The sequence below is a fragment of the Micromonospora sp. HK10 genome (assembly GCF_000982955.1).
Taxonomy (GTDB): Bacteria; Actinomycetota; Actinomycetes; order Mycobacteriales; family Micromonosporaceae; genus Micromonospora.
Genome location: NZ_KQ058702.1, coordinates 1 through 40,632 on the forward strand (window position 1 = coordinate 1; position 40,632 = coordinate 40,632).

Genomic DNA, 40,632 nt, shown 5'->3' on the forward strand with positions numbered 1-40,632 from the left:
CCCGGTGATCGCGGCGAGCCGGTGCCGCCCGGCGTGGGGGAGCGGCCGGCGCCGGTGGCGCGGGCGGCGGGCGAGGGGGGTGTGCCGTGCTGCGGCTGACCGTACCTCGGGTGGTGCTGGCGCTGGTCGGCCTGCTGCTGCTGACGTACGCCTTCGCGGTGGCCCCGGCCACGGTGGCCGGCGGCCGGTCGGACCAGGCCGCCGACCGGCTCGCCCGGCCGACCCCCGGTGTGGTCGCGCCGGTCGAGTCGAGCCCGTCGCCCGCACCGCCGCCGCCGGTGTTCCCGCCGGCCGGCCGGACCTTCATCGGGGTGATGACCGACAAGGGCCCGCACGACTTCCGGCCGCTGGACCGGTTCACCGCGGCCGCGAGGCACCAGCCGCAGGTCATGCTCTTCAGCGAGGGGTGGGCGACCGCCACCTTCGACCGGGCGCTCTTCGACCGGATCAAGGCGCGCGGCATGATGCCGATGCTGGGCTGGGAGCCGTGGAACTACCGGATCGACCAGACGGCCCGCAAGCAGAAGCTCACCGCCCGCCAGATCGACCGGCTCCGGGCCAACCAGCCGCGCTACCGGCTGGCCCGCATCGCCGACGGGCACTTCGACAGCTACCTGCGCTCCTGGGCGGTCGGCATCCGGTCGCTCGGCTACCCGGTGGCGATCCGTTTCGCCCACGAGATGAACGGCGACTGGTACCCGTGGTGCGAGCTGACCAACGGCAACCGGCCCGGCGACTACGTGAAGGCGTGGCGCCACGTGCACGACGTGTTCCGTCGGGCCGGCGCCACCAACGTCACCTGGGTGTGGAGCGCGAACGTGCGGTGGAGCGACAGCACCCCGCGGCTCGCCGCGTACTACCCGGGCGACGCCTACGTGGACTGGGTCGGTATCACCGGCTACTACGGCACCGGCGCGTTCTCCCGGTACCTCTCCTTCGACGCGATCTTCAAGCGGACCCACGCCGAGATCCGCACCTTCACCCACAAACCGCTGGTCATCACCGAGACCGGCGCCTCGAACGGCGCGGGTCGCAAGGCGGAGTGGATCAAGCAGGCCTTCCGGACGCTGCCCGCGTACCCGGACATCATCGGGCTGATCTGGTTCGAGGTGAACAAGGAACTGGACTGGCGGATCGGCAGCCCGCCCGCGGCGGCGAAGGCCTTCGCCCAGGGCGTCGCCGCGGCCCGGTACGACGTGCGGTGGTCGCCGGAGATGGTGCCACGCACCACGACGACCCGGCGCTGACCGGGCCGGCGGCCCGTCCGGGTTGAAATCCCGCACGCAGCGGAGCAGGTGATGAGTCCCTGGAGCCCCGGCTCCACCGAGCGTCGACATCGGGCCGCCGGATCCATAGACTCCGGTCTTTCTGGTACCACGAGTCCAGGGAGGACCCAGGTGTCGAGCACAACCCGGCCGCACGCCGTCCCGCTGCTGTCCCGCCTCGCCGGCGTGGCGGTGGTCACCGCCGCGCTGGTGGCCACCGGCGGCGCCGCGATCGCCGCGCCCCCCGCCGAGCCCGCGCCCACCCGGGGCCCGTGCGCGTACACGCCGACCCCGGATGAGCCGGCCGCGCGGCCGGTGCCGCTGCCGCCGGCCCCCCGGCACACCCCCGACCGGGGCACCGTCCGGGTCACCCTGCGCACCAACCAGGGCCCGATCGGGCTGACCCTCGACCGCGAGCAGGCCCCCTGCACCGTGCAGAGCTTCCTGCACCTGGCCCGGCACAAGTTCTACGACCGGACGCCCTGCCACCGGCTCACCGCGTACCCGACGCTGACGGTGCTGCAGTGCGGCGACCCGTCCGGCACCGGCGAGGGCGGGCCCGGCTACCGGTACGCCGACGAACTCCCCACCGACCTGCCGCCGGCCCCGACCGACCCGACCGGCGTGCGCCGGCTCTACGCCCGGGGCACCCTGGCCATGGCCAACGCCGGCCCGGACACCAACGGCAGCCAGTTCTTCCTGGTCCAGGCCGACTCGGCGCTGCGCCCCAACTACACCGTCTTCGGCACCATCGACGCGGCCGGACTGGCCACCCTGGACCGGATCGCGGCCGGCGGCATCGCCGCCACGCCCGAGGACCCGGCGCCGGTCGACGGCGCGCCGGCCCTCCCCGTGGAAATCCTGCGCGCCAAGCGGGGCCGCTGACCCCGGACGGACGGCCGGCCGGGGCAGACCTCGCCCCGACCGGCCGCCCCGCGGATCAGTGGCAGGAGCCGGAACCGCTGTCGCTGTACGTCTGCCCGGCGACCGGCACGAACCGCCAGTCGTAGCCGCCGGAGTGCAGGGTGAACTTGAGTACCCCGTACGCCGTGGCGTTGCGGGCCTCGCTGTTGGGCTGGATGGTGCCGAAGGTGTAGTGGCTGGCCCCGCCCATACCGGCCACGAAACTGCGCAGGCCCCGGCCGGCGTCGTAGCCGCCGCTGGGGTTCATCGGGGCGAACCGCTCGTAGACGTGGTTGTGTCCCCACACCACGACGTCGGCGTTGTAGTCGTAGAGCGCCTGGTAGAGCGGGCGGGTCGAGGTCGACGGCGCGTGGTTGGCGCTGGACGTGAAGAGTGGGTGGTGCCAGTACGCCAGGGTGCACGGCTTGCCGCTGGCGGCCAGGTCCGCCCGCAGCCACTGCTCCTGCGCCGAGCCGGCCGCCATGCTGATGTTCGAGTTCAGCGAGACGACGTGCCAGTTGCCCAGGTCGTACGAGTAGTAGCCGCGCCCGCTCGGGCCGGCCTGGCTGCCGAAGTAGCCGTAGTAGCCGCTCGCGCCCGAGGTGTTGTAGTCGTGGTTGCCCGGCGACGGGCGGGTACGCGCCTTGTGCCGGCCCCAGGTGGGCTCGTAGTAGGCGGAGAACTCCGCCGCGGTGCCGTTGTCGTACACGTTGTCGCCGGTGGTGAAGACCGTGCCGGTGATGCCGTCGAGCAGCGTCGCGGTGGCGCTGTCGCCGGAGCCGGAGTTGGCGATGTCGCCCACCCCGACCAGCACCGGGTCCGCGGACGGCGTGCTGGTGCCGGTGGTGACGACCAGTTGCGGGGCGTCGGCCCCGCTCTCCCGTGTGTCGTAGTAGGCGCCGTCGCCGCTGGCCGAGGTCGCCCCGAAGCTGTAGGTGCCGTTGCCGGTCACCTGCGCCGTCACGTCCACCTCGTACCAGCTGTCCGCGCCCACCGCGCCGATCGCGCCGAGCGGGGCGCCGTCGAGGGCCGGCTGGTTGTTCCAGGTGGTGCCGGTCTCCGACCAGGTCGTGTTCGACATCGCCCGGAACGTGCCGCCGGCGTCGCTGCCGCTGTTGCCGCTGATGGTGCGCAGCCGCAGCCTGGCGCTGGTGACCGTGCCGCTGACCCCGCTGACCGTGAACCGCAGGAACAGCCGGCGGACCGGGGAGTTGTCCACCACGAGCTGCGTCGAGGTGCCGTAGTTGGTGGTGGCGGTGTCGCTCTGCACGTACGTGTCGGCCACCGGCGTGAAGGTCACGCCCGCCGCTGACGCCGGGCCGGCGCCGACCACCACGGCGGTGGTGGTGAGCAGCGCCGCCACCGCGCCGAGCGCAACCGTGGGGTGGGGGAGTCGAAGAGCCATCCGGAAACCCTTCCGTCGGGATGTTGGGGAAGCGGATGGAACGTAGGGGAGCCGGTCGGCCGGCCGGCGACGAACGGGTGAACAGCGGATCCAGGCAGGCAAACACATCGACGTTTGGTGACTGTTCACCGACCGCCCGCCTGCCCGGCACGCACCGTCCGTTGTGACCGGCGGGGCCGGCCTGGACGATGGCTGACCGTCACCCGCCCACCCGAGGAGAGGTCCCGTGTACCTGTCCACCGTCTCCCGGCCGGTCACCGACCCGCCCGCGCCGGGCCGTGCCCGCCGAGGCCTCGCCCTGGTCGGCGGCAACGTCGTCGCCCTCGGCACGGTCAGCCTGATCACCGACGTCTCCGCCGAGATGGTGACCGCCGTCCTCCCGCTCTACCTGGTGCTCGGCCTGCACCTGAGCCCGCTTGCCTTCGGCGTGCTCGACGGCCTGTACGCCGGCACCACCGCGCTGCTGCGGATCATCGGCGGCTTCGCGGCCGACCGGTTCCGCCGGCGCAAGCTGGTCGCCGGCCTGGGCTACACCCTCTCCGCGGTGGCCAAGCTCGGCCTGCTGCTCGCCGGCCGCTCGGTGCCGGCGATCGGCGCGGTGATCGCCGTCGACCGCCTCGGCAAGGGGGTACGCAGCGCGCCACGCGACGCGCTCATCACGCTCTCCACACCACCGGAGGCGCTGGGCCGGGCGTTCGGGGTGCACCGCGCCATGGACAGCCTCGGCGCATTCCTCGGGCCGCTGGTCGCTCTGGCGGTGCTGCTCGCCGTCGGGCAGTCCTACGACGCCGTCTTCGTGGCCAGCTTCTGTGTCGCCGCGCTCGCCGTCGTGGTGCTCGTGCTCTTCGTCCGGGAACGCCCCGACCCACCGGGCGGCACCGGCGACGCCCGGGTCTCGGTACGCGAGGCGTGCGGCCTGCTGCGCGACCGGTCAGCCCGCCGGCTGCTGCTGGCCGCCGCACTGCTCGGCCTGGCCACCGTCGGTGACGGCTTCGTCTACCTGCTGCTGCAGCAGCGGGAGGACGTCGCCCTGCGCTGGTTCCCGCTGCTCGCGGTCGGCACGAGCCTGGCGTACCTGCTGCTCGCCGCCCCGCTCGGCGCCCTCGCCGACCGGATCGGTCGGCTGCCTGTGGTGGTCGGCGGGTACGCCGCGCTCGCCCTCACGTACCTGCTGCTGGCCGGCCCGGTCGCCGGCTGGCCGCTGCTCGCGCTCACCCTCACCTTGTACGGGGTGTTCTACGCCGCCACGGACGGGGTGCTGGTCGCGCTCGCCGGTCCGGTGGTGCCGGCGCGGCTGCGCACCACCGGCATTGCGCTGGTGCAGACCGGACAGGCGCTGGCGTACCTGCTCTCCTCGGTCCTGTTCGGCGCTGCCTGGCAGGCCTGGGGACCGCAGACCGCGATCCGGCTCGCCGCCGTCGCCGCCCTCGGCGTGCTGGCGGTCTCGGTGCCCCTGCTGCTTCCCGCGTCCCGCCTCGTGCCCCGGAGGACCGCCCGATGACCCCGCTGACCACCCGGGCGAAGCTCGCCGTAGTGACCGCCGCCGCCCTGCTGCTCGGCGCGGCGGCGGCCGGCTACGCCGCCGTCGCCGCCGAACCGGCCCGCACGCCGCCGCCCGCGGTGGCCGGCACGGTCACCCTGGATCGCGGACCGCGGCTGCTCGCCGTCACCGACCGGCACGTCTCCTCGGTCGCCGCGGCCGACCCCGCCGGGCCACGCACCGTCGCCAGCACCGAGTGCGTGCGGGTGTACGCCGCGGCAGGCACCGGCGTGTGCCTGGCGGCCGTGGACGCCTGGACCTACCGGCTGCTCGTGCTCGACGCGGCGCTGCGGCCGACCCGTTCCCTCCCGCTGACCGGGCTGCCCAACCGGGCCCGGGTCTCGCCGTCCGGCCGGATGATCGCCTGGACCACCTTCGTCGGCGGCGACTCCTACACCAGCAGCGGCTTCTCCACCCGCACCGGGATCCTCGACACCCGCACCGGCGCCACGGTGGCCTCGCTGGAGGGGTTCGCGGTGATCCGGGACGGTCGGCCCCACCGCGGCGCCGACGTCAACTTCTGGGGAGTCACCTTCGGCGCCGACGACAACCTCTTCTACGCCACCATGTCCACCGGCGGAAAGCGCTACCTGGTCCGGGGCGACGTCGCGGCCCGGCGGGTGATCACGATCCGGGAAAACGTCGAGTGCCCGTCGCTCTCGCCCGACGGCACCCGGATCGCCTTCAAGCAGGCGCTCGACGGCGACCCGGCGAAGGGCTGGCGGCTGTCCGTGCTCGACCTGATGACCATGCGGGTGACCGCCACCGCCGAGACCGCCAGCGTCGACGACCAGGCGGCCTGGCTGGACGGACGGACCCTGGCCTACACGCTGCGACGGTACGACGGCCGGCCGGATGTGTGGGCGGTGCCGGCCGACGGGTCGGGCCGACCGTCGATCCTGATTCCCGGCGCCGAGTCACCGTCCCCGCTGACCTGACCGTCCGAGGGGCCCGACCGTCCGACCCCCTGACCGTCCGACGCGCCTGGCTGTCCGGCGTGCCGTGGACAGCGGACGGGGCCGTCCCCGCGGTGGCGGGAACGGCCCCGGGTGCCCGGAAGCCGCGCGGTCAGCCCACCGAGGCGGGGAAGCGCTGCCAGACCCGGTGCGCCGCCATCAGCTGCTGCACGGCGGTCAGCACCTCGGCGCCGGAGTCGCCGGACACCACGCCCGGCGTGCCGGCCACGCCTGCCTGCCGCAGCACCTCGGTCCCGGCGCCCCAGGCGCCGATCGCCTTGGCGTGCCGCCAGGCCTCCTCGACCAGCAGGAGCACCCGCGGATCCACCGTCGCAACGCCCGCGGCGCCGGCCTTGGCGTCCCGGGCCGGCAGCGCGTCCGGGGCCGGCGTCGGGGCGCCGGCCAGCAGGACCGCGTCGAACTCGACGGACCGGGCGGTGGCGAAGCTGCGCTGCACCGGGGTGCCACGCACGGCGCCGCCGTGCGGACCGATCAGCAGCGGGACCATGCCGGCGCTGAAGACCGCCATCCGGACCTGGGCGACGTCGTCCAGGTCGCCGTCCGGATCCACCACGATGCCGACCATCCGGCCGTCGGCCGGCCACTCCCGCCCCACCTGGGACAGCGCCGGGCTGGGCTGGACGTCGGCGAGCGGCAGGGTCGGCTCCGGCGCGGGCAACCCGAGACCGGCGGCGACCTGGGCGCAGAGCACCGGGTCGATGTTGGCCAGGCAGCGCAGCTGCCGCTCCCGGATCTCCTGGCGGTAGCACTTGCCCAGCTCGAAGGTGTAGGCGCGGATGATGTGCTCCCGCTCGACCGGGGACATGCTCAGCCAGAAGAGCCGGGCCTGGCTGAAGTGGTCGTCGAAGGAGGCCGGCGCGGCGCGTACCTTGGGCGCCTCCGCGACGGTCACCGGCACGTCGACGAACGCGTTCTCCTTGTCGCCGGCCGGGAACGGGTTGCCCCCGTCGAGCGAGTTCGGCCGGTACGGCGCCACTCCGGCGTGCACGGCGTGCTGGTGGAAGCCGTCGCGCAGCATGTCGTTGACCGGGGCGTGCGGGCGGTTCACCGGGATCTGCGAGAAGTTCGGCCCGCCGAGCCGGGTGAGCTGCGTGTCGACGTACGAGAAGAGCCGGCCCTGCAGCAGCGGGTCGTTGGTGACGTCGATGCCCGGCGGAAGGTGGCCGACGTGGAAGGCGACCTGCTCGGTCTCGGCGAAGAAGTTCGTCGGGGTCCGGTTGAGCACGAGCCGGCCGATCGGCTGCACCGGCGCCAGTTCCTCCGGCACGATCTTCGTGGGGTCGAGCAGGTCGATGCCGGCGAAGGTCTCCTCGGGGGTGTCCGGGAAGACCTGGATGCCCAGCTCCCACTCCGGGTACGCGCCGGCCTCGATGGCGTCGTAGAGGTCGCGGCGGTGGAAGTCCGGGTCCACCCCGTTGATCAGCTGGGCCTCCTCCCAGACCAGGGAGTGCACCCCCAGCTTCGGCTTCCAGTGGAACTTGACCAGCACGGTCTCCCCGGCGTCGTTGACCAGCCGGAAGGTGTGCACGCCGAACCCCTCCATGGTCCGGTACGAGCGGGGGATGCCCCGGTCGGACATGTTCCACATGGTGTGGTGCTGCGCCTCGGTGTGCAGGGAGACGAAGTCCCAGAAGGTGTCGTGCGCGCTCTGCGCCTGCGGGATCTCCCGGTCCGGGTGCGGCTTGCCGGCGTGGATGATGTCCGGGAACTTGATCGCGTCCTGGATGAAGAAGACCGGCATGTTGTTGGCGACCAGGTCGAAGGTGCCCTCGTCGGTGTAGAACTTGGTGGCGAAGCCACGGGTGTCGCGCACGGTGTCGGCGGAGCCGCGGGAGCCGAGGACCGTGGAGAACCGGACGAAGGCCTGGGTCTCCCGGCCCTTCTTGAGGAAACCGGCCCGGGTCAGGGTCTCGGCGGTGCCGTAGCCGGTGAACACCCCGTGCGCCCCGGTGCCGCGCGCGTGCACCACCCGCTCGGGGATGCGCTCGTGGTCGAAGTGGGTGATCTTCTCGCGGAAGTGGTGGTCCTGGAGCAGGATCGGCCCCCGCGGGCCGGCCTTCAGCGAGTGGTCGGTGTCGCGCAGCCTGGCCCCTTGCGACGTGGTCAGGTAGGCGCCCTGCTGTCCCTTGGCGGTCGGCGGCACGCCCGTCTCCGCGCCGGTCGGGGTCCGGGTCTCCGGCGTGCCCTGCTCCTTCTTCGGCGGCAGCGGGTCGTGCGGCGTGGTCGGCTCGTCGACGGTCGGTGGGGCGCTGCCGGGCGCGCCCGGGACGTCCGGGGTGAGGACGTCGGTCACCTTCTCCGCAGCCGTCTCGACGGCGGCCTTGACGGCCTTGGCGGGGTTGTTGCGGTCCATCAGGGCGGGTCCCTCTCGATTGGGCGAATGACCGGGCCCTTGGCCCCCTACCCCCAGCCGGGTGGGGCAAACCAGGCGTAACGGCCGGCGTCCGGGTGGTGTGACGGTCGACTCGGTGATCGGCGACGCGGTCCGCGGCTGTTGACCGGCGGGTGCGACGCGAGGTCACTCTGCGTGAGCTGCCCCGGTGCCCGCTGGTCTGTGTCGAGAGCTGGCGTCTCGTCACTGACCTGCGACTATGGTCGGCAGCCCGGCTCGACCGGGGGATGGCTCTCGCCGCCTTTGCTCTGCAGCCATATACGCAGCAGTCACGCTGCGTGCGGTGCTGCGGCGATGGCTGCAGAGCAAAGGCGATGGGGGCAAGGGGCGATGGGGGCAAGGGGCGGTGGGGGCAAGGGGCGATGGCCGGAGGGCAGGGCGGCGAACAGCGCGGGTGGGTCGTGCGGGAGGAACCGGCCCTCATCGCCGCCGCCGGCTGGTTCCGCGCCGGGCGGCGCTGGGCGGCGCTGGGACGCCGCGTACCGGCTGCTCCGGGCGTCGCGCCCGTCAGCCGGCGAGCCGGGTGGCGAACTCGTCGGTGGCGCGCAGCAGCTCCCGGGCGATGCCCGGTTCCGCCGCCGAATGGCCGGCGTCCGGCACCATCCGCAGCTCCGCCTCCGGCCAGCGCCGTGCCAGGTCGTACGCGGACACCGGCGGGCAGCAGAGGTCGTAGCGGCCCTGGATCAGCACGGCCGGCAGGTGGCGGATCCGGTCCACCCCGTCGAGCAGGTGGTCGTCGCCGGTGAGGAAGCCGCCGTTCCACGCGTAGTGGGACAGGATCCGGGCCACCGGCAGGGCGTGCTCGTCGGCGGTGAAGTGGGCCAGCAGGCCGAGGTCGGGGCGCAGCCCGGAGTTCACCGCCTCCCACCGTCCCCAGGCCGCCGCGCAGGCCCGGGCCTGCGCCTGGTCCGTCCCGTGCAGCCGCCGGTGGTACGCGGCCAGCACGTCGTACCGCTCGTCGGGTGGGATGGGCGCGACGAACCGGGCCCACTCCTCGGGCTGGAGGTGGTGCAGGCCGTGCTGGTAGAACCAGTCGCGCTCGGCCCGGCGCAGCAGCAGTACGCCCCGCAGGATCAGGCCGGTGACCCGGGTGGGATGGGTCTGCGCGTACGCCAGGCCGAGGGTGACCCCCCACGATCCGCCGAACACCAGCCAGGCGTCGATGCCGAGCCGCTCGCGGATCAGCTCCAGGTCGGCCACCAGGTGCCAGGTGGTGTTGGCGTGTACCGATCCGCGCGGCGTGCTGCGTCCCGCGCCGCGCTGGTCGAGCAGCACCACCCGGTACCGGTGCGGGTCGAAGAACCGCCGGGCCGCCGGCACCAGGCCGCCGCCCGGTCCGCCGTGCAGGAAGACCACCGGTACGCCGTCCGGCCGGCCCACCTCCTCCACGTACAGCTCGTGGCCGTCGCCCACGGCGACCCGGTGCGTGGCGTACGGCTCGATCGGCGGGTACAGGATGGGGTCGGTGGCGTCCATGCCTGGTCATCCTGCCCGCTGGCGGGCCGTCGGGTGGGGACGGTCAGCAGGCGATGCCGCTGCCCAGGCCGTCCAGCAGGGCGTCGGCGACCCAGCCGGACACCCCGGTCGTGGTGTCCCGGAGGTAGGTCCAGGTGTAGGTGGTGTGGCCGTTCGCGGTGACCCGGTCGCCGCTGCCGTAGCAGTGGAAGTCCACGTTGTGGCTGAACTGCCCGTAGCCCGCCGAGCCGCAGGTGGTGTGCGGGCCGGAGCGGATGTTGACGTTGCTGGCGTTGAAGAGCTGGCCGTACGCCGTGTCGATGTTGCTGTGGGCGTGGCTGCAGCTCGCGCTCGCCGGCGCCGTCCCGGTGACCACCGCGACGCCGGTGCACCCGGCGGCCAGTGTGACCGCCGCGGCGATCGAGGAAACCTTCCGCATCTTGATCAACCCCCCGAAGTCGGAAGCACACGCAAAGTGATCAGAATATTTGCATGCTTCAACGTACGGGGGCAAGGGTTCCCGATGCCGGGCGGCTCCTGACCGGCGTCCGGCGGGGACGCCGGTCAGGACCCGCCGGGTCAGGCGTTGGCCGGAACCCCGGCGTCGGGGTCGGCCGCCGCCGCCCCGGTGGCCTCCGCCTCGGGGGCGCTGCGCGGCGCCGGGGTACGCACCGCGAACGCGTTGAAGCTCGGACCGTCCAGCGCGGGCCGCTCGGGGCGTTCGTCGGCGCCCGGCTGCTCGGCCGCCGGCTGGTCCACCGGGACGGGACCGGCGGGCTCGACCACCGGGCGGACACCCACCTGCGGGTACTCGGCCGTCTCCCCGCCACCCGCGGCCGCCGCCATGACCGCCGCCGCGGCCAGGTCGGCCACCCGCTTCGCCTCCCGCTGCACCCGGGCCCGGGTGTCCTTGGCGTGCTGCTCGGCCAGGTCCGCCGCCCGCCGGGCCTCGTCCAGCCGGCGGGTCTCGACGGCCAGTTCCCGGCGCACCTCCACCAGGCGTTCCTCCAGGTCGGCGCCCTGCTGCTCGACCGCCGTGATCTCCTGCCGGGTCTGCTCCAGCTCCCCGGCCACCGTGTCCAGTTCGGCGCGCAGCTCCGCCACGGCCTCCTGTCGCTGCTGGAGCTCCTGCTGCACGGTGGCGAGCTGCTCCTGGTGGGCCGCGTGCTCCTCGTCGGCCCGCTCGCGCACCTCGGTGGCGTACTGCTGGGCCTCGGCGACCAGCGCGGCGATGTCCCGTTCGGCGGCGCTGGCCCGGTCGGCCAGCTCCTGCTCCGCGGCGGCCCGCCGCTCGTCCAGCTCGCGGGCCATGGTCGCCTGCCACTGGGCCAGCTCCTGCTGGGCCTTGCTCCGGTTCGCCTGCACCTCCTGCTGGATCTGGGTGCGGGCCGCCTTCACCAGCGCCTCGGACGCCGAACGGGCCTGCTCCACCTGCTGGGTGGTCTGCTCGGCGATCCGCTTCGCCTCCTGCTGCGCCCGGTCGTGGGCGGCCTGCCCCTCGGAGCGCAGCTTCTCCGCCAGCTCCCGGATCGCGGTCAGCTCCGCCTGCGCGGCTGCCCGCCGCTCCTCGTCCGCCTTCTCCTGCTCGGCGCGGCGGCTGGTCAGCTCCTCCTCCAGCGCCCGCAGCTCCCGGTCGACCTCCTCCTGCGCCGCGGCCAGCACCTTCTCCGCCTGGGCCTGGAGGTCGGCGGCCCGCCTGGCGGCGGCCTCGCTGATCTGGCCGGCCTGCTTCTCGGCCAGGTCGAGAATCTGGTCCACCATCGGGCCGAGGTCCCGGAACGACGCCCGGTCCACCGGCGCCGGCCGCTGCCGCAGCTCGGCCGCCTCGGTGTGCGCCCGCTGCACCTGCGCGGCCAGCTCCCGCGCCTGCGCGTACGCCCGGTCCCGGTCGGCCGTCAGCGCGGTCAGCTCGCCGTCGAGCCGCTCGACGTACCGGTCGACCTGGCGCTTGTCGTAGCCGCGCAACGTCGTCTCGAACCTGGGCCGCCCGGACCCGTCGTCGTGGGGTGCGAACGGTTCCTCGCCGTTGGACATTCGCCATCCTCCGTGGGTTCGCCAGCGTCAGGCCGGCGGGGCATGATGAGGCGCAACGGTACCGTCGTCGGCGCGCGGGCCCCGCCCCGCCCCGCCCTCTCGACGCGGCCGGACCGAGCCGGGAGGGCTGGACATGCGAATCGCCCTGTTCGTCACCTGCCTCGCCGACACGCTGTTCCCCGAAGCGGCCACGGCGACGGTACGGCTGCTGGAGCGCCTCGGCCACCAGGTGGACTTCCCCACCGACCAGACCTGCTGCGGGCAGATGCACGTCAACACCGGCTACCCGGACGAGGCGGTGCGGCTGGTCCGGCGGCACGTGCGGGTCTTCGCCCCGTACGACGTGGTGGTGGCGCCCTCCGGCTCGTGCGTCGGGTCGGTGCGCCACCAGCACCCGATGGTGGCCCGCCGCGCCGGCGACGACGCGCTGGCCAGCCGGGCGGCGGAGGTCGGGCGACGCACCTACGAGCTGTCCGAGCTGCTGGTCGACGTGCTCGGGGTGACCGACGTGGGCGCCTACTACCCGCACCGGGTGACGTACCACCCGACCTGCCACTCGCTGCGCCTGCTGCGGGTGGGGGACCGGCCGCTGCGCCTGCTGCGCGCGGTACGCGGCCTGGACCTGGTGGAGCTGCCGCAGGCCGAGCAGTGCTGCGGCTTCGGCGGCACCTTCGCGGTGAAGAACGCGGACACCTCCACGGCCATGCTGGCCGACAAGATGCGCCACGTGCTGGCCACCCGGGCCGACGTGTGCACCGCCGGGGACGCCTCCTGCCTGATGCACATCGGCGGCGGACTGTCCCGGCTGCGGGCCGGCGTGCGGACCGTGCACCTCGCGGAGATCCTGGCCGCCACGGAGGCCGACACCGACCCTCCCGGCGGCCGGGACCGGACCGGCCCGGCCAGCCGGGACACCGCGGCGGTGGCCCGATGAGCGGCCGCGGCGGCGCCGGCCGGACCACCTTCCTCGGCATGCCCGCCACCGCCCCGCCCGGCGTCGGCAACCTGCGCGGGACGGAGCCGTTCCCGGCCGCCGCCCGCCGGGCACTCGGCGACGCCCAGCTGCGGCGCAACCTGCGCCACGCCACCGGCACGATCCGCGCCAAATCGGCGGCGGTCATCGACGAGGTGCCGGACTGGCCGCAGCTGCGGGCGGCCGGCCGGGCGATCAAGGCCGACACCATGGCCCGCCTGCCGGAACTGCTGGAACAACTCGAGGCAGCGGTCACCGCGGCCGGCGGGACCGTGCACTGGGCCACCGACGCGGTCGAGGCGAACCGGATCGTCACCGAGCTGGTCCAGGCCACCGGCGCCGACCGGGTGATGAAGGTCAAGTCGATGGCCACCCAGGAGATCGGCCTCAACGAGGCCCTCGAAGCGGCCGGCATCGAACCGGTCGAGACCGACCTGGCCGAGCTGATCGTCCAGCTCGGCGACGACCGGCCCAGTCACATCCTGGTGCCGGCGATCCACCGCAACCGGGCCGAGATCCGGGAGATCTTCCTGCGCGCGATGCCGGGGGTCGACCCGGCGCTCACCGACGAGCCGGCGGTCCTGGCCGCCGCCGCGCGCCGGCACCTGCGGGAGACCTTCCTCGCCACCCGGGTGGCCGTCTCCGGGGCGAACTTCGCCGTCGCCGAGACCGGCACCCTCGCGGTGGTCGAGTCCGAGGGGAACGGCCGGATGTGCCTGACCCTGCCGGAGACCCTGATCACCGTGATGGGCATCGAGAAGGTCATTCCCCGCTGGGCCGACCTCGGGGTCTTCCTGCAACTGCTGCCCCGGGCGTCCACCGGGGAGCGGATGAACCCGTACACCTCGCTCTGGACCGGGGTCACCCCCGGCGACGGGCCGCAGCAGGTGCACCTGGTGCTGCTCGACAACGGCCGCAGCGCGGTGCTCGCCGACGAGGTCGGGCGGCAGGCGCTGCACTGCATCCGCTGCTCGGCCTGCCTCAACGTCTGCCCCGTGTACGAGCGCACCGGCGGGCACGCCTACGGGTCGGTCTACCCGGGACCGATCGGCGCGGTGCTCTCCCCGCAACTGACCGGAGTGGCCGACAACGCCTCGCTGCCGTACGCGTCCTCGCTCTGCGGGGCCTGCTACGACGCCTGCCCCGTGATGATCGACATCCCGTCCATCCTGGTGCACCTGCGGGCGCAGGCGCCGCACCCGCGCACCGAGGCGGCGGCGATGGCCGCGGCCGCGTACACCATGGACCACCCGGCGCTGTACGCGGCCGCGCAGCGCGCCGCGGGGCTCGGCCGGCTCGCCGGCCGCGCGCTGCCCCCGCCGCTGAACGGCTGGACCGCGAGCCGGGACATGCCGGCGGCACCCCCGCAGACCTTCCGGCAATGGTGGGCCGAGCACCGGAGCGGGTCGTGACCGGGCGCGAGGTGGTCCTCGCCCGGCTCCGCGCGGCGCTGGCCGGGGCACCGCCGGCCGTGCCCGAGCCGGGCCCCGCGCCCCGCGACCGGGGCGACCGGCCGCCGGGGCACCCCGACCTGCTCGACCGGCTCGCCGGCCGGCTCACCGACTACCGGGCCGAGGTGCACCGGGTGGCCGGGGCGGGCGTCGCGGAGGCGGTCGCCGGCATCCTCGCCGCCGCCGGGGCGCGGACCGTGGTGGTGCCGGCGGGGCTGCCCGCGCAGTGGCGGCCCGGGGCGGTCGAGGTCCTGGTCGACGACGGCCTGCCCGCCACCCGGCTGGCCAGGCTGGACGCGGTGGTCACCGCCGCGGCGGTCGCCGTCGCCGAAACCGGCACGATCATCCTGGACGCCGGCGCCGACCAGGGCCGGCGCGCCATCAGCCTCCTGCCCGACCTGCACGTCTGCGTGGTCCACCCCGAGCAGGTCGTCGCCGGCGTGCCCGAGGCGCTGGCCCGGCTCACCCCGGACCGGCCACTCACCTGGATCAGCGGACCCTCGGCCACCAGCGACATCGAGCTGAACCGGGTGGAGGGCGTGCACGGGCCGCGCCGGCTGCACGTGGTCCTCACCGACGGCTGACCCGGTCAGACCGGGACGTGCGGGTTCCCGGCCGTCAACCGGACCGTGAAACCGTCGGCCTCGCGGTGCAGCGACACGTGGTCGCAGGCCTGGTGGCTGATCCACAACCCGAGACCGCCGGCGCTGCCGTCGCCGGCCGGCAGCAGACCCGCGTACGGGTCCTTGGGGCCCTCGCCCCGGTCGTGCACGGTCACCACGATCCGGTCCCGGGCGCTCCACAACCGCAGCCGCACCGGTGCGGTGCCGTGCCGCAGCGCGTTGGTCACCATCTCGCTGACCGCCACCATCAGGTCCTCGACGACCTCCGGCCGCAGGTGGCCCCGGTCGGCGGCCTGCACGGCCGCGCGGGCCCGCGCCGGGCTCGGGTCGGTCAGCTCGACCAGCGGAGCCGTCCGCTGCACCGGGTCGACCACCATCGGCCGCGGCTCGGTCAGGTAGCTCTCCGGCGGGGTGTACGTGGGTGACGGCGGGTGGCTGCCGTCCGGCCGGGCCACCCGGGGATGGGTGCGCGCCACGTCCGAGAGCACCGGCGGCGGCGTGCGGCGGGTGTCGTACGCGCACATGCTCCACAGCGGGAAGTCGTCGTAGGCGTGGTTGATGGCCGACTCGTAACGGGCCCACCAGTCCCAGGTGGCGCCGAACACGATCGGCGGCAGCTCGCCGACGATGCGGATCTGCCCCACGCCCTGCGCCACGTACCCGGCCAGCAGCTTGCGGTAGGAGCGGATCGCGCTGGTCGGGCGGGCGTAGACCTCCCCGCCCGGCAGGAAGGTGACCTCGGCACCGGCGGGCAGCGCCCGACGGACCAGCTCGGCGTTGCGCTCGCCGAAGCCCACGATGGCCGGCTCGCCGGCCGCGACACCGCCCAGCAGGAACGGCACCACCACGGCGAGCAGATGCTCGTCGGAGTCGTAGAGCACGGCCTCGTGGAAGTAGCCGACGTGGCCCGCGGCGGCACCGGTCCTCATCGCGCCACCTCGACCGTGACCTCCGCGAGCTCCAACAGCTCGACCAGCCGGGCGGTGCCCGCCCGGGAGGTGCGCAGCACCGCCGTCGCGCCGTGCCGGCGGGCATGGTCACGCAGGTGCAGCAGGCTCCGGTGGTCGACGAACCGCAACCCGGTCGCGTCCACCAGCAGCCGGCCGTCGACCGGTCGCGGGTTCGCCCGGTCCAGCGCGGCGGCGAACTGCTCGTGGTTGGACGGGTCGAGCTCGCCGTGCAGCGCCACCGGCTCCGTCCCGGCCAGGGCGTACAGCCGGAACAGAACCTCGGTGTTGCCCTCGGGGTGCAGGCAGGCCAGCTCCTCGATCGCCGCCTCGCCCAGCACCCGCCGGTCGTACGCGCAGATCGCCGACATCGGGCGGTGCCGCATGAACCGGTCGATGAGGTGCTCGTAGCGGGCGAAGGCGGCCCGCTGGGCGGCGGTGCGGACCAGCGACGTCGCGTCGGCCACCACCCGCAGCCCGGTGTGACCGGCGGCGAGCGCCTCGTCCGTGGCCGCCGCGTACGCCCGGACCTGGGCCTCCGGGTCGATGATCGCGTCGGAACGGTACCTGTCCTGCACCGACATGAGCTGGACCGCGCCCCGGCGCAGCGCGTCGTCGAGGCCGGGCAGCCCCGCCAGCCGGCGGGCCAGCTCGTCGCGGCCGCCGGCGGCGATCAGCCCGACCCGTTCACCGGCGGCCAGCCCGGCGGCGAGGAACCGCACCGCACGGGCGTCGAGCGCGGCCGGGTCGTGGAAGGCCAGACAGACATGACCGTACGCCGTGGTCGGCGCGCCCGCGCCGGTCACCTGAGCTGCCCCATGCGGCCAGTGTATGCACATCCGGCGGACCGGCCAGTCGTGGCGGTACGCCGCGCGCCGCCGGGCGGAAATCGGTGGTCCGCGGGCGCGCCGCCGCGGGATCCTGCCGGCGTGACGAGCGTACGGGCGCTGACCGCCGCGGACTGGCCGGCCCTCTGGCCGATGCTGTGCGACATGGGGGTGGGCGACGAGCCCGCCGCGGCCCACCGGGAGCGCTTCGGGCGCCTGCTGGCCGACCCGCGGTGGGCGCTGCTCGGCGCGGTGGCCGCCGGCCGGCTCGCCGGGTACGCCGCCGCCCAGGACCTCGGCCCGCACCTGCGCTCCGGCGACGCCCACCGCACCGCCCGGCTGCACGACCTCTACGTCGACCCGCGACGACGCCGGCACGGAGTGGGCCGGGCGCTGTTCGATGCGGTGTCGCGCTGGGCGACCGTGCGCTGCCGCCATCTGGAGTGGCAGGCGCACCGGGAGCGGGCCGCGCCCTTCTACGAGCGCCTCGGCCACGTTGGCGACCCCTGCCCGCAACCGGACTACCCGACCTTCCTCCTCGACCTCGAACCGCGCTGAGCCGCGCTGAGCCGCGCTGAGCCGCGCTGAACCGCGCTGAACCGCGCTGAGCCGCGCTGAGCCGGGCCGCGCCGGGCGTCGCCGCTCAGGTCAGCGGGCGGGCGATGCCCCGGGTGTGGTCCACGATCGCCGCGCCGACCACCGTGGCGGTCAGCGGAAGCATCTCCAGGCAGCGCCGCACCGCGGCGGCCATCAGCGCGTTCGGCACCCGCATCGACAGCGTGCAGTGCGGCACCCAGCGCCCCGGCTGGTAGTGCTCGGCCAGCTCGATGCCGGCCCGGGCCAGCCGGTGGTGCACCCGGGCGTGGTGCGCGAGCAGCTCGGTGGTGACCGCCGGACCGAGCCAGAGCACCCGGCCGACGAACTGGCCGGCGTGCTGGAACTCCAGGCGCAGCGGCGCCGCCACCACCGTCCCGGCGAGCGCCTCGGCGACCCGCTCCGGGTCGAAGCGGGGCGCCACCGCGAGCGACACGTGCGGGCGGTGCCGCTGCTCCAGCAGCGACCGCATGCTCTGCACGCCCTCGGCCTCCAGCGCGTCCCAGAGCACCCGGATCCGCCGGGTGGCGTCGGTGTCCAGATACAGCTCCAGCGCCGCGACCACATGATCAGCCTAAGGGGGAGGTTTGCCGGGCCCGGATGGCGGTACTGCGGAACTGCCATCCCGACGACGGAGGAGCGTGCAGCCGTGGACGTGGGCGACCTGCTGACCGAGGCGTACGGCCGGCTGCCCGGCCTGGTCGAGGGGGCAGTGGCCGGGCTGAGCCCCGAGCAGCTGCGCCGGGCGCCGGCGCCCGGGTCGAACCCGGTGGGCTGGCTGGTCTGGCACCTGACCCGGATCCAGGACAGCCAGCTGTCCGAGCTGATCGGCGGCGGACAGCTCTGGCTCGACGGCGACCGGGCCAGCCGGTTCGGGCTGCCCGCCGACCCGGACGACACCGGGTACGGGCACGGCCCCGAGCAGGTCGCCGCGGTCCGGCCGGAGGACGGGCAGGCGCTCCTCGACTACCACCGGGCGGTGCTGGACCGGACCCTGGCGTACCTGCGCGGGCTGTCCGCGGCCGACCTGGACCGGGTGGTGGACGAGAACTGGGACCCGCCGGTCACCCTCGGCGTGCGGCTGCTCAGCGTGCTCGACGACGACCTGCAGCACGCCGGCCAGGCCGCGTACGTGCGCGGGCTCATCCTGCGGGGCTGACCGCCGCCCGGGCCAGCGCGGCGTGGGCGAGCAGATGGCACGCCTGCGCCTCCGGGGAGGTGCCCGGCCGGGCGAAATCGGGGGCGCCGCTCACCCCGGTCACCCGCCCGTACCGGTCGACCCGCCGGTCCGCCGCCGCCAGCAGCTGCGCGCCGGTCTCCCGCCACGACGCCGGCAGCCAGCCGTCGGCCACCCCGGTCAGCGCCGCGTACGCCAGCAACTGGGCGGTGTTGGCCTCGCGGAACGTGCCCGGGTCGTCCAGCACGTCGGAGAAGAGCCCGTCCGCGCCCCGGTACGCCAGGCAGGCCGTGAGCACCGCCGCCGCGTGCCCGGCCAGCTCGTCGCGGAGCCCGGCCGGCCAGTGCGTCGCCAGGTGCAGCGCCCGGGCGATCCCGGCGACCACCCACCCGTTGCCGGTGCCCCAGTGCTCCGGCCGGTCCAGCGTGCCCCGGTCCTCGTCCCAGCGGGCCGCGTACAGGCCGCTGCGCGCGTCGTACAGCCGGCGGCGGTGCCCGGCGACCTGCGCGGCGGCCAGGTCGGTCCGGCCGCACAGGGCCAGCAGCGGCACCACCATGTACACCGTGTCGGCCCAGACCTGACGGCTGTCGAGCAGGTGGAACAGGGTCCCGTCGGCGGCCCGGGGAGCCCGGGTCACCAGCCAGTCGAGCTGCGCGTCGAGGGCGGCGGCGAAGCGCGGGTCCCCGTCGGCCCCGGCCGCGTACCGGACCACCTCGCCGCAGGCGGCGCCGTTGACCGCGCCCGCCTCGCCGGAGACGTCACCGAGCCGACCGTCCGGGCGCTGCCGGGTCACCGCGGCGTCGGCGACCAGCACGGCCAGCTCACCCCGGCCCAGGTCCAGCAGGGCCTGCCCGGTCACCCCCTGCTCCCAGGACTGGCGTTGCATGGCGAGCAGGGCGCCGAGCACCCGCTCGGTGGTGGCGTCGGTCGGCATCGGCATGGCTCCGGCATACCCCGTCCGGGCACGCTCCGCTCACCCGGAGCGGGTGAGTTGAGCTCACCCCGCGGCCGGGGACCCTGCGGGGACGACCGGACGGGGGAGGCACCGATGGGCGACGCGGCGGCGGACTACCTGAACGACCGGGTGGCTGGCCGGCACCCGGACCTGGCGGAGTACATCCGCGGCACGCTCCGCCTCGACCTGCGCGACGGCGGCAGCACCGAGCACTGGCACCTCACCATCGACCGGCAGGAGGTGCGGGTGAGCCGCAGCTTCGACGTGGCCGACCTGGTCATCCGGGCCGACCGGGGGGTCTTCGACCGGATCGCGCAGGGCCGCGAGCACGTGGCGGCGGCGCTGCTGCGCAACGACCTCACCGTGGAGGGCAACCTGGAGCTGCTGATGACCCTGCGCCGGATCTTTCCCGGGCCGGCCGACGCCCGGCACCCCCGCGACGTCGCCCGGGGCGGGTCGCGATGAGGCCGCACCTGGTCCACGTCCTGTCCGGCAACTCGTTCGCGCTCAGCGACACGCAGGGCGACATGGAGGTCGACCCGTACGCCCCGATCGGCCTCTTCTCCTTCGACACCCGGTTCCTGTCCCGCTGGGTGCTCAGCGTCGACGGGGAGCGGCTGCACGCCCTGTCCCGCGACGAGCTGACCTACTTCGAGACCCGGTTCGTGCTGGTCCCCGGCACCGCCAGCCACTACGTCGACTCGGACATCTCGGTGATCCGGCACCGGTCCCTCGACGAGAGCTTCCACGAGCGCCTCACCGTGCTCAACCACTCCGTCCAGCCGGCCGAGTACACCGTGCGGTTGGAGATCGGCAGCGACTTCGCCGACACCTCCGAGATCCTGCGCCCCGCCCCGCGCCGGCCGGTGGTCGCCGCCGACTCGAACCGCCGGCAGCTGCGCCTGCGCCACCAGCGGGACGAGTTCATCCGGGAAACCCTGGTCACCAGCACCGAGCCGGTGGCCGTCGACGAGCAGGGGATGACCTTCCAGATCCGGCTCGCGCCGAACGGGGAGTGGCACACCGATCTGGTCGTCGCCACGATCATCCACGGGGCCGGCGGGCGGGACCTGCGGGCCAGCCTGCAGTCGCACCGGGAGCACGTCCACCACACCATGAACACCGAGCTGACGCGCTGGCTGGACAGGGCTCCGCAACTGGTCGCCGACCGCAAGTCCCTGGAGTCGGCGTACCGGCAGGCGCTGACCGACCTGGCCGCGCTGCGGTACGTGCCGCTGACCTACCGCGAGCCGGTGCCGGTGGGTGGCCTGCCCTGGGCGATGGCGCTCTACGGCCGGGACGCCATGATCACCTGTCTGCAGACCCTGCCGTTCACCCCCGAGCTGACCCCGGCCACCCTGCACCTGCTCGCCTCGGTGCAGGGCGGGCAGCTCGACGACTACCACGACGAGGAACCCGGCAAGATCCTCGCCGAGCTGCGCTACGGCGAGGCGGCCGCGTTCGGCGAGCAGCCCACCGCGATCTACTACGGCGCGGCCGACACCACCCCGCTCTTCGTGGTCCTGCTCGACGAGTACGAGCGGTGGAGCGGCGACGGCGACCTGGTCCGGCAGCTGCGCCACCCGGCCCGGATGGCGCTGGACTGGCTGGACGAGTACGGCGACCTGTGCGGCGACGGCTACCTGCGCTACCAGACCCGCAACGACCTCACCGGGGTGGCCAACCAGATCTGGCGGAACTCACCCGACGCCGTCGCCGACCGGGACGGCCGCCAGCCACCCTTCCCCCGGGCCACCTGCGAGCTGCAGGGGTACGCGTACGACGCGAGGATGCGCGGCGCCCGGCTGGCCCGCGAGTTCTGGGACGACCCGGCCTATGCCGACCGCCTGGAGGCGGACGCGGCCCGGCTGCGGGACCGCTTCAACCGCGACTTCTGGCTGCCCGATCGGGAGTACTACGCGCTGGCGTTGACCCCGGACGGCGAGCCGGTCGACGCGCTCACCTCGAACCTCGGCCACCTGCTCTTCACCGGGATCGTCGACCCGGAGCGCTCGGCCGCCCTCGCCGCGCACCTGTCCGGCCCGGAGCTCTTCACCGGCTGGGGGGTCCGCACGTACGCCACCGGGCAGCGGCCGTACAACCCGGTCGGCCCGCACCTGGGCGCGGTCTGGCCGTCGGACAACGCGCTGATCGCGGCCGGCCTGCGCCGCTACGGTCACGACGCCGAGGCGGCCCGGATCGCCGCCGGCATGTTCGCCGTGGTGGAGACCATGGGCGGCTCGGTGCCGGAGGTGATCGCCGGCTACCCCCGCGAGGTCACCAAGTACCCGGTCCGGCTCCCGGCCGCCGGCCGGCCGCAGTCCTGGGCCTCGGGAGCGCTGCTGATGCTGCTCGCCACCATGCTCGGGCTGCGCCCCTGCGGGGACAACCTGCTGGTGAGGCCGGAGATCCCGGTCGGGTACGGGCGGATCGAACTGACCGACGTGCCGGGGCGCTGGGGTCGCGCGGACTCGTTCGGCCGCGAGCGGCCCCCGGGCCGGACCAGTCCGCGCCTGCGCGGCGGGCAGTCCGGGCCGGGACAGCCGCACCGGGCCACCGCCGGGTAGGCGCCCGCCCCCGGCCGTCAACCCACCGGGTCGCCGACCCGGTCCGACCCGGCCGGGTCGGTGCCGGCTGTAGCGGCCGGGGTGGGGCGGGAGCCCCGTGCCAGGGCGTGGTCCGCCCCGACGAAAAGAAGGCCGAGCAGCCAGAACGCGAACGCGAAGAAGAGCGCGCTGAGCCCCACGCCGGCGTAGCCGAGCTGCCCGACGTCGAGGAACGGGTACGGGTAGCGGTGCACGAGCAGGCCGCGTACCAGGGCGAACCCGAGGTACGCCACCGGGAACGCCAGCCACCAGGCCGCGTACCGGGGGCGGAGCCGGCCCCGCCGGTCGACCAGGGCCCAGTCGGCGACCGCCAGCAGCGGCACGATCGTGTGCAGGAACTGGTTGCCCCACCACTCGCCCGGGGTCCGGTCCGGCTGGACCATGGCGAACGGGCTGGCCGGATTGGCCAGCACCAGGTGGTACACCGTGCCGGTGATGGTGATGTAGAGGGTGACCGCGCCCTTGAGCGCGGGCGGCGGCTCCGGCCGGCCCCGCCCGGCCCGAACGGCGGCGTATCCGGCGAAGACGCCGACCGCCAGGTTGCTCTGGATGGTGAAGTAGGGCAGCAGGCCGGTCAGCGTGGCCGGACCGAGCGCGGTCAGCACGATGCCGGCCAGCACGCCCAGCAGGACGGCCAGGCGGAGGAGGATCGCCGTCCGGCGACGCCGCGCAGTCATCGGGGCAAGCTATCAACCGCCACCGGCCGCCGCCCGCGGGGCGGAGGACGGCCGGATCAGCGTCGAGCGGACCGACCGTCGCGGGCCCGTCGGCCCGGCGGGTCCGGCGGAGGGTCGCGGTCGGGACGGCCGGGTCAGCGTTGGGGCGGCCCGACCGTGGCGGGGCGGTTCGCCGTCGGCTCGTCCGGCCGCACGGGTGGTGTGGCGGGAACGGCCGGCACGGTCCGGGTGTGCTGCGGGCGGTCGGCCGGCGTCGGCCGCTTCGACGGGTCGCCGGTCGGCGGCCGGTTGACCAGCCGGTCGCAGTAGTCGTCGACCCGGTCCGGTCCACCGGCGGCGGCGACCAGGTCGGCGAAGGGCGCGGTGCCCAGCACCTGCCGCCGGCTCGCGGCCGGCCCGGCCCGGTATGACGTGCAGAGACCGGTCAGCGCGGCGGCCGGGCGGTCGGGGCCGCCGGTCGGGCGGCCGGCCGGGGTGGGGGAGGGGTCCCGGACCGGGGTTGGCGAGTCGGGGCCGCCGGCTCCGCTGACGCGGGGCGCCGCGCTGGGCTCGGCCCGGCCGGGCAGGCCCGGTAGGGTGCCCGTGACGGCAGCCAGCGCCACCCCGCCGCTGCCGGCGGCGAGCAGGGCGGCCAGGGCGAGCCTCGCCCCGAGCAGGCGGGGGCGGCGGCGCGCGGGGCGGGCGGCCGGCGGGACCGCGGTGCCGGCCCGGGCCGCCCGGAACGCCTGGAGGGCGGCCGCCTCGCCGCCGAACTCGTGCGGGTGCGGGGCGGCGCGGACGGCGGCCAGGAGCCGGACCAGCACCTCGGTGCCGTCCTGCGGATCACTGACCGGACCGACGAGCAGTCGCTCGACGGTCTCCTGGTCCATGCGGTGGGCGTTCATCTCGTGTCCCTCAGCGCCGCCGCCGCTGCTGGCGTCACACCGGACCCGCGCCAGGCCCACCCTTCAAACCGGCGTGACCGGTCATCGGCGACCGGGTCAGCCCATCGTCTTCGCCCCGTCGATCGACTCCCGGATGATGTCGGCGTGCCCGGCGTGCTGCGCCGTCTCGGCGATGAGGTGCAGCAGCACCCGGCGCACCGTCCAGCTCGCCCCCGCCTCGAACCAGGGCGCCTGGGGCAGCGGGTGGGCCGCGTCGAGGTCGAGGGTGGCGATCAGCGCGTCGGTCGCCTCGGCCACCCGGTCGAACTCGGCGAGCAGCCCGGCGAGCGTCTCGCCGTCGACCATCCGGAACTGGGCCGCCCAGTCGATCGGCTCGCGCTGCATCGCCTCGGCGCCACCCTCGGCGAAGCGCATCCACCGCTGCTCGGTGCCCGCCACATGCTTGATCAGGCCGCCGAGGCACAGCTCGCTGACCGTGCTCCGGGCCGCCGCCTGCTCGTCGGTCAGCCCGTGCACGGTCTGCCGCAGGAAGCCGCGGTGCCGTCGCAGGGTGGCCAGCAGGTCCGCCCGCTCGCCGGTGAGGACCTGGTTGGAGACGCTCATACCGCCCGCCTTTCCCTCGAGAACCACGGCCACCGTACGGCTGCCCCCCGACATTGCCCGCGCTCCACACCGGACGGCTCCGGTTGCCGATCCCGCCGGATGGCGGTGCACTGAATTACATGGGTGTCATCAAGGTGGGCACGTCCTCCTGGGCCGACCAGATGCTGGTCCGCTCCGGCTGGTATCCGCGCGGCGTCAACAGCCCGGCCGGCCGCCTCGGCTTCTACGCCGAGCGGTTCGGGCTGGTGGAGGTGGACACCAGCTACTACGCGATCCCGACGCCGGAGACCGCCGAGGGCTGGGCCGCGGCCACCCCGGACGGCTTCACCTTCGACGTCAAGGCGTTCCGCCTCTTCACCGGCCACCACACCCCGGTCGCGGCGCTGCCCCGCGAACTGCGACCGGCCGGCGGTGCGAGCCGGATCCGCTGGCGGGACCTGCCCGCCGGGGCGTACGACGAGTTGTGGGACCGGTTCCACGCGGCGCTGGCGCCGCTCGCGGCGGCCGACCGGCTCGGTGCCGTGCTGCTCCAGTTCCCGCCCTGGCTGACCCGCGGTGAGGCCGCCAAGCAGCGGATCCTGGCGGCCGCCCGGCGGTGCCAGCCCTGGCGGGTCGGCGTGGAGCTGCGCCACTCCTCCTGGTTCAGCGACGAGGCGGTGGTCGACACGGTGACCTTCCTGCGCGAGCACGGCCTCGGCTACGTCTGCGTGGACATGCCGCAGGGGCATCCGTCGTCGGTGCCGCCGATCCTCACCGCCACCGCCGACCTCGCGGTGGTCCGGTTCCACGGCCACAGCACCGCCTGGGAGAGCGGCGACAAGCAGGAGAAGTTCCGCTACGCCTACGGCGCGCAGGAGCTGGCCCGCTGGGCGGTGCTGCTGCGCGAACTGGCCGAGCAGTGCGCCGAGCTGCACGTGCTGATGAACAACTGCTGCGACGGTCAGGCCCAACGCGACGCCGCCCGGCTGGCCGGTCTGCTCGGGGTCGGCACGGCCGCCGCGCCGGCCTGAGGTTTCCGTCGACCGGCGCCGGGTACCGGCGGTGCCGAGGACCGACAGCGAGGGGGACACGTGGACGAGCGGCGGGACGACGGCAGCGCCACGGCGCGGGACGACCGGGATCCCCGGGCGACCCGGGAGGCCGAGGAGGCGCACGGCGGCAGCATGGCCCCGGGCCTGGTGGACGACACCGGGCATCCGGTGGCCGAGCCGCCCGTGCCGGAGAACGAGCCGTCGGCGTTGGGCCGGCCGGGAGAGGACGGCACCGGCTCCTGACCGCTGCGGTGGCGGGCGGCCCGGTGGGCCGACCACCGGCCCGCCTGACCGTGGCGGCGGCGGCCCGGCGGGTCGACCGCCGGCCCGCCGGGTCCGGCTGATCGACGCGGCGGCGCCGCCGGGAGCGGGCGCTCAGCCGCGTCGGGTGATGCCCTCCGGATGCATCCCGGTGCTCTCCTCCAGCGAGTTGTCGGCCAGGTCCCCGTCGGCGCTGTCGTCCGGGAAGGACCGCGCCGACGGCGCCGGATCCGGCGGCGCGCCCGGTCCGGCCTCGGTCACCCGGGTCGGCTCGACCGGGCCGAAGCCGTGCCGGCCGGACTTCGGACCGCCCGGCCCGGCGCCGGCCGCCCGGCGCTCACCCCGCCGGCCCTCCGGGACCGCGCTCTCCTCGCTGCCCTCGTCCATCGGGGCGTCCTCGTCGGCACCCCACGGCGGGTCGGCGTCGAACCCGTCCGTGGTGCCCCACGGCGCGGCCGCCCCGGGCCCGCGCTCCGCACCCCTACCCGATCGGTTCGTGCTGCTCATGGCCACCTCACCTGGCTGCGCGGCCGGCGTCCACGCGGGTGGTGGACGCCGGCCGCAGGACGGGTCACTTGCCGGCCATGGCCATCGGTCGCTTGGTCGCGGCCATCCCGGCCATCTTGCCCAGCGCCGCCGGTGCGGTCGCCAGGTTGCCGGCCCGGCCGAGCAGGCCGCGGAACACCTGTCCGGGCTTCTGCTGCTCGCCCATGTACGACGACACCACCACCAGCGCGCCGGTCAGCGCCGGCACGGCCCACTGGAGCAGCTTCATCTGCCGCTGGCAGGAGGCGACGTTGGACGGTGTCTGGTAGTTGGGCTCGGTGGTCCCCTCGACCGACGGGCTGCCCGCCTTCTCCAGCCGCATGCCGAGCAGCCGGCTGTAGCCGGTCACCGCCAGCGCGCCCAGGGTCAGCGCCGTCTTGATCGTGCTCATCTTCGCCACCCCGGCCTGGCTGGCCACCCGTGGGCTCTCGGTCACCAGCTCGCCGACCGCGCCGGCCAGGTGCGCGCCGATCGCCGCCGCGTTGACCGGAGTCCAGCGCGCCCAGCCGGCCGAGGCGACCGGCAGCCGCTGGGTGGAGTCGTTGATTCGCGCCGCTGCGCCGTTGACGCCGAGCGCGCCCATCAGTGAGCCGCCGAACCAGGCCGCCAGACCCAGATCGTGCATCGAGCGCAACGCGGTGTGCCGTTCGGACATCTGATCCCCCTCTGCCGTGTTCGGGCGGTGCCGCTTACCCACCTTCCGGCGGAGTACACGTCCCGCCGGACCGGCGAGGTGGGCCTCAGCGCGGCGGTAGGGCGGCGGCGAACCCGGCGATCCGGGCGGCCAGCGGGGTGCCGGCGCGGACCCAGGTGAAGTGATCCAGCGGCGCGCCGGCCTCGGCCACGGTGTAGCGGTGCCGGGTCACCGGGGCGGCGGCGAGCTTGCCGCAGAGGTGGTCCAGCGTCTCGTGTGGGGTGTACTGGTCGTCGTCCACGCTGACCGCGAGCACCGGGGTGCGGATCGCGCCCACGGCCGCCTCGGCGTCCACGCCGTCCAGCACCGGGAACCGCCCGGTACGCGCCGTGTGCGCCCAGTCCCGGATCACGCCGCGCGCCTGCCGGCCACCGAATCCCCAGCCGGGCCAGACCCCGAGCAGCCGGGCCACCGCCGCGATCCCCTGGGTGTACGGCAGCACTCCCCAGCCGCGCACTCCCGGGTATCCGCGCCACCAGGGGATGCCGACCGCCACCAGGGCCAGCCCGTCCACCCGGTCGGCGTCGTGCAGGGCCTGGTGCAGCACCGCGACCTGGCCGCCGAGGGAGTGCCCGAGCAGCAGCCGGGTCCGGCCGTCCAGCCGTGGCTTGAGCGCGTCGAGCACCGCGCCCACGTCGGCGGCCAGCTCGGCGTAGCCGTACCGGCAGCTGCGGGCGGGCGTCGGGGTGCTCTCGCCGGTGCCGCGCAGGTCCACCACGATCACGGCGAGGCCGGCGTCGCGCAGCGCCGCGGCGAACGGCCGGTAGTAGCGGGCCCGTACCCCCATGGCCGGCCAGATCACCACCACCGGTGCCCCGGGTGGCCCGGCCGGCTCCGGGTAGACCTGGACGCCGAGCCGCGCCCCGTCGACGTCGACGAACTCCTGCGTGTAGTCCCCGTTCACCGGCTCAGCCTACGACGGCAAGCTACCGACGGGTAGCAACGGGTCGGTCAGCCGCGGTCGGTTGCCGGGTCGGGCCGTCCGCCGCCGACCGGGGGCGGGGGAGCCGGGCCGGTGCGGCGGCCTCCACCCGGGCCACCGCGGCCAGCACGGCCGGCACGTCCAGCTCGGCCAGCGCCGGGTGCACCGCCGTGGCCCCGGTCGCGGGCGGCCGGGGCCCCACCCAGAGCGCCTGGTGCCAGGGCCGGTCCGGCGGCGGCCCCCAGTGCGCCGGCGGTACCGGCCCGAAGAGCAGCACCGACGGCGTCGCGTACGCGGTGGCCAGGTGTCCGATCCCGGTGTCACCGCTGAGCACCAGCCGGGCGTGGGCGACCAGGGCGGCCAGCTCGCCGAGGTCGGTCGCCCCGGCCAGCACCGCCTCGGCCGGCAGCCCGGCGCGGCGGGCCACCTCCTCGGCGAGCGGCCGCTCGCCCGGGTTGCCGGTCACCACCACCCGGTGGCCCCGCCCGGTCAGCGCCCGGGCCACCGCCGCGAACCGCTGCGGGGGCCAGCGCCGCTGGGCCGCCTTCGCCCCCGGATGCACGATGCTCACCCCGACCGGCAGTCCGCCCGGGGCGGGGCGGCGCAGCGCCAGGTCGGTGCGGTCCGCCGGGATGCCGTACCAGGCCAGCAGCCGGCACCAGCGGTCCACCTCGTGCTCGTCGGCCCGCCACGGCGGACCGTCGCGGTGCCCGGCCTCGACGTTGGCGAACCCGAACAGCCGGCGCGGCCGGACCCCGGCCAGCATCCGGTGCGACTGCGGGCCCCGGCCGTGCAGGTTGACCGCCAGCGCGGGCGGCGGGCCGGGCCAGGCCAGCCGGCCCAGCCCGTCCGCCTCGACCAGCCGGTCCACCCCGCCGACCAGCGCCACCAGCGGGGCCAGCCAGCGCGGCGCGGCCAGCGCCAGCTCCCCACCGGGGTACGCGGCGCGCAGCGCCCGCAGCGCCGGCACCCCGGTGGCGAGGTCGCCGACGCCGAGCGCCCTGAGCACCAGGATCACGGGTACGACGACTCCTGCTCGGCGCAGACCACCAGCTCCCGCACGGCGCAGCCGGGCGGCTGGGTGAGGGCGAACAGGACCGCCTCGGCGGTGTCGGCCGGGTCGTTCAGGATCGCGTCCGGGCCCGGCTTGTACCGGTCGTCCCGGTCGTCGAAGAACGCGGTCCGCATCCCGCCGGGGATCAGCAGCGTCACGCCGACCGCGCCGGCCAGCTCGGCGGCGAGCGCCCGGGTGAAGCCGACCACCCCGAACTTCGCCGCGCAGTAGGCGGTGGCGTCGCTGACCGCCTTGACGCCGAGGGTGGAGGCCACCGTCACCACGGTGCCGTGCGAACGTTCCAGGTGCGGCACGGCCGCCCGGACCACCGCGGCGGTGCCGAGCAGGTTGATCGCCACGATCCGGTCCCAGGTCGCGCCGTCGACGTCGGCGAGCCGGCCCGGCACGTCCATCCCGGCGGCGGTCACCACGCCGTCCAGCCCGCCGGCCTGCTCGGCGAGCTGCCGGGTGGCCGCCTCGGCGGCCCGGGCGTCGGCCAGGTCACACTCGACCCAGGGCACCCCGTCGGCCGGCGCCCGGCGGTCCAGCACGTACGGCCGGCCACCGGCCTTGGCCACCGCGGTCACCACCGCCGCGCCGAGGCCGCTCGCCCCGCCGGTCACCAGGATCGCCCGACCATCCATATTCCGACTCATACCGCTCCCTTGACGAGGTGAAGGCCGCGCGTGCGCGCGGCCGAGATGGTGCCGGTGGTGGACCGGCCGGCCAGGTAGGGCACGGTCACGACCCGCCCGCCCCAGCGGTGGACCAGGTCCGCCTCGGGCAGGTCGGCGCCGTCGCCGTAGTCGCCGCCCTTGACCCAGACGTCGGGTCGCAGCCGGGCCAGCACCTGGTGCGGGGTGGCCTCGTCGAAGACCACCACCGCGTCGACGCAGTCCAGCGCGGCCAGCAGGCGGGCCCGGTCCGCCTCCGGGTTCACCGGGCGCTCCGGCCCCTTGAGCCCGCGTACGCTGCGGTCGGAGTTGAGGCAGACCACCAGGCAGTCCCCGAGGCGACGGGCCGCCTGGAGGGTGGCGAGGTGCCCGGCGTGCAGGATGTCGAAGCAGCCACCGGTGGCGACCACCGTGCCGCCGTCGGCGCGCACCCGGGCCACGAGTTCCTCGACGGTGCGTGCGGCGGCCAGCGGGGGCGGCTGCTGCACCTCGCCGCGCAGCCCGGCCGCCCCGCCTGCGGCCACGTACGCCGACGCGGCGGCCACCGCCTCCTGGGTCGCCTCGGCGACCGACGCGCCGCCGCCCAGCGCGAGCGCGGCCGTGGCGGCGAACCGGTCCCCGGCGCCGCAGGTGTCCTCGACCCGGTCCGGGCCGGCCGGCGGCGGCACCACCAGCGGGGTGGCACCCGCGTGGCAGAGCACCGCGCCGTCGGCGCCCACGGTCACCGCCACCGCGCCGGCCCGCCAGCGGCGGCGTAGCTCGTGCCCGGCCCGGGTGGCGGTGGAGAGCGCGCTGCCCGCGCCCGCGTCGCCGGTGAGCTGGCGCAGCTCGCCGAGGTTGGGGGTGGTCAGCCGGACCCCGGGCACCGCGGCGGGGCCGCGCGGGTGCGGATCCCAGACCACCGGCGCGGCCGCCCGGGCGAGCGCCGCCCGCAGCGCCGGCTGGCGGACCAGCCCCCGGCCGTAGTCGCTGACCAGGATGGCTCCGGCCCGGGACAGCAGCTCCAGCACGGCCTCCGGCGGCTCGCCCGGCGGCTGTGGCTCGCCGCCCCGGTCCAGCCGCAGCAGCGTCTGCCCGGCGGCCCGCAGCCGGATCTTCTCGGCCGTCGCGCCGGGCAGGCGCAGCGGGTAGACCTCCACCCCGGCCCCGGCGAGCAGCTCGGCCAGCCGGGCCCCGCCGGCGTCGTCGGCGAGCGCGGTGACCAGCGCGACCTCGCGGTCCGGGGCGGCGGCGAGCAGCGCGGCGAGCCCGGCGCCGCCCGGCCGGTCGGTGGCCGAGCGCTCGTCCAGCACCGGTACGGGCGCGTCCGGCGCGACCCGGCCGACCACGCCGGTGACGTCCCGGTCCAGCAGGGCGTCGCCGACCACCACGAGCGGCCCGTTCACGGCTGCACCCGCCCCGCGCCGGCGATCCCGTGCCCGCTGGCCCCGTGCCCGTTGGTGCCGTGCCCGTTGGCCCCGTGCCCGTTGCTGCCGTGCCCGTTGGCCCCGTGCCCGTTGGTGCCGTGCCCGTTGTGGTCGGGGGACCGGTGGCCGGTGGCGCCGCGGTCGTCGGCGGCCGGGGCGGGGAGCCAGCGGGCGGGCGCGGCCGACCGGGGCGTCGGCAGCGACGCGGTCGGCAGCTGCCGGATCAACGGCAGCGCCTGGTCGACGTACTCGCAGAGCAGGTGGGTGGAGACCAGGTGCAGTTCCTGCACCACCTGGCTGTCCGGCGACGGCACCGCGAGCACGTCGTGGCAGGCCTCGGCGAGGGGGTTGGGGGCGGGTCCGGTGAAGGCCCAGCAGCGCAGGCCGGTTTCCTGGCCGGCGTGGGCGGCGGTGAGCAGGTTGGCGCTGGTGCCGCTGGTGGACATGAGCAGCAGGATGTCGTCGGGTCGGCCGTGGGCGCGGACCTGGCGGGCGAAGACCTCGTGGTAGCCGTAGTCGTTGCCGATGGCGGTGAGGGCGGAGGTTTCGGCGTGCAGGGCGATGGCGGACAGGGGTTCGCGGTCGTCGCGGAGCTTGCCGACGAGTTCGGCGGTGAGGTGTTGGGCCTCGGCGGCGCTGCCGCCGTTGCCGGCCACCAGCAGCCGCCCGCCGCGCGCCAGCGTCCAGGCCAGCTCGGTGCCCCAGTCCGCCAGCCGGGCCGCCTCCCGCCGGTACGGCAGCAGCGTCGCGGCCAGCCCGGACAGGTGGGCGTCGAGGGTGTCGTGCGGGGTCATCAGGCCACCGCCGGGGTGGGCCGGGCCACCGTCGCCAGCGAGGCGTAGACCGCCCCGAGCTGCTCGGCGCAGCGCTTCCAGGAGTACCGGCTGCGGATCCGGTCCAGCGCCGCCGTGGCGTACGCGAAGCGGCGGACCTGGTCGGCGAGGAGCCGGCGGACCGCGGTGCCCAGCGCCCGCGGGTCGCGCGGCGGGACCAGGTCGCCGGTGAGACCGTCGACCACGGTGTCGGCGATCCCACCGACGTTCGTGCCGACCACCGGCACCCCGCAGGCCATGCCCTCCAGCGGCGTGAGGCCGAACGGCTCGTACCAGGGGGCGGCGACCAGCACGTCCGCCGAGCGGTACCAGGCGCCCATCTCCTCCCGGGCCACCCCACCGACCAGCCGCACCCGGTCGGCGACCCCGCACGACTCGGCCAGCGCGGTGAGCCGCCGGGCGAACGAGTCGGCGGGCAGCAGCCCGGCCGGCGGACCACCGACCACCACGCACTCGGCGTCCGGCACCGCCGGCAGCGCCCGGACCACGTCCAGGAAGCCCTTGCGCTCCACCATCCGGCCCACGGTGAGGATCCGTGGCCGGGCCGGGTCGCGCGCCGCCACCGGCCCGTCGGGGCGGAACACGGCCTGGTTCACGCCGGAGGGGACCAGCGCCATCCGGGACCGGGGTACGCCCATCCGGACCAGCTCGCGGACCTCGTCCTCGCACTGCACGATGACCCGGTCCACGGCCCGGCCGAGCGCCCGCTCGTAGCCGATCCGCCCCGGTGGGCTGGTGTCCCGGCTGCCCTGGTGGCGTCGCTTCACGGTGCCGAGAGCGTGGTACGTCAGCACCGTCGGCACCCCGGTCCGGCGGCCGGCGTGCACGGTGGCGAGCCCACTCATCCAGAAGTGCGCGTGCGCCACGTCCGGGGTCCAGTCGCCGCGCCGCCAGGTGTCGGCCAGCCAGCTGCCGAACTCGCCCATGTACGGCAGCAGCTCGTCCTTCGGCACCCGCTGCGCCGGCCCGGCGGGCACGTGACAGACCTGGTACCCGTCCGGGGTGGACACCGACCCGGGCAGGGTGGTGGAGTCGCGGCGGGTGTAGACCCGCACGTCGTGCCCCGCGCCGACCAGCGCCGCCGCGAGTTCCGCCACGTGGGTGTTCTGGCCGCCGGCGTCCTCCTCGCCGAGGACGGCGAGTGGGCTGGCGTGCTCCGAGATCATCGCGATGCGCATGTTTCCCCCTCCATGAGTCGGTCCCAGTCGGCCAGGAACCGGTCGAGCCCGTACCGTTCCTTCGCCACCTCGCGCGCCCGCGCCCCCAGGCGGTACGCGGCGTCCCGGTCCGCGGCGAGCCAGTGGGCCGCCTCGACCAGCGTGTCCATCCGGGTGGAGAGCACCCCCGCGCCGGGCGGCACGGCCTCCACGGCCTCGGTGGTGGCCAGCGCGATCACCGGCATGCCCATGGTCATCGCTTCGATCAGGCTCAGCCCGAGCGAGGTCCACCGGCACAGGTGCAGGTAGGCGCGCCGGCGGGCCACCTCGGCGTGCATCCGGTCCTGCGGCAGGTCCTCGTGCCCGGTCACCGGTACGCCGGGCGCGCCGGCCGTGGCGAGCGCCTCGGGCAGCCCGGCCACCCCCATGCCGAAGACGTCCAGCGGGGCCACCGCGGCGAAGCGCGGCATCAGGTCGGTGCCGGTGACCCGCCAGCGCCGGACCGGCTCGTTGGTGACCACCGCGAGCCGGTCCAGCTCGCCGCTCCACTCCACCTTCGGCGCCACCACGCCGTGTTCGATCACGGCGGTGCGGGTGCCGCCGTTGTCCCAGAACAGTTCGTTGAACGCGGTGACGTGGGTGAGCAGCAGGTCGTCGCGGTCGGCCATCGGGTGCCGGGTGTTCGGCACGTCGCCCTTGGGGGTGTTGTGCTCGACGTAGATCGCCGGCAGGTCCCGGCCGGGACGGCGGCCCAGCCACCGCTGCGCCAGCTCCAGCTCCTCGGGCCGTTGCAGGATCACCAGGTCCACCTCGGCCGCCCGCAACTCCTCCGGCGTCACCTCGACGGCGCTGTCCGGCCAGTGGTACGTCCGCGCCCGGCCCCGCCCGTACGGGCCGCGGTCGGGCGTGACCGGCACCAGGTAGCGGTGTCTCCCGTGCACGAACGACGTCGTCCAGGAGCCGTGCACGTGCCACAGCAGAACGTTCATGTCTCTCCTCGTCGGCGCGGGTGCGGGGGAAGGGCGGGGTGCGGCCGGGGTCAGCCGGGGGCGAGCAGCCGGACCGCCGCGACCACCGCGGCCGGGTCCACTCCGCTCAGGCAGGGGTGCCCGGCGACCGGGCAGACGGCCGCCCGGGTGTCCCGGCAGGGGGCCCCGGCGTCGCCGAGCCGCACGGTCGGCACCCGGTACGGCCCCCACTGTCCGAACGGGACGGTCGGGGCGAAGAGGCTGACCACCGGGGTGCCGACGGCGGCCGCCAGGTGCGCCGGGCCGGTGTTGCCGACCACCAGGCAGCGGGCGCCGGCGACGATCCGGGCCAGCCCGGCCAGGTCGGTCGTCCCGCCCAGGTCGGTGCCGCCGGCGGCGGCCACCCGGGCGGTCAGCTCCCGCTCGTCGGGACCGCCGGTGACCAGGACCCGGTGCCCGTCGGCGGCCAGCGCCGCCACGACCTGCGCGCACCGCTCGGGCGGGCAGGACCGGGCCGGCACGGACGAGCCGGGGTGCACCACCACGTAGTCGCCGGCGGGCAGCTCCGGGGCCGGTCCGGTGCAATCGGCGCGGATCCGCAGGCCCGGTTCGTCGCCGGCGGGCAGCGCGAAGCCGGCCGCCGCGGCGAGGGACAGGGCCCGTTCGGGTTCGGGCACTCCGGCCGGTACCCGGTGGCGCACGTCGAGCAGGGAGCCCGGGTAGTCGTCGCTGATCGCGCTGATCAGGGGCACCCCGGCCAGGCGCAGCAGCAGGGCGAGGGGTAGCGGCGATTGGTGGAAGGAGGTGAAGACGACCGCCTCGTCGGCGCCGACGGCGGCGAGCCGCCCGGTGAGGGCCCGGATGTCCGCCGGGTCGACCGGCTCGGGTGCCCCGTCGATCCAGGGCAGCCGCCACTCGATCAGCTCGTCCACGCCGGGCAGCAGCTCGGCCGCCGCCCGCCCGGTCGGCCCGCAGAGCAGCACGACCCGCTGGGCGCCGGCGGCGACGGCCCGGATACCGGGGCCGGTGACCAGCACGTCACCGGCGGAGTCGCTGCGTACCACGAGGACCGTGCCGGCCCGGCCGGTGCGCGGCGCGACCGGCCGCACCGCGCGCATCCGGCGCAGGATCTCGTCCACCGCGGCGGGCAGGTCCCGGGCCACGGTCGGCGCCGCGGCGACCTCCTCGGGCCGGGTCACCGGGGTGGGCACCAGCACGCCGGTGGCCCCGGCGGCCAGCGCGGCCGTCATGTCCCGCCCGATGTCGCCGACCAGCACGCAGCGCCGGGGCGCGGTGCCGACCGTCCGGGCGGCCTCGTGCACCAGGCCCGGCGCCGGCTTGCGGCAGGAGCAGCCGTCGGTGTCGTCGTGCGGGCAGATCGCCCAGTGGTCGAAGGGGCCGAGCAGCTCCTCGATCCGGGCGTGCACCGCCCGCATCTGCGCCTCGGTGAAGTAGCCCCGGGCCAGCCCGGACTGGTTGGTCACCACGGCCAGCCGCAGCCCGGCGGCACGGAGCCGGTCCAGCGCCTCCCGCGCGCCGGGCACCGGGCGGACCTTCTCCGGGTCGCCGTTGTAGGGCACGTCCTCGACCAGCGTGCCGTCCCGGTCCAGCAGCACCGCGTCGTACAGGGCGGAAGCCGGTTCAGGGCGGGCACCCTCGGCGGCGGACGGCACCATCACCGTCCGGCCCCCGGCCGGCCCGCGTTGACCAGCGTCCCGGCGGGCACCGCCCGCGCCCGCCACCAGCCGCGTACCCAGTGGCCGACGGCCAGCGGCGGGATGAGCGCGCTGGTCACCAGCATGGTGGTGACCTCGTCGGTGGTGCGCGGGCCGGGCGCGATCCGGTCCCGGGCGAATCCGGCGGTGCCGGCCGCCCAGCCCAGCGCCGCCAGGCCGGACAGCACGCCGAGGACCCGTCGCCGGTCGCCGGCCGGGCCGCGCACCCCGCCCGCGGCCAGCGCCACCGCACCCGCGGCGGTGACGGCGACGTGCCGGGGGCGGCGGCCGGGCGGCAGCCCGAGGTCGGTACGCCAGGTGCGGCCGTACAGCCGGCGCAGCAGCGCGTCGTCGGCGTTGCCGCGCTGGGTGCGCAGGCTGACCCAGCGGCTCTCCGGGCGTACCGGATGGGTCACCCGCCGCCGACCGCGGAGCAGGACCCAACCGGCCCGACGGATCCGGTGGGCCAGCTCGGCGTCCTCCCGGTAGGCCCGCGGGAACCGCTCGTCGAACCCGCCGACGGCCGCCAGCACCGCCCGGCGGTACGCCATGTCGGCGGTGATCCACCGGCCTTCGGCCAGCCCGGCGGTGCCGCGTTCCCAGTCGGTGGGGCGGCGGTCGGCGGGCAGCGGTACCTCGACCACGCCCTGCACGCCGCCGACCCGGCCGGTGACCGCCAGGTCGGCGCGGAGCCGCCGGGCCCAGTCGGGCGACGGCACCACGTCGTCGTCGAGGAAGACCACCCACTCGCCGTGCGCGGCCCGCCAGCCGAGGTTGCGCGCCGCCGCCGGGCCCGCGCCGCGCCCGGTCAGCACCTTCGTGTACGCGGCCAGCACCCCCGGCACGGCCAGTTCCCCGGTGTCGTCTTCCCCGGTGTCGTCGCGCCGGTCGTCGACTAGCAGCAGCTCCACCTCGGGCAGCTCGCCGAGCTGGTCGGCGAGCGCGTCCAGCAGCACCGTCAGGCTGGACCGGCCGAGGGTCGGCACGACCAGGCTGATCACCGGCCACCGCCCAGCGCGCGGCGGTGCACCGCGAACGGGCCGAGCGCGAGCAGGTCCACCGGCGCCGAGCCGAACAGCTCCATCGCCTCCCTGGGCGTGTCCACCATGGGCCGTCCGGCCGTGTTCAGCGACGTGTTCACCACCACCGGCAGCCCGGTGAGCCGGTCGAACTCGGCCAGCAGTTCGGCCAGCACCGGCTCGGTCTCCGGGTGCACGGTCTGCACCCGGGCGGTGCCGTCGACGTGGGTGACGGCCGGGATCCGGTCCCGCCACGCCGGCTTCACCCGGTGCACGAAGAGCATGTACGGGCTGGGGTAGACGCCCTCGAAGATCTCCGCGAAGCGTTCCGCGCGGACCATCGGCGCGATCGGGCGGAACTGTTCGCGGCCTTTCACGTCGTTCATCCGCCGGGTGGTGTCCGGGTCGCCCGGGTGGGCCAGGAGCGACCGGTGGCCCAGCGCCCTCGGGCCGTACTCGCTGCGCCCCTGGTACCAGGCGACGATGCCGTTGTCGGCGAGCACCCGGGCCGCCTCGCCGGCGATCGACGCCGGCCGGGTGTACGGCAGCGCCGCCCGGCGCAGCTCCGCCTCCAGTTCCTCGTCGGTCCAGCCCCGACCGAGGTCCACCCCGGTGATCGGCGCGGATCGGTCGCCCAGCTCGCCGGCCACGTGCAGGGCGGCGCCCAGCGCGGTGCCCGCGTCGCCGGCCGCCGGCTGCACCCAGACGTCCCGGTAGGGCCCTTCGGCCGCGATCCGGGCGTTGGCTACGCAGTTCAACGCCACCCCGCCGGCCATGGCGAGGGTGGTGGCGCCGCCGGAGGCGTCGTACAGCCAGCGGGACAGGTCGAGGATGACCTCCTCCAGCCGGCCCTGCACGCTGGCGGCCAGGTCGGCGTGGTCGTCGGTCATCTCGCCGTCGGCGGTGCGCGCCTTGGCCATGCTCGCCCAGTCGATCCGCTCGACGTGGAAGCCGCCGTCGTCGGTGACCCGGACCAGCTCGCGCAGCATGCCGAGGTGCCGCGGCCGGCCGTAGGAGGCCAACGCCATCACCTTGTACTCGTCGCTGGAGTGCAGGAAGCCGAGGTGCCGGGTCAGGTCCTCGTAGAGCAGGCCGAGGGAGTGCGGCAGCCGCTGGGACCGCAGCGCCGACAACTGCCCGTCCCGGTAGACGCCGGCCAGGTGGCTGGCCACCTCGCCGCGCCCGTCCAGCACCAGCACCGCGGTGTCGTCGCCGGCGGGTGGGGCGGCCAGCCCGGCGGAGGCGGCGTGCGCCACGTGGTGCGGCACGAAGCGCACCTTCTCCGGGTCGAGGCCGGGCAGCGCGGCGGCGAGGAACTGCGGAGCCCGCTGGGCGTAGTCGACGCGCAGCCAGTCCCACGGATCGTTGAGTCCCAGCTCAGCGGTGTCCTGGCACAGGCCGGGGTCGAACGAGTAGGCGACGGCGTCGAGGCTGCCGACGTCGATTCCCGCGGCGGCCAGGCACCAGGCGGCAGACAATTCGGGCAGCTCCCAGGCGGAGAAGGGCAGCGGGCGCTTGCCGTGCTTACGGCGGCTGAACCGCTCCTCTTCGGCGGCGGCCACCACCCGGCCGTCGACCACCAGGGCGGCCGCCGGGTCGTGGAAGATCGCGTTGATGCCAAGGACGCGCATGAGCAGTCCCTACCCTCGCGTCCGCTTCCTAACCTGTAGATCATCGACTTCTCCAGGGCGGCAACGTCTCGTGTGGAGATTCGAAAGAGGGACCAAAGTCCCTGGTTGCCGCGGAGAAAGCTGACCAAGCTGGGCAAAGAGGCACCATAAACTCCTGTTAATGGTTGCCGGCCCGCGCAGACCTGGAGGTGTTCCGTGTCCCCGTCGTCGCTCTCCGTGCTTGCCGACGAGCAACTCGCCCTGGCCCGCGCCACCGACAGCGGGCGCAGCGCGCGGACCGTCTACGGCGGTCCCGCCACGGCGCTGCGGCAGACGCTGATCGCTCTTGTCGCCGGGCGCGCGTTGCAGGAGCACGCCAGCCCGGGCGAGGCGACCCTGCAGGTGCTGCGTGGCCGGGTCCGGCTGGTCGCCCAGGACGAGTCGTGGCCCGGCGCGGCGGGAGACCTGCTGGTGATCCCGGACGCCCGGCACGCGCTGCACGCCGACGAGGACGCGGTGGCGCTGCTCACGGTCGTCCGCCGATGACCGCCCCCGCCCCCTCCAGCCCCAGCCCCAGCACCACCGCCCCCACCGCCCCCACCGGCCCGGCCGCCCCCGCCGTCCCGAAGCCCCCGCCGTCCCGGCCGCCCTCGCCGTCCCGGCCAGCCCCACCGCTCCCGCCAGCCCGGCCGCCCCCGCCCCGTCCAGCCCCAGCCCGGCCGCCCCCGCCGCTCCGGCCGCCCCCACCGTCCCGGCCGCCCTCGGTTCCGCTCCTGCCTCGGCTGTCCCCAGTGCCGCCCGCCAGGCCGCCCCGGCTGTCGCGTCGCGGGCCAGCCGCTCCGACCGGGCCGCCTTGGTTGCCGGGCCTGCCGGCCGCTCCGACCGGGCCGCCTTGGTTGCCGGGCCGCGTGCCGCCCGCCCCGCCCGCCCGGCCCGTGCTGTCCGCTCCGCCGGCGGGCGGCGTCACCGCTGGCTGCCGCCACAGCACGGCGCCTGGGCCATGCTGCTGCTCCCGTACGCCGCGGCGGTCGGCGTGACCGGGCTGCGCTGGCCGCACCTGCCGCTGCTCGGCGCCTGGCTGGCCGGCTACCTCTTCTCCTACTACGCCCTGCTCGCCGTGAAGACGGCACGCCCCGCCCGTGTCCGCACCCAGCTGCTGGTCTACGGCGCGGCCACCGCGCTGCTGGGCCTGCCGGTGCTGCTCGCCCGGCCGATCGTGCTCGGTTATGCCCCGCTCTTCGCCACGCTGGTCGCCGTCAACGCCGGGTACGCCCGGCGCCGCCGCGAACGGGCGCTGCTCAACGACCTCGCCTCGGTGGCGCAGAGCGTGCTGGTGGTTTTCGTGGTGGCGACGGTCGCCGAGGTTTCCGTGTCCGCGGTCGCCGGGGTGGCGGCGGCGGTCGGCGCGTACCTGGTCGGCACGGTGCTCTACGTGAAGACGATGATTCGGGAGCGGGAGAGCCTCGGATACCGGTGGGCCTCCGGGGCGTACCACCTGGCGGCGCTGGTGGCGGCGGTGGCTGCCGGCTGGGGGCCGGCGGTGGTGGCGGTCTTCGCGGCGCTGTTCCTCCGCGCGGCGCTGCTGCCCGGCCGACGGCTGGCCCCGGTCCGGGTCGGGATGATCGAGCTGGTCGGCGCGGTGCTGGTGCTCGCCGCCGTGATCGCCCGCTGGACCTGACCCTGATCGCCTACGGCCGCTGACCCGCCCCGCCTTTCGCCAGCCCGCCTTTCGCCAGCCCGCCTTTCGACAGGGCCGGGTTGCCCGCTGCGGCGCAGGCCAACTGGATCGGGGCAGCCCTGCGCGGTGGCCGGCGCGCTGGACCGGGCTGTGCCACGGTGGTCAGCGCGCCGGGCAAGCCGGCTGTGCCCCGGTGGCCGGCGCGGCGGCCCGGGCCGTGCCACGGTGGCCGCTGCGGCGGGCCGGGCGCGCTACGGTGCCCGGCTCGAGGGCGCAGTGGTCGGCGTGAGGAGGCGCTGGTCGTGTGCCACGTCCAGCGGCAGGTAAGCGGACGGCACTGCGGTAACTGAGGGTGATCCAGGGCTCAGGACAAGCCCCATTACTGTGAGTCATGGCTGCCGTGCCGGTGCTTGAGTGGCATTTAAGTAGAGCAACGCGCTGACCAGCACTAACGAACGAGGCTCTCACGGCAGCTGCCACCCCCCACGGAGCCTTTGCTCTGCAGCCCCATACGCAGCAGCAACGCTCTGTTGACTGATGCGGATATGGCTGCAGAGCAAAGGCAATTCGGAGGGAGGGCGGCGGGGTTGGGCATCGCTACTCTCCGTTATTGCGATCGAGGGTGGGCCACATTCCTGGGGTCAGGCAAGGGCGGGAGCGGCGGCCGGCGGTGGCCGGCGGGTGGCGGGGTGGCCGGAAGTGGCGGGCGGCCGGAGGGTGGCGGGCGGCCGGAGGGTGGCGGGGCGGGTGGTGCGTGGCGGGTGGCGGGTGGCGGG

General features: G+C 75.6%; 39 protein-coding genes. 15 read left to right on the forward strand and 24 right to left on the reverse strand.

Annotated elements, in window-relative coordinates; all coding sequences use genetic code 11:
• The first annotated feature begins 86 nt into the window (after positions 1-86).
• Both LQ51_RS05475 and LQ51_RS05480 read left to right on the forward strand, forming a co-directional pair.
• A complete protein-coding gene (locus LQ51_RS05475; protein WP_046563562.1) occupies positions 87-1,247 on the forward strand; it encodes a glycoside hydrolase family 26 protein in 1,161 nt (386 codons plus the stop codon).
• A gap of 150 nt (positions 1,248-1,397) precedes the next feature.
• Complete coding sequence (locus LQ51_RS05480) at positions 1,398-2,150, forward strand: peptidylprolyl isomerase (protein WP_046563563.1); 753 nt, start codon at positions 1,398-1,400, stop codon at positions 2,148-2,150.
• Between the two features lie 55 nt (positions 2,151-2,205).
• Here the strand turns inward: LQ51_RS05480 and LQ51_RS05485 are convergent, their stop codons facing one another.
• Positions 2,206-3,573: a CBM96 family carbohydrate-binding protein gene (locus tag LQ51_RS05485; protein ID WP_046563564.1), complete on the reverse strand. Its 1,368-nt coding sequence runs from the start codon at positions 3,571-3,573 to the stop codon at positions 2,206-2,208.
• Positions 3,574-3,799: 226 nt separating this feature from the next.
• Between LQ51_RS05485 and LQ51_RS05490 the strand changes: the two genes are divergently transcribed.
• Both LQ51_RS05490 and LQ51_RS05495 read left to right on the forward strand, forming a co-directional pair.
• Positions 3,800-5,074, forward strand: a complete 1,275-nt coding sequence (locus tag LQ51_RS05490; protein ID WP_046563565.1) for an MFS transporter — start codon at positions 3,800-3,802, stop codon at positions 5,072-5,074.
• Positions 5,071-6,051 carry a TolB-like translocation protein gene (locus LQ51_RS05495; RefSeq protein ID WP_046563566.1) on the forward strand — a complete coding sequence of 327 codons (981 nt, stop codon included), beginning with the start codon at positions 5,071-5,073 and terminating at the stop codon, positions 6,049-6,051. Before LQ51_RS05490 ends, LQ51_RS05495 begins: the two co-directional genes overlap by 4 nt.
• A 130-nt stretch (positions 6,052-6,181) precedes the next feature.
• Here LQ51_RS05495 and LQ51_RS05500 read toward each other — a convergent pair whose 3' ends face one another.
• The 4 genes from LQ51_RS05500 to LQ51_RS05515 all read right to left on the reverse strand — a co-directional run bounded on the left by LQ51_RS05500 (position 6,182) and on the right by LQ51_RS05515 (position 11,971).
• Complete coding sequence (locus tag LQ51_RS05500) at positions 6,182-8,443, reverse strand: catalase (RefSeq protein WP_046563567.1); 2,262 nt, start codon at positions 8,441-8,443, stop codon at positions 6,182-6,184.
• A 546-nt stretch (positions 8,444-8,989) separates the two neighbouring features.
• Positions 8,990-9,958: a prolyl aminopeptidase gene (gene pip, locus LQ51_RS05505; protein ID WP_046563568.1), complete on the reverse strand. Its 969-nt coding sequence runs from the start codon at positions 9,956-9,958 to the stop codon at positions 8,990-8,992.
• A gap of 43 nt (positions 9,959-10,001) precedes the next feature.
• Positions 10,002-10,376: a hypothetical protein gene (locus LQ51_RS05510; protein ID WP_046563569.1), complete on the reverse strand. Its 375-nt coding sequence runs from the start codon at positions 10,374-10,376 to the stop codon at positions 10,002-10,004.
• Between the two features lie 140 nt (positions 10,377-10,516).
• Positions 10,517-11,971 carry a hypothetical protein gene (locus LQ51_RS05515; protein WP_046563570.1) on the reverse strand — a complete coding sequence of 485 codons (1,455 nt, stop codon included), beginning with the start codon at positions 11,969-11,971 and terminating at the stop codon, positions 10,517-10,519.
• 133 nt (positions 11,972-12,104) lie between these two features.
• On the opposite strand from LQ51_RS05515, the gene LQ51_RS05520 reads away from it, so the two are divergent.
• From LQ51_RS05520 to LQ51_RS05530, 3 genes are read left to right on the forward strand one after another with little or no spacing between them, the layout of a single operon-like run.
• A complete protein-coding gene (locus LQ51_RS05520) occupies positions 12,105-12,905 on the forward strand; it encodes a (Fe-S)-binding protein (RefSeq protein WP_082159282.1) in 801 nt (266 codons plus the stop codon).
• Entirely contained in the window at positions 12,902-14,356 is a 1,455-nt protein-coding gene (locus LQ51_RS05525) for a lactate utilization protein B (protein WP_046563571.1), read from the forward strand. Before LQ51_RS05520 ends, LQ51_RS05525 begins: the two co-directional genes overlap by 4 nt.
• A complete protein-coding gene (locus tag LQ51_RS05530; protein ID WP_231605415.1) occupies positions 14,353-14,979 on the forward strand; it encodes a LutC/YkgG family protein in 627 nt (208 codons plus the stop codon). The genes LQ51_RS05525 and LQ51_RS05530 overlap by 4 nt, the downstream gene beginning before the upstream one ends.
• A gap of 5 nt (positions 14,980-14,984) precedes the next feature.
• Here the strand turns inward: LQ51_RS05530 and LQ51_RS05535 are convergent, their stop codons facing one another.
• Together LQ51_RS05535 and LQ51_RS05540 are read right to left on the reverse strand one after the other, a co-directional pair.
• Positions 14,985-15,947, reverse strand: a complete 963-nt coding sequence (locus tag LQ51_RS05535; protein WP_046563573.1) for a sensor histidine kinase — start codon at positions 15,945-15,947, stop codon at positions 14,985-14,987.
• A complete protein-coding gene (locus tag LQ51_RS05540) occupies positions 15,944-16,771 on the reverse strand; it encodes an MEDS domain-containing protein (RefSeq protein WP_046563574.1) in 828 nt (275 codons plus the stop codon). The genes LQ51_RS05535 and LQ51_RS05540 overlap by 4 nt, the downstream gene beginning before the upstream one ends.
• A gap of 123 nt (positions 16,772-16,894) precedes the next feature.
• Between LQ51_RS05540 and LQ51_RS05545 the strand changes: the two genes are divergently transcribed.
• Positions 16,895-17,350, forward strand: coding sequence for a GNAT family N-acetyltransferase (locus LQ51_RS05545; protein WP_046563575.1), 456 nt, complete (start codon positions 16,895-16,897; stop codon positions 17,348-17,350).
• 85 nt (positions 17,351-17,435) lie between these two features.
• Here LQ51_RS05545 and LQ51_RS05550 read toward each other — a convergent pair whose 3' ends face one another.
• Positions 17,436-17,951, reverse strand: a complete 516-nt coding sequence (locus tag LQ51_RS05550) for a 2'-5' RNA ligase family protein (RefSeq protein ID WP_046563576.1) — start codon at positions 17,949-17,951, stop codon at positions 17,436-17,438.
• A gap of 84 nt (positions 17,952-18,035) precedes the next feature.
• Here LQ51_RS05550 and LQ51_RS05555 point away from each other — a divergent pair, with 84 nt between their 5' ends.
• Positions 18,036-18,545, forward strand: coding sequence for a mycothiol transferase (locus LQ51_RS05555; protein ID WP_046563577.1), 510 nt, complete (start codon positions 18,036-18,038; stop codon positions 18,543-18,545).
• Here the strand turns inward: LQ51_RS05555 and LQ51_RS05560 are convergent.
• Positions 18,529-19,503 (reverse strand): glycoside hydrolase family 88 protein, encoded by a 975-nt coding sequence (locus LQ51_RS05560; RefSeq protein WP_046563578.1) that lies wholly within the window; start codon positions 19,501-19,503, stop codon positions 18,529-18,531. The two genes, LQ51_RS05555 and LQ51_RS05560, sit on opposite strands and share 17 nt — an antisense overlap.
• A gap of 108 nt (positions 19,504-19,611) precedes the next feature.
• On the opposite strand from LQ51_RS05560, the gene LQ51_RS05565 reads away from it, so the two are divergent.
• Together LQ51_RS05565 and LQ51_RS05570 are read left to right on the forward strand one after the other, a co-directional pair.
• Positions 19,612-19,983 carry an SCP2 sterol-binding domain-containing protein gene (locus LQ51_RS05565; protein WP_046563579.1) on the forward strand — a complete coding sequence of 124 codons (372 nt, stop codon included), beginning with the start codon at positions 19,612-19,614 and terminating at the stop codon, positions 19,981-19,983.
• The gene (locus LQ51_RS05570) at positions 19,980-22,085 is read left to right on the forward strand and encodes an amylo-alpha-1,6-glucosidase (RefSeq protein ID WP_046563580.1); all 2,106 of its coding nucleotides are present in this window, start codon (positions 19,980-19,982) and stop codon (positions 22,083-22,085) included. The genes LQ51_RS05565 and LQ51_RS05570 overlap by 4 nt, the downstream gene beginning before the upstream one ends.
• Positions 22,086-22,102: 17 nt before the next feature.
• Here LQ51_RS05570 and LQ51_RS05575 read toward each other — a convergent pair whose 3' ends face one another.
• The 3 genes from LQ51_RS05575 to LQ51_RS05585 form a co-directional block, all read right to left on the reverse strand.
• Positions 22,103-22,801, reverse strand: a complete 699-nt coding sequence (locus LQ51_RS05575) for a Pr6Pr family membrane protein (protein WP_197087536.1) — start codon at positions 22,799-22,801, stop codon at positions 22,103-22,105.
• Positions 22,802-22,935: 134 nt separating this feature from the next.
• Entirely contained in the window at positions 22,936-23,685 is a 750-nt protein-coding gene (locus tag LQ51_RS05580; RefSeq protein WP_156312980.1) for a hypothetical protein, read from the reverse strand.
• 96 nt (positions 23,686-23,781) lie between these two features.
• A complete protein-coding gene (locus tag LQ51_RS05585) occupies positions 23,782-24,288 on the reverse strand; it encodes a DinB family protein (protein ID WP_046563581.1) in 507 nt (168 codons plus the stop codon).
• Positions 24,289-24,407: 119 nt separating this feature from the next.
• On the opposite strand from LQ51_RS05585, the gene LQ51_RS05590 reads away from it, so the two are divergent.
• Both LQ51_RS05590 and LQ51_RS05595 read left to right on the forward strand, forming a co-directional pair.
• The gene (locus tag LQ51_RS05590; protein WP_046563582.1) at positions 24,408-25,298 is read left to right on the forward strand and encodes a DUF72 domain-containing protein; all 891 of its coding nucleotides are present in this window, start codon (positions 24,408-24,410) and stop codon (positions 25,296-25,298) included.
• 60 nt (positions 25,299-25,358) lie between these two features.
• Complete coding sequence (locus LQ51_RS05595; protein WP_046563583.1) at positions 25,359-25,562, forward strand: hypothetical protein; 204 nt, start codon at positions 25,359-25,361, stop codon at positions 25,560-25,562.
• A gap of 132 nt (positions 25,563-25,694) precedes the next feature.
• On the opposite strand, the gene LQ51_RS05600 is transcribed toward LQ51_RS05595, so the two are convergent.
• The 12 genes from LQ51_RS05600 to LQ51_RS05655 all read right to left on the reverse strand — a co-directional run bounded on the left by LQ51_RS05600 (position 25,695) and on the right by LQ51_RS05655 (position 38,199).
• Positions 25,695-26,087: a hypothetical protein gene (locus LQ51_RS05600; RefSeq protein WP_046563584.1), complete on the reverse strand. Its 393-nt coding sequence runs from the start codon at positions 26,085-26,087 to the stop codon at positions 25,695-25,697.
• 64 nt (positions 26,088-26,151) lie between these two features.
• Positions 26,152-26,781, reverse strand: a complete 630-nt coding sequence (locus LQ51_RS05605; RefSeq protein WP_046563585.1) for a hypothetical protein — start codon at positions 26,779-26,781, stop codon at positions 26,152-26,154.
• A gap of 85 nt (positions 26,782-26,866) precedes the next feature.
• Complete coding sequence (locus tag LQ51_RS05610) at positions 26,867-27,724, reverse strand: alpha/beta hydrolase family protein (protein ID WP_046563586.1); 858 nt, start codon at positions 27,722-27,724, stop codon at positions 26,867-26,869.
• 22 nt (positions 27,725-27,746) lie between these two features.
• Entirely contained in the window at positions 27,747-28,760 is a 1,014-nt protein-coding gene (locus tag LQ51_RS05615; protein WP_082159284.1) for a glycosyltransferase family 9 protein, read from the reverse strand.
• On the reverse strand, positions 28,757-29,440 hold the full coding sequence (locus LQ51_RS05620; RefSeq protein ID WP_046563587.1) for an SDR family oxidoreductase: 684 nt from the start codon (positions 29,438-29,440) through the stop codon (positions 28,757-28,759). The genes LQ51_RS05615 and LQ51_RS05620 overlap by 4 nt, the downstream gene beginning before the upstream one ends.
• Positions 29,441-29,448: 8 nt before the next feature.
• A complete protein-coding gene (locus LQ51_RS05625) occupies positions 29,449-30,855 on the reverse strand; it encodes a PfkB family carbohydrate kinase (protein ID WP_046563588.1) in 1,407 nt (468 codons plus the stop codon).
• Positions 30,852-31,670 carry a D-sedoheptulose-7-phosphate isomerase gene (locus LQ51_RS05630; RefSeq protein ID WP_082159285.1) on the reverse strand — a complete coding sequence of 273 codons (819 nt, stop codon included), beginning with the start codon at positions 31,668-31,670 and terminating at the stop codon, positions 30,852-30,854. Before LQ51_RS05630 ends, LQ51_RS05625 begins: the two co-directional genes overlap by 4 nt.
• Positions 31,670-32,887, reverse strand: coding sequence for a glycosyltransferase (locus tag LQ51_RS05635; protein WP_046563589.1), 1,218 nt, complete (start codon positions 32,885-32,887; stop codon positions 31,670-31,672). Before LQ51_RS05635 ends, LQ51_RS05630 begins: the two co-directional genes overlap by 1 nt.
• Positions 32,872-33,855, reverse strand: coding sequence for a glycosyltransferase (locus LQ51_RS05640; RefSeq protein WP_046563590.1), 984 nt, complete (start codon positions 33,853-33,855; stop codon positions 32,872-32,874). The genes LQ51_RS05635 and LQ51_RS05640 overlap by 16 nt, the downstream gene beginning before the upstream one ends.
• A 50-nt stretch (positions 33,856-33,905) precedes the next feature.
• On the reverse strand, positions 33,906-35,510 hold the full coding sequence (locus LQ51_RS05645; protein WP_046563611.1) for an HAD-IIIA family hydrolase: 1,605 nt from the start codon (positions 35,508-35,510) through the stop codon (positions 33,906-33,908).
• Positions 35,510-36,550 (reverse strand): glycosyltransferase family 2 protein, encoded by a 1,041-nt coding sequence (locus LQ51_RS05650; protein WP_046563591.1) that lies wholly within the window; start codon positions 36,548-36,550, stop codon positions 35,510-35,512. The genes LQ51_RS05645 and LQ51_RS05650 overlap by 1 nt, the downstream gene beginning before the upstream one ends.
• A complete protein-coding gene (locus tag LQ51_RS05655; protein ID WP_046563592.1) occupies positions 36,547-38,199 on the reverse strand; it encodes a carbamoyltransferase family protein in 1,653 nt (550 codons plus the stop codon). Before LQ51_RS05655 ends, LQ51_RS05650 begins: the two co-directional genes overlap by 4 nt.
• 195 nt (positions 38,200-38,394) lie before the next feature.
• Here LQ51_RS05655 and LQ51_RS05660 point away from each other — a divergent pair, with 195 nt between their 5' ends.
• Both LQ51_RS05660 and LQ51_RS05665 read left to right on the forward strand, forming a co-directional pair.
• Positions 38,395-38,724, forward strand: coding sequence for a cupin domain-containing protein (locus LQ51_RS05660; RefSeq protein ID WP_046563593.1), 330 nt, complete (start codon positions 38,395-38,397; stop codon positions 38,722-38,724).
• Positions 38,725-39,070: 346 nt separating this feature from the next.
• Positions 39,071-39,856: a YwiC-like family protein gene (locus LQ51_RS05665; protein ID WP_046563594.1), complete on the forward strand. Its 786-nt coding sequence runs from the start codon at positions 39,071-39,073 to the stop codon at positions 39,854-39,856.
• Positions 39,857-40,632 lie beyond the last annotated feature (776 nt).

Excerpts from the sequence above, each read along its gene's own strand:
- LQ51_RS05600 (WP_046563584.1), bottom strand. The coding sequence starts at position 26,087 with ATGAGCAGCACGAACCGATCGGGTAGGGGTGCGGAGCGCGGGCCCGGG.
- LQ51_RS05495 (WP_046563566.1), top strand. The coding sequence starts at position 5,071 with ATGACCCCGCTGACCACCCGGGCGAAGCTCGCCGTAGTGACCGCCGCC.
- LQ51_RS05640 (WP_046563590.1), bottom strand. The coding sequence starts at position 33,855 with ATGAACGTTCTGCTGTGGCACGTGCACGGCTCCTGGACGACGTCGTTC.
- LQ51_RS05575 (WP_197087536.1), bottom strand. The coding sequence starts at position 22,801 with ATGACTGCGCGGCGTCGCCGGACGGCGATCCTCCTCCGCCTGGCCGTC.
- LQ51_RS05635 (WP_046563589.1), bottom strand. The coding sequence starts at position 32,887 with ATGCGCATCGCGATGATCTCGGAGCACGCCAGCCCACTCGCCGTCCTC.
- LQ51_RS05645 (WP_046563611.1), bottom strand. The coding sequence starts at position 35,510 with ATGGTGCCGTCCGCCGCCGAGGGTGCCCGCCCTGAACCGGCTTCCGCC.
- LQ51_RS05580 (WP_156312980.1), bottom strand. The coding sequence starts at position 23,685 with ATGAACGCCCACCGCATGGACCAGGAGACCGTCGAGCGACTGCTCGTC.
- LQ51_RS05485 (WP_046563564.1), bottom strand. The coding sequence starts at position 3,573 with ATGGCTCTTCGACTCCCCCACCCCACGGTTGCGCTCGGCGCGGTGGCG.
- LQ51_RS05605 (WP_046563585.1), bottom strand. The coding sequence starts at position 26,781 with ATGTCCGAACGGCACACCGCGTTGCGCTCGATGCACGATCTGGGTCTG.
- LQ51_RS05585 (WP_046563581.1), bottom strand. The coding sequence starts at position 24,288 with ATGAGCGTCTCCAACCAGGTCCTCACCGGCGAGCGGGCGGACCTGCTG.
- LQ51_RS05590 (WP_046563582.1), top strand. The coding sequence starts at position 24,408 with ATGGGTGTCATCAAGGTGGGCACGTCCTCCTGGGCCGACCAGATGCTG.
- LQ51_RS05630 (WP_082159285.1), bottom strand. The coding sequence starts at position 31,670 with ATGACCCCGCACGACACCCTCGACGCCCACCTGTCCGGGCTGGCCGCG.
- LQ51_RS05655 (WP_046563592.1), bottom strand. The coding sequence starts at position 38,199 with ATGCGCGTCCTTGGCATCAACGCGATCTTCCACGACCCGGCGGCCGCC.
- LQ51_RS05520 (WP_082159282.1), top strand. The coding sequence starts at position 12,105 with ATGCGAATCGCCCTGTTCGTCACCTGCCTCGCCGACACGCTGTTCCCC.
- LQ51_RS05560 (WP_046563578.1), bottom strand. The coding sequence starts at position 19,503 with ATGCCGATGCCGACCGACGCCACCACCGAGCGGGTGCTCGGCGCCCTG.
- LQ51_RS05620 (WP_046563587.1), bottom strand. The coding sequence starts at position 29,440 with ATGGATGGTCGGGCGATCCTGGTGACCGGCGGGGCGAGCGGCCTCGGC.
- LQ51_RS05500 (WP_046563567.1), bottom strand. The coding sequence starts at position 8,443 with ATGGACCGCAACAACCCCGCCAAGGCCGTCAAGGCCGCCGTCGAGACG.
- LQ51_RS05535 (WP_046563573.1), bottom strand. The coding sequence starts at position 15,947 with ATGAGGACCGGTGCCGCCGCGGGCCACGTCGGCTACTTCCACGAGGCC.
- pip (WP_046563568.1), bottom strand. The coding sequence starts at position 9,958 with ATGGACGCCACCGACCCCATCCTGTACCCGCCGATCGAGCCGTACGCC.
- LQ51_RS05565 (WP_046563579.1), top strand. The coding sequence starts at position 19,612 with ATGGGCGACGCGGCGGCGGACTACCTGAACGACCGGGTGGCTGGCCGG.
- LQ51_RS05525 (WP_046563571.1), top strand. The coding sequence starts at position 12,902 with ATGAGCGGCCGCGGCGGCGCCGGCCGGACCACCTTCCTCGGCATGCCC.
- LQ51_RS05570 (WP_046563580.1), top strand. The coding sequence starts at position 19,980 with ATGAGGCCGCACCTGGTCCACGTCCTGTCCGGCAACTCGTTCGCGCTC.
- LQ51_RS05515 (WP_046563570.1), bottom strand. The coding sequence starts at position 11,971 with ATGTCCAACGGCGAGGAACCGTTCGCACCCCACGACGACGGGTCCGGG.
- LQ51_RS05510 (WP_046563569.1), bottom strand. The coding sequence starts at position 10,376 with ATGCGGAAGGTTTCCTCGATCGCCGCGGCGGTCACACTGGCCGCCGGG.